At 59.3% G+C, this 55,156-nt stretch carries 55 protein-coding genes and 3 pseudogenes (2 of these 58 running past the window's edge); 33 read left to right on the forward strand and 25 right to left on the reverse strand.

The window, feature by feature from the left end; all coding sequences use genetic code 11:
- The 5 genes from J2Y56_RS08255 to J2Y56_RS08275 all read left to right on the forward strand — a co-directional run.
- Positions 1-899: the 3' portion of a 5-guanidino-2-oxopentanoate decarboxylase gene (locus tag J2Y56_RS08255; protein ID WP_310349684.1), read on the forward strand. 709 nt of this gene lie to the left of the window's left edge; only the last 899 of its 1,608 coding nucleotides appear in the window; its start codon lies beyond the left edge, outside the window; the stop codon is at positions 897-899.
- A 27-nt stretch (positions 900-926) separates the two neighbouring features.
- Positions 927-2,117 carry an aminotransferase class I/II-fold pyridoxal phosphate-dependent enzyme gene (locus J2Y56_RS08260; RefSeq protein WP_310349685.1) on the forward strand — a complete coding sequence of 397 codons (1,191 nt, stop codon included), beginning with the start codon at positions 927-929 and terminating at the stop codon, positions 2,115-2,117.
- The gene (locus tag J2Y56_RS08265; protein ID WP_310333989.1) at positions 2,110-3,525 is read left to right on the forward strand and encodes an aldehyde dehydrogenase family protein; all 1,416 of its coding nucleotides are present in this window, start codon (positions 2,110-2,112) and stop codon (positions 3,523-3,525) included. Before J2Y56_RS08260 ends, J2Y56_RS08265 begins: the two co-directional genes overlap by 8 nt.
- 67 nt (positions 3,526-3,592) lie before the next feature.
- Positions 3,593-4,312: an NAD(P)H-dependent oxidoreductase gene (locus J2Y56_RS08270; protein WP_310349687.1), complete on the forward strand. Its 720-nt coding sequence runs from the start codon at positions 3,593-3,595 to the stop codon at positions 4,310-4,312.
- A 160-nt stretch (positions 4,313-4,472) separates the two neighbouring features.
- Positions 4,473-5,177 carry a hypothetical protein gene (locus J2Y56_RS08275; protein ID WP_310333985.1) on the forward strand — a complete coding sequence of 235 codons (705 nt, stop codon included), beginning with the start codon at positions 4,473-4,475 and terminating at the stop codon, positions 5,175-5,177.
- 58 nt (positions 5,178-5,235) lie between these two features.
- Here J2Y56_RS08275 and J2Y56_RS08280 read toward each other — a convergent pair whose 3' ends face one another.
- Positions 5,236-5,427, reverse strand: a complete 192-nt coding sequence (locus J2Y56_RS08280; RefSeq protein WP_007944032.1) for a DUF1508 domain-containing protein — start codon at positions 5,425-5,427, stop codon at positions 5,236-5,238.
- A 224-nt stretch (positions 5,428-5,651) separates the two neighbouring features.
- Between J2Y56_RS08280 and J2Y56_RS08285 the strand changes: the two genes are divergently transcribed.
- Both J2Y56_RS08285 and J2Y56_RS08290 read left to right on the forward strand, forming a co-directional pair.
- The gene (locus J2Y56_RS08285) at positions 5,652-6,578 is read left to right on the forward strand and encodes a LysR family transcriptional regulator (RefSeq protein ID WP_007944031.1); all 927 of its coding nucleotides are present in this window, start codon (positions 5,652-5,654) and stop codon (positions 6,576-6,578) included.
- A gap of 57 nt (positions 6,579-6,635) precedes the next feature.
- Positions 6,636-7,001, forward strand: coding sequence for a 5-carboxymethyl-2-hydroxymuconate Delta-isomerase (locus tag J2Y56_RS08290; RefSeq protein ID WP_007944029.1), 366 nt, complete (start codon positions 6,636-6,638; stop codon positions 6,999-7,001).
- Positions 7,002-7,011: 10 nt separating this feature from the next.
- Here J2Y56_RS08290 and J2Y56_RS08295 read toward each other — a convergent pair.
- A pseudogene (locus J2Y56_RS08295) lies at positions 7,012-7,311 on the reverse strand (LysR family transcriptional regulator); the annotation flags it as partial.
- Positions 7,312-7,714: 403 nt separating this feature from the next.
- Here J2Y56_RS08295 and J2Y56_RS08300 point away from each other — a divergent pair.
- The 6 genes from J2Y56_RS08300 (at position 7,715) to J2Y56_RS08325 (ending at position 14,233) form a co-directional block, all read left to right on the forward strand.
- Positions 7,715-9,097, forward strand: a complete 1,383-nt coding sequence (locus J2Y56_RS08300; RefSeq protein WP_310349689.1) for a glutamine synthetase family protein — start codon at positions 7,715-7,717, stop codon at positions 9,095-9,097.
- A 157-nt stretch (positions 9,098-9,254) separates the two neighbouring features.
- Entirely contained in the window at positions 9,255-10,904 is a 1,650-nt protein-coding gene (locus J2Y56_RS08305) for a phosphoethanolamine transferase (protein WP_007944026.1), read from the forward strand.
- 66 nt (positions 10,905-10,970) lie between these two features.
- Positions 10,971-11,633, forward strand: a complete 663-nt coding sequence (locus J2Y56_RS08310; RefSeq protein WP_310333977.1) for a class I SAM-dependent methyltransferase — start codon at positions 10,971-10,973, stop codon at positions 11,631-11,633.
- A gap of 123 nt (positions 11,634-11,756) precedes the next feature.
- Positions 11,757-12,890, forward strand: a complete 1,134-nt coding sequence (gene rnd, locus J2Y56_RS08315; RefSeq protein WP_310349693.1) for a ribonuclease D — start codon at positions 11,757-11,759, stop codon at positions 12,888-12,890.
- Entirely contained in the window at positions 12,887-13,180 is a 294-nt protein-coding gene (locus J2Y56_RS08320; RefSeq protein ID WP_007898694.1) for a YcgL domain-containing protein, read from the forward strand. Before rnd ends, J2Y56_RS08320 begins: the two co-directional genes overlap by 4 nt.
- Before the next feature lie 120 nt (positions 13,181-13,300).
- Positions 13,301-14,233 (forward strand): D-2-hydroxyacid dehydrogenase, encoded by a 933-nt coding sequence (locus J2Y56_RS08325; protein ID WP_310333972.1) that lies wholly within the window; start codon positions 13,301-13,303, stop codon positions 14,231-14,233.
- Between the two features lie 133 nt (positions 14,234-14,366).
- Here J2Y56_RS08325 and J2Y56_RS08330 read toward each other — a convergent pair whose 3' ends face one another.
- Positions 14,367-14,960: a nitroreductase family protein gene (locus J2Y56_RS08330; protein WP_007944022.1), complete on the reverse strand. Its 594-nt coding sequence runs from the start codon at positions 14,958-14,960 to the stop codon at positions 14,367-14,369.
- 167 nt (positions 14,961-15,127) lie between these two features.
- Here J2Y56_RS08330 and J2Y56_RS08335 point away from each other — a divergent pair, with 167 nt between their 5' ends.
- Together J2Y56_RS08335 and J2Y56_RS08340 are read left to right on the forward strand one after the other, a co-directional pair.
- Complete coding sequence (locus tag J2Y56_RS08335; protein ID WP_007944020.1) at positions 15,128-15,577, forward strand: YcgN family cysteine cluster protein; 450 nt, start codon at positions 15,128-15,130, stop codon at positions 15,575-15,577.
- A 36-nt stretch (positions 15,578-15,613) separates the two neighbouring features.
- Positions 15,614-16,843, forward strand: coding sequence for a hypothetical protein (locus J2Y56_RS08340; RefSeq protein WP_310349696.1), 1,230 nt, complete (start codon positions 15,614-15,616; stop codon positions 16,841-16,843).
- Positions 16,844-16,900: 57 nt separating this feature from the next.
- Here the strand turns inward: J2Y56_RS08340 and J2Y56_RS08345 are convergent, their stop codons facing one another.
- The 4 genes from J2Y56_RS08345 to J2Y56_RS08360 all read right to left on the reverse strand — a co-directional run bounded on the left by J2Y56_RS08345 (position 16,901) and on the right by J2Y56_RS08360 (position 19,153).
- Positions 16,901-17,278 (reverse strand): DUF2892 domain-containing protein, encoded by a 378-nt coding sequence (locus J2Y56_RS08345; RefSeq protein WP_007944017.1) that lies wholly within the window; start codon positions 17,276-17,278, stop codon positions 16,901-16,903.
- A 91-nt stretch (positions 17,279-17,369) separates the two neighbouring features.
- Positions 17,370-17,840 (reverse strand): RNA methyltransferase, encoded by a 471-nt coding sequence (locus J2Y56_RS08350; RefSeq protein WP_007944014.1) that lies wholly within the window; start codon positions 17,838-17,840, stop codon positions 17,370-17,372.
- Positions 17,841-18,045: 205 nt separating this feature from the next.
- Positions 18,046-18,417, reverse strand: coding sequence for a YajD family HNH nuclease (locus J2Y56_RS08355; RefSeq protein WP_007944009.1), 372 nt, complete (start codon positions 18,415-18,417; stop codon positions 18,046-18,048).
- Positions 18,418-18,466: 49 nt separating this feature from the next.
- The gene (locus J2Y56_RS08360; RefSeq protein ID WP_007898703.1) at positions 18,467-19,153 is read right to left on the reverse strand and encodes a spermidine synthase; all 687 of its coding nucleotides are present in this window, start codon (positions 19,151-19,153) and stop codon (positions 18,467-18,469) included.
- 95 nt (positions 19,154-19,248) lie between these two features.
- Between J2Y56_RS08360 and J2Y56_RS08365 the strand changes: the two genes are divergently transcribed.
- On the forward strand, positions 19,249-19,539 hold the full coding sequence (locus J2Y56_RS08365; protein ID WP_007944005.1) for a hypothetical protein: 291 nt from the start codon (positions 19,249-19,251) through the stop codon (positions 19,537-19,539).
- On the opposite strand, the gene J2Y56_RS08370 is transcribed toward J2Y56_RS08365, so the two are convergent.
- Positions 19,536-20,009, reverse strand: a complete 474-nt coding sequence (locus tag J2Y56_RS08370) for a cyclic nucleotide-binding domain-containing protein (RefSeq protein WP_310349698.1) — start codon at positions 20,007-20,009, stop codon at positions 19,536-19,538. The genes J2Y56_RS08365 and J2Y56_RS08370 overlap by 4 nt on opposite strands.
- A gap of 102 nt (positions 20,010-20,111) precedes the next feature.
- Entirely contained in the window at positions 20,112-22,166 is a 2,055-nt protein-coding gene (locus J2Y56_RS08375) for a S9 family peptidase (protein ID WP_310349699.1), read from the reverse strand.
- 247 nt (positions 22,167-22,413) lie between these two features.
- Here J2Y56_RS08375 and J2Y56_RS08380 point away from each other — a divergent pair, with 247 nt between their 5' ends.
- The 3 genes from J2Y56_RS08380 to J2Y56_RS08390 are packed head-to-tail and all read left to right on the forward strand — an operon-like array spanning position 22,414 to position 24,278.
- Complete coding sequence (locus J2Y56_RS08380) at positions 22,414-22,911, forward strand: MFS transporter (RefSeq protein WP_310333960.1); 498 nt, start codon at positions 22,414-22,416, stop codon at positions 22,909-22,911.
- A 33-nt stretch (positions 22,912-22,944) separates the two neighbouring features.
- Positions 22,945-23,721 carry a class II glutamine amidotransferase gene (locus J2Y56_RS08385; RefSeq protein WP_007946781.1) on the forward strand — a complete coding sequence of 259 codons (777 nt, stop codon included), beginning with the start codon at positions 22,945-22,947 and terminating at the stop codon, positions 23,719-23,721.
- A 14-nt stretch (positions 23,722-23,735) separates the two neighbouring features.
- Positions 23,736-24,278: a DUF2937 family protein gene (locus tag J2Y56_RS08390; RefSeq protein WP_007946782.1), complete on the forward strand. Its 543-nt coding sequence runs from the start codon at positions 23,736-23,738 to the stop codon at positions 24,276-24,278.
- 77 nt (positions 24,279-24,355) lie between these two features.
- Here the strand turns inward: J2Y56_RS08390 and J2Y56_RS08395 are convergent, their stop codons facing one another.
- From J2Y56_RS08395 to J2Y56_RS08410, 4 genes and pseudogenes are all read right to left on the reverse strand, one after another.
- The gene (locus J2Y56_RS08395) at positions 24,356-26,467 is read right to left on the reverse strand and encodes a TonB-dependent receptor (RefSeq protein WP_310349701.1); all 2,112 of its coding nucleotides are present in this window, start codon (positions 26,465-26,467) and stop codon (positions 24,356-24,358) included.
- Positions 26,464-26,686 (reverse strand): annotated as a pseudogene (locus J2Y56_RS08400) (MFS transporter); the annotation flags it as partial. The gene J2Y56_RS08395 and the pseudogene J2Y56_RS08400, both read right to left, overlap by 4 nt.
- Before the next feature lie 35 nt (positions 26,687-26,721).
- Positions 26,722-26,910: pseudogene (locus tag J2Y56_RS08405) on the reverse strand (hypothetical protein); the annotation flags it as partial.
- A gap of 111 nt (positions 26,911-27,021) precedes the next feature.
- Complete coding sequence (locus tag J2Y56_RS08410; protein ID WP_310333947.1) at positions 27,022-27,951, reverse strand: LysR family transcriptional regulator; 930 nt, start codon at positions 27,949-27,951, stop codon at positions 27,022-27,024.
- Positions 27,952-28,099: 148 nt separating this feature from the next.
- Here J2Y56_RS08410 and J2Y56_RS08415 point away from each other — a divergent pair, with 148 nt between their 5' ends.
- Genes J2Y56_RS08415 through J2Y56_RS08430 form a run of 4 tightly spaced genes read left to right on the forward strand, consistent with a single transcriptional unit; the run spans position 28,100 to position 31,807 of the window.
- Positions 28,100-29,386: an MFS transporter gene (locus J2Y56_RS08415; RefSeq protein WP_007946787.1), complete on the forward strand. Its 1,287-nt coding sequence runs from the start codon at positions 28,100-28,102 to the stop codon at positions 29,384-29,386.
- Between the two features lie 44 nt (positions 29,387-29,430).
- Positions 29,431-30,183 carry a 5-oxoprolinase subunit PxpA gene (locus tag J2Y56_RS08420; protein WP_310349705.1) on the forward strand — a complete coding sequence of 251 codons (753 nt, stop codon included), beginning with the start codon at positions 29,431-29,433 and terminating at the stop codon, positions 30,181-30,183.
- On the forward strand, positions 30,180-30,884 hold the full coding sequence (pxpB, locus tag J2Y56_RS08425; RefSeq protein ID WP_310349706.1) for a 5-oxoprolinase subunit PxpB: 705 nt from the start codon (positions 30,180-30,182) through the stop codon (positions 30,882-30,884). The genes J2Y56_RS08420 and pxpB overlap by 4 nt, the downstream gene beginning before the upstream one ends.
- Positions 30,881-31,807, forward strand: a complete 927-nt coding sequence (locus J2Y56_RS08430; RefSeq protein ID WP_007946790.1) for a biotin-dependent carboxyltransferase family protein — start codon at positions 30,881-30,883, stop codon at positions 31,805-31,807. The genes pxpB and J2Y56_RS08430 overlap by 4 nt, the downstream gene beginning before the upstream one ends.
- Before the next feature lie 27 nt (positions 31,808-31,834).
- Here the strand turns inward: J2Y56_RS08430 and J2Y56_RS08435 are convergent, their stop codons facing one another.
- On the reverse strand, positions 31,835-33,013 hold the full coding sequence (locus J2Y56_RS08435) for a VWA domain-containing protein (RefSeq protein WP_007946791.1): 1,179 nt from the start codon (positions 33,011-33,013) through the stop codon (positions 31,835-31,837).
- 12 nt (positions 33,014-33,025) lie between these two features.
- Positions 33,026-33,871, reverse strand: coding sequence for a MoxR family ATPase (locus J2Y56_RS08440; protein WP_310349709.1), 846 nt, complete (start codon positions 33,869-33,871; stop codon positions 33,026-33,028).
- A gap of 166 nt (positions 33,872-34,037) precedes the next feature.
- Here J2Y56_RS08440 and J2Y56_RS08445 point away from each other — a divergent pair, with 166 nt between their 5' ends.
- On the forward strand, positions 34,038-34,304 hold the full coding sequence (locus J2Y56_RS08445) for a DUF4160 domain-containing protein (RefSeq protein ID WP_310349710.1): 267 nt from the start codon (positions 34,038-34,040) through the stop codon (positions 34,302-34,304).
- Positions 34,292-34,795 (forward strand): DUF2442 domain-containing protein, encoded by a 504-nt coding sequence (locus J2Y56_RS08450; RefSeq protein ID WP_310333934.1) that lies wholly within the window; start codon positions 34,292-34,294, stop codon positions 34,793-34,795. Before J2Y56_RS08445 ends, J2Y56_RS08450 begins: the two co-directional genes overlap by 13 nt.
- Here the strand turns inward: J2Y56_RS08450 and J2Y56_RS08455 are convergent.
- Positions 34,792-35,868 (reverse strand): DUF748 domain-containing protein, encoded by a 1,077-nt coding sequence (locus tag J2Y56_RS08455; protein WP_007946794.1) that lies wholly within the window; start codon positions 35,866-35,868, stop codon positions 34,792-34,794. The two genes, J2Y56_RS08450 and J2Y56_RS08455, sit on opposite strands and share 4 nt — an antisense overlap.
- Positions 35,869-35,997: 129 nt before the next feature.
- Between J2Y56_RS08455 and cysK the strand changes: the two genes are divergently transcribed.
- Together cysK and J2Y56_RS08465 are read left to right on the forward strand one after the other, a co-directional pair.
- Complete coding sequence (cysK, locus tag J2Y56_RS08460; protein ID WP_007946795.1) at positions 35,998-36,972, forward strand: cysteine synthase A; 975 nt, start codon at positions 35,998-36,000, stop codon at positions 36,970-36,972.
- A 231-nt stretch (positions 36,973-37,203) separates the two neighbouring features.
- Complete coding sequence (locus J2Y56_RS08465) at positions 37,204-38,142, forward strand: aspartyl/asparaginyl beta-hydroxylase domain-containing protein (RefSeq protein ID WP_007946796.1); 939 nt, start codon at positions 37,204-37,206, stop codon at positions 38,140-38,142.
- A 53-nt stretch (positions 38,143-38,195) separates the two neighbouring features.
- On the opposite strand, the gene J2Y56_RS08470 is transcribed toward J2Y56_RS08465, so the two are convergent.
- From J2Y56_RS08470 to J2Y56_RS08495, 6 genes are all read right to left on the reverse strand, one after another.
- Entirely contained in the window at positions 38,196-38,396 is a 201-nt protein-coding gene (locus J2Y56_RS08470) for a hypothetical protein (protein ID WP_310349714.1), read from the reverse strand.
- Entirely contained in the window at positions 38,393-38,938 is a 546-nt protein-coding gene (locus J2Y56_RS08475; RefSeq protein ID WP_007946798.1) for a hypothetical protein, read from the reverse strand. Before J2Y56_RS08475 ends, J2Y56_RS08470 begins: the two co-directional genes overlap by 4 nt.
- 177 nt (positions 38,939-39,115) lie before the next feature.
- Positions 39,116-40,057, reverse strand: a complete 942-nt coding sequence (locus J2Y56_RS08480; protein WP_007946799.1) for a LysR family transcriptional regulator — start codon at positions 40,055-40,057, stop codon at positions 39,116-39,118.
- Positions 40,058-40,127: 70 nt separating this feature from the next.
- Positions 40,128-41,657 carry a tripartite tricarboxylate transporter permease gene (locus J2Y56_RS08485; protein WP_150780892.1) on the reverse strand — a complete coding sequence of 510 codons (1,530 nt, stop codon included), beginning with the start codon at positions 41,655-41,657 and terminating at the stop codon, positions 40,128-40,130.
- On the reverse strand, positions 41,654-42,187 hold the full coding sequence (locus tag J2Y56_RS08490) for a tripartite tricarboxylate transporter TctB family protein (protein WP_007946801.1): 534 nt from the start codon (positions 42,185-42,187) through the stop codon (positions 41,654-41,656). Before J2Y56_RS08490 ends, J2Y56_RS08485 begins: the two co-directional genes overlap by 4 nt.
- A 52-nt stretch (positions 42,188-42,239) precedes the next feature.
- Positions 42,240-43,256, reverse strand: a complete 1,017-nt coding sequence (locus J2Y56_RS08495) for a tripartite tricarboxylate transporter substrate binding protein (RefSeq protein ID WP_007946803.1) — start codon at positions 43,254-43,256, stop codon at positions 42,240-42,242.
- Between the two features lie 363 nt (positions 43,257-43,619).
- Between J2Y56_RS08495 and J2Y56_RS08500 the strand changes: the two genes are divergently transcribed.
- From J2Y56_RS08500 to J2Y56_RS08510, 3 genes are read left to right on the forward strand one after another with little or no spacing between them, the layout of a single operon-like run.
- Positions 43,620-44,960, forward strand: coding sequence for an MFS transporter (locus J2Y56_RS08500; protein ID WP_310333926.1), 1,341 nt, complete (start codon positions 43,620-43,622; stop codon positions 44,958-44,960).
- Positions 44,953-45,909 carry an amidohydrolase gene (locus J2Y56_RS08505; protein WP_007946806.1) on the forward strand — a complete coding sequence of 319 codons (957 nt, stop codon included), beginning with the start codon at positions 44,953-44,955 and terminating at the stop codon, positions 45,907-45,909. Before J2Y56_RS08500 ends, J2Y56_RS08505 begins: the two co-directional genes overlap by 8 nt.
- A complete protein-coding gene (locus tag J2Y56_RS08510) occupies positions 45,906-46,910 on the forward strand; it encodes a 4-hydroxythreonine-4-phosphate dehydrogenase PdxA (RefSeq protein WP_150780888.1) in 1,005 nt (334 codons plus the stop codon). Before J2Y56_RS08505 ends, J2Y56_RS08510 begins: the two co-directional genes overlap by 4 nt.
- Positions 46,911-47,053: 143 nt before the next feature.
- On the opposite strand, the gene J2Y56_RS08515 is transcribed toward J2Y56_RS08510, so the two are convergent.
- The gene (locus tag J2Y56_RS08515) at positions 47,054-49,948 is read right to left on the reverse strand and encodes a ribonucleoside-diphosphate reductase subunit alpha (RefSeq protein WP_007946809.1); all 2,895 of its coding nucleotides are present in this window, start codon (positions 49,946-49,948) and stop codon (positions 47,054-47,056) included.
- Between the two features lie 732 nt (positions 49,949-50,680).
- Between J2Y56_RS08515 and J2Y56_RS08520 the strand changes: the two genes are divergently transcribed.
- Together J2Y56_RS08520 and J2Y56_RS08525 are read left to right on the forward strand one after the other, a co-directional pair.
- The gene (locus J2Y56_RS08520) at positions 50,681-51,403 is read left to right on the forward strand and encodes a winged helix-turn-helix domain-containing protein (RefSeq protein WP_310333924.1); all 723 of its coding nucleotides are present in this window, start codon (positions 50,681-50,683) and stop codon (positions 51,401-51,403) included.
- Positions 51,400-53,010: an ATP-binding protein gene (locus J2Y56_RS08525; protein WP_007946811.1), complete on the forward strand. Its 1,611-nt coding sequence runs from the start codon at positions 51,400-51,402 to the stop codon at positions 53,008-53,010. The genes J2Y56_RS08520 and J2Y56_RS08525 overlap by 4 nt, the downstream gene beginning before the upstream one ends.
- Before the next feature lie 126 nt (positions 53,011-53,136).
- Here J2Y56_RS08525 and J2Y56_RS08530 read toward each other — a convergent pair whose 3' ends face one another.
- The gene (locus tag J2Y56_RS08530; protein ID WP_310349724.1) at positions 53,137-53,862 is read right to left on the reverse strand and encodes a 4'-phosphopantetheinyl transferase superfamily protein; all 726 of its coding nucleotides are present in this window, start codon (positions 53,860-53,862) and stop codon (positions 53,137-53,139) included.
- 159 nt (positions 53,863-54,021) lie between these two features.
- On the reverse strand, positions 54,022-54,813 hold the full coding sequence (locus J2Y56_RS08535) for a dienelactone hydrolase family protein (RefSeq protein WP_007946813.1): 792 nt from the start codon (positions 54,811-54,813) through the stop codon (positions 54,022-54,024).
- A gap of 144 nt (positions 54,814-54,957) precedes the next feature.
- Here J2Y56_RS08535 and J2Y56_RS08540 point away from each other — a divergent pair, with 144 nt between their 5' ends.
- Positions 54,958-55,156 carry the 5' portion of a hypothetical protein gene (locus J2Y56_RS08540; RefSeq protein WP_310349727.1) on the forward strand. It continues 107 nt past the right edge of the window, so 199 of the gene's 306 nt are visible here — the first part of the coding sequence; the start codon lies at positions 54,958-54,960; its stop codon lies off the right edge, out of view.

Raw genomic sequence — 55,156 nt, forward strand, 5'->3', positions numbered from 1 at the left:
CCAGCGTCGCCGGCAAAGGCCTGTTGCCGCCGGATGCACCGCTCAATGCCGGCTCGACCCTGTGTGTGGAACCTGGCTGGAACCTGATCGCCGAGGCCGACGTGGTGCTGGCGGTCGGCACCGAAATGGCTGACACCGATTTCTGGCGCGAGCGCTTGCCGCTGAATGCCGAACTGCTGCGGGTGGACATCGACCCGCGCAAGTTCAACGACTTCTACCCGTGTGCGGTGGCGTTGCACGGCGATGCGCAGCAAACCCTCGCGGCGTTGCTGGAACGTTTGCCGTCCACCGCGCGCGATGCCAGTGTGGCGATCGCAGCCGTCGCCGCATTGCGTGAAGCCGTGAAGGCCAGCCACGGCCCGTTGCAGTCGATTCACCAAGGGATTCTCGACCGTATCGCCGCCGAGTTGCCGGAGGATGCGTTCATCAGCACCGACATGACCCAACTGGCCTACACCGGCAACTACGCCTTCCACAGCCTGGCGCCGCGCAGTTGGTTGCACCCGACTGGTTACGGCACCTTGGGCTACGGTTTGCCGGCGGGCATCGGCGCCAAGTTCGGTGCACCGCAACGGCCGGGTCTGGTGTTGGTTGGCGACGGTGGTTTCCTCTACACCGCGCAGGAATTGGCCACTGCCGTCGAAGAACTCGACAGCCCGCTGGTGGTGCTGCTGTGGAACAACGACGCGCTGGGACAGATTCGCGACGACATGCTCGGGCTCGACATCGAACCGATTGGCGTACTGCCACGCAACCCGGATTTCGCCGCCCTTGGTCGCGCGTTCGGTTGCACCGTGAACCAGCCGCAAAGTCTGGCCGAACTGCAAACCGATCTGCGCCACGGCTTCAAGCGCAACGGCGTGACCCTGATCGAACTCAAGCACGCGTGCGCGCACTGATTTTCATTTTCTGGCAGAGGTATCGCCATGCGCTTTTCCGATCTGACTCAACGTATTGCCGGTGACGGCGCCGCCGCGTGGGACATTCATTACCGCGCCCTCGCGCTGCAAGAACAGGGTGAAGACATTCTGCTGCTGTCAGTGGGCGACCCGGATTTCGACACCCCGGCGCCGATTGTGCAGGCGGCCATCGACAGCCTGTTGTCCGGCCACACCCACTACGCCGACGTGCGTGGCAAACGTGCCTTGCGTGAAAGCATCGCCAAACACTACGGACATCGCAGTGGCCTGCAGGTCTCGGCGGATCAGGTCATTGTGCTGGCCGGCGCGCAATGCGCGTTGTACAGCGTTGCCCAATGTGTGCTCAACCCCGGCGATGAAGTGATCGTCGCCGAGCCGATGTACGTGACCTATGAAGCAGTGTTTGGTGCCTGTGGCGCGGTGGTGGTTCCGGTGCCGGTGCGCCCGGAAAACAGTTTCCGCGTGCTGCCCGAAGACGTCGCTGCCCGCATCACACCGCGCACTCGGGCATTGGCGCTGAACAGCCCGCACAACCCGTCGGGCGCCAGTCTGTCCCGCGCCACCTGGCAAGCATTGGCCGACCTGTGTATCGCCAACGACCTGTGGCTGATTTCCGATGAGGTCTACAGCGAGTTGCTGTTCGAAGGGGAGCACGTCAGTCCGGCGAGTTTGCCGGGCATGGTCGAGCGCACCGCGACGCTCAACAGCCTGTCGAAATCCCACGCCATGACCGGCTGGCGAATCGGCTGGGCGGTCGCGCCACCGGCCCTCGCTGCGCATCTGGAAAACCTCGCGCTATGCATGCTCTATGGCCTGCCGGATTTTGTGCAGGACGCTGCGGTCGTCGCCCTCGAAAACCATTTGCCGGAGCTGGAGGCGATGCGCGAAGCCTACCGTCAGCGCCGCGATCTGGTCTGCGAATGCCTGGCCGATTGCCCAGGTGTGCGGGCCTTGAAACCCGATGGCGGTATGTTCGTGATGGTCGATATCCGCGACACCGGGCTCAGCGCCCAGGCATTTGCCGACCGCTTGCTCGACCGCCATGGCGTGTCGGTGCTGGCCGGTGAAGCTTTCGGACCAAGCGCCGCCGGGCACATTCGCCTTGGGTTGGTATTGGACACGGAGCCGTTGCGCGACGCCTGCCAGCGCATCACCCGTTGTGCCACTGAACTGATGGAAGCCCACGTCTATGCATAACCACACAACGCTGTTTATCGATGGCCGCTGGCAAACGCCGTCAGGGCAGGGCATCGCCGAGGTGATCAACCCTGCCACTGAAGAGGTCGCAGGCACGGTGCCGTTGGGCGATGAACGGGATGTCGACAATGCGGTGGCCGCCGCACGCAAGGCGTTCGGTACATGGTCGCGTACGCCGTCGAGTATACGAGCCGGCTACATCCGTGCCCTCGCTGAGCAGCTGCGCGCACGGGGCGATGAAATGGCGGTAACGATCACCGCTGAACTGGGCATGCCGGTGCAATGGTGCCGATCGGTGCAGGTCGATGGCCCGATCCTCGGGCTGGAGCACTACGTCGAACTCGCCAGCCTGATGGACGAAGTCCGTGAGGTCGGCAACTCGCTGGTGATACGTGAAGCGGTGGGTGTGTGTGCCTTCATCAATCCGTGGAACTACCCGCTGCATCAACTGATCGGCAAACTTGCCCCGGCGCTGGCTGCCGGTTGCACGGTGGTGGTCAAGCCGAGTCAGGAAACTCCGCTGCACGCCTTTTTGCTGGCGCAGATGATCGAGTCCATCGGCTTGCCGGCGGGGGTGTTCAACCTGGTCAGCGGGCCGGGCTCGAAGGTCGGCGAAGCGCTGGCCAAACACCCGGACGTGGACATGGTGTCGTTCACCGGTTCCACCGGCGCCGGGGTTCGCGTGGCGCAAGCCGCTGCGCCTTCGGTGAAGCGTGTATGTCTGGAACTGGGCGGCAAGTCGCCGCTGTTGATTGCCGAAGACGCGGACCTCGCCGCCGCTGTGCGTTACGGCGTGCAGGACGTGATGATCAACTCCGGCCAGACCTGTACCGCGTTGACCCGCATGCTGCTGCCGGCCAGTCGGTACGCCGAAGCGGTGGAACTGGCCATCGCCGAAACCCAGAGCCTGCGCATGGGCGACCCGCTGGACCCGCAGAGTTTCCTCGGGCCAATGTGTTCGGCGGCACAACGACGCACCGTGCGTGATTACATCCAGGTCGGCCAGCAGGAGGGCGCACGACTGGTGTGCGGTGACGACACGGCCGACGCGTTCGAGCGCGGTTTCTACGTCAGCCCGACGCTGTTCGCGGACGTCGACAATCGTATGCGCATCGCCCAGGAAGAAATCTTCGGCCCGGTTCTGTGCCTGATTCCCTACACCGATGAGGCGCAGGCGATCCGGATCGCCAACGATTCGCCGTTCGGTTTGTCCAGCGGTGTCTGGGCCGGTAGCGCAGAACGTGCCTTGCATCTGGGGCGGCAGTTGCGCGCCGGGCAGTGTTTCCTCAATGGTGCGGCGTTTAATTACCAGGCGCCGTTCGGTGGCTACAAACAATCGGGCAATGGCCGGGAGTGGGGCGAGGAAGGGCTCAACGAATTCGTTGAAGTGAAGGCGATTCAGGTGTGATCGCTCAATGAATGCACGTGCGTTATCGTCTTCACATTCAACGCTGGTCAACGTTTAAGGAATTGTCATGAAAGTACTGATCGTCCATGCTCACCCGGAGCCGAAATCCTTTACCGCCGCGTTGCGCGACCAGGCTGTCGCCACCCTCGAAGCCCAAGGGCATGAGGTCCAGGTCAGCGACTTGTACGCGATGAACTGGAACCCGGTGGCTGGCGCCGATGATTTTTCTTCGCGAGAAAATCCGGAGTACCTGGTGTATGCACTGGAGCAACGTCTTGGGGTGAAGAGCCAATCATTGGCACCGGACATCCAGCAGGAACTCGAAAAATTGCTGTGGGCTGACCTGCTGATCCTCAATTTCCCGATTTTCTGGTTTTCGGCACCGGCCATGCTCAAGGGCTGGATCGATCGGGTGCTGGTGTCCGGGATCTGCTATGGCGGCAAACGCTTTTACGACCAGGGTGGATTGAGCGGCAAGAAGGCGCTGGTGACCGTCACCCTGGGCGGGCGTGAGCATATGTTTGGTGATGGCGCGATTCACGGTCCGCTGGAAGACATGCTGCGGCCGATCCTGCGCGGCACGCTGGCGTATGTCGGCTTCGACGTGTTGCAACCGTTCGTGGCCTGGCATGTGCCGTATATCAGTGACGAGGCACGCCAGGAATTTCTGAGGAGCTATCAGCAACGCCTGGAACACATCAGTGATGACCAGCCGTTGCAGTTTCCGCGTTTGGCTCAGTTTGATGAGGCGTTGTATCCGTTAGCCGGTTCGCGCGTGGTTGGCTGAATCCTATGGTCGCAGAGGGGTAGGGTTGAGGAACATCGCGAAATGCCTTCCCCCTCTATGTGAGAGCTCGGCGTGCTAAAAAAACTGGCGGTTTTTGATAGATGGATGGTCTGTGCATTTCTATGCTTCGCTCTTGGTTAACCATTCATATGGAATTCAGATGCTCAGCGTTTGCGCATCCTTCAGTTCAGTTTCCGTTTCACAACCTGCACGTTCAACTTCCACAGTGACCTCCCCCAAAGAAGTAAAACTCTTCGCGGTAGCCGAGCCTTCACGGACCCCATCTGACGACATTACTAAAGCGTTTGATAACTTAAGAGGCGAGCGATATGCCGTCGTACTGGCCGGTTTTTCTGGTTTGGGCTATGAGCATCCAGCAGCGGTCAGGCAAAAAATCACTGAGTTGCTCAATGAGGCCATAAAAAATCATAAAGAAGGCGTGGCTCTGGTCATTGGCGGAACCACTGACGGGATAGGCATGGGTTACGCCGTAGCAAAAGACGACCCTCATTTCTCGGATGTAAAGCTTATTGGTCTGGTTTCCGAGGTGGTAAAAGAACAGTGCCCCCACTCGTTGGCCAAGGAATGTGGCGACAATATTATTTTCGTTCCTGACCCTGATAACACCTGGGAGGTCCTGAACCAGGAAGGCTCTCATTCCTACACGGCTTATGCCGCTGAGAAACACGGCGAATTTAATATCCTGGGTGGTGGTGCTGTCGCGCAGAAGGAAGTTGAATGCGCCAAAAATCAGGGGGTAAGCCCCATGCTTTTCCAGTTTGCTCCAGACTCGGAACAACTTCAAAAAAAGCTGGAACAAGGCAAAACACGCGAAACGTTAATGCCGCTCGACGCTTTTTTTTAACCTGATCGGGCCAAAGCTGTTCCTGATCTCTGAACAGCTTCGGCATTGGCGGTCAGGCTTAGATTTCTTTCACCGGTGTTTCCCCCTCAACACCTTTGATCAACCCGATGGCGTGCAGGCAATCGGTCTTGTTCACATATGACTCGCCGCTGGCGATGGTCTCGTGATTCCCCGCCCTCAGGCGCCAGCGCCATTGTCCTTTGCCGGTGCTCGGGGTGCCTTTGGATTGCCTGTAAATCTCGAAATACATACTGCTCGCTCCATGCGATGGGTAATTGCGACAACCTGTGTGACGCATCGTGGGCAAGCCTAGCGGAGCTGGTTTTTTTGGCCATCAGGCATTTGTTTCCAGGCATTTGAAAATATGTCAGCAGACGCCTGCGGGGCGATGGACTGGCAATAGACGTCCGCTGGACATAGACGCCTCCGTCGGGCCTTTCTACACTGCCTCAAGTATCGGGACCGGGGGCAAGAATGAATCGCAATGAGCTGCGCAAGGCGGACATCAACCTGATGGTGGTGTTCGAAACGTTGATGCTTGAGCGCAACGTGACGCGGGTGGCGGAGAAGCTGTTTCTCGGACAACCGACCATCAGCTCCGCGCTCAACCGCCTGCGGACGATGTTCAACGATCCGCTGTTCATCCGCGTCGGCCACCGCATGGAGCCGACAGCCCGCGCCGAAGAGTTGATTCAATACCTGTCGCCGGCGCTGGATTCGCTGTCGATGGCCTTAAGCCTGACCCACGATTTCGACCCGGCCAGCAGCACCATGACCTTTCGTATCGGGCTGTCGGATGATGTCGAGTTCGGCCTGCTCCCACCGCTGCTGCGCGCCTTGCGCCAGGAAGCGCCGAAGGTGGTGTTTGTGGTTCAGCATGTCGATTACTGGCGCATTCCCGATTTGCTGGCGGCCGGCGACATCACCGTGGGCATCAGCCAGACCCGTGGCCTGCCGGCCAACGCCAAGCGCAAGTTGCTGCGGCACATTATGCCGAGCATCCTGCGCGCCGATGCGTCCGACACACCGCTGACGCTTGATGAATATTGCTCACGCCCTCATGTGTTGGTGTCCCACACCGCGAACGTCAGTGGTTACGCGGATGAGTGGCTGGCGGAGATTGGTCGTACGCGTCAGGTTGTCCTGTCCGTGCCGCAATACAGCTCGTTGCCAGCCTTGCTCGCCGGCACCGATTTGATCGCCAGCCTGCCGGATTACACAGCCGAGGCGATGGCGGCGTCCGGTCAGCTGTTCAAGGAACCGTTCCCGTTCAAGACCCCGACGCTGGACCTGTCGATGGTCTGGCTCAGCCATGTCGATACCGACCCGGCTGAACGCTGGTTGCGTTCGCGTCTGGAAGTGTTCATGAGTGAGCGCTCGCCTTTGCCGCTGCCTCAGTGAGTCAGACGGTGCTGTGTTATATGTAGGAACTCTCTGCCCTCTATCTGGAGCCGCCACATGCCACACCTGCACATGGAATACACCGCCAATCTGCCCGAGTTGCACGCCGACGTGGCATTGATCCGACTCAATAATGCCTTGGTAGCTTCCGGCCAGTTTGCTGCGGAGTCCGACATCAAGGGCCGAGCGCTGAAGGTCGAGACCTTCAAGGTCGGTACCGCGTTGAATGAACGGGCGTTTGTGCATGTGAAGCTGGCAGTGTTGAGCGGTCGCTCACCGCAGATTAAACAGCAGCTGTCGCAAAGCCTGCTGGCAGTGGTGCAGGACCTGTGTGAATGGCCAACGGGCGTCGATGTGCAGCTGTGCGTGGAAATCCTCGATATCGATCGCGAGTCCTACGCCAAGGCCGCCATCAGCGGCTGAATCCAGGTGACGGGATGCTACGTGGGTCGAATGCCGGGGCGCTTGCGTGGCACAGGTTGATGCTTTCAAGGATGTTCAGCACAGGCGTGTACATGGTGCGGGCTTTGTAAGTGGGGCACATGCCGGCTGGGGTTTTGATGAACAGCTCGTCTTCAAAACCGGTCCGCAGCTTTTTCAGGCAGTAACTCACCGTGGACTGGCTGACGCAGAGCGTTTCCGACACGCCGGTGACGCTGCTCTGTTCGTACACGGCGACAAACACCATGAGGTCCTGCATGTCGAGCTTTCTAAGCAAGTTACTGTTCAGCATCCGTTCTGCCCCGCTGTGCTCCTTGCGCTGAAACTGCGCAAACGCGTGCGAAAGATCCTAGCGGAACGATGGTGCCAAGAGAATGCCCTGTAGGAGTTTTCTTTGGGCACTGTATGGAAATGATTGTTTAGCCCATCCGTAACCAAAGTTCTTCAAATCCCGATTTAAAGACTTGATCGCCCGTGTGACGCTGCTGCTCATCTGTTCTCTGCGGTTCTATCCATGGGCGATTGTCCCGTCGTACTTCCCTCCGAGTTGGCCTTTTGGGCGCTGTGGCACTGTCGTCACGCACGCCCACCGGATTCCTGCATTTCCCGTTGATTGCTCTGACAGGTCCCGCGCCCGGCGCTGGATCACTTCGGCGACGCCTGTGCGTTTGCCTGACGCGGAAAAGAGAATTCCCATGAGTTGTGCCACGACATCGTTCGCCTCCCCGCAAGAAGCCCTGACCTTTCTTGAACAGAACCCGGATATTGAAATGTTCGAGCTGTTCATCCTCGACAACAACGGCGTGCCCCGGGGCAAGTTATTGCATCGCGATGAACTGCTGGCGGTGTACAACAGTGGACGACCGTTGCCGAGCACCATTCTGGGCCTGACCATTAATGGCGATGACGTGGAAAACTCCGGATTGGTCTGGGACGTTGGCGATATTGACTGCCGCGCCTACCCAATCAGTGGCAGTTTGACGCGCATGCCGTGGCGGTTGATTCCGACGGCGGCGGTGCAAGTCAGCATGCACCCGAAAGAAGGCATGCCGGCGACTGTCGCCGACCCTCGGCACTTGTTGGCGAAAGTGATCGAGGGCTTGCAGGCCGACGGGTATTACCCGGTCATGGCGGCGGAGTTGGAGTTTTATCTGCTGGATCAGCAGCGCGACAGCCAGGGGCGACCGCAACCGGCACGGGATGTCGATGGTGGACGGCCGCGCACGACGCAAGTCTACGGTCTGCGTGAACTGGAACAGATCGAGCCGTTTCTGGCCGATCTCTACAGTGCCTGCAAGTTGCAGGGGATTCCGGCACGTACCGCGATTTCCGAATATGCGCCGGGCCAAGTGGAAATCACCCTCGAACACCGCACCGATGCCCTACAGGCGATGGACGAAGCGGTGCGCTACAAACGGCTGGTGAAGGGCGTGGCACACAAGCACGGGATGACGGCCTGCTTCATGGCCAAACCCTTCGACGACCTGGCGGGCACCGGGATGCACATGCACGTCAGCCTGGCGGACAAGGCGGGCAACAACCTGTTCGCTAGCGAAGCGCCAGACGGGATGCCGCTGCTCAGGCAAGCCGTCGCAGGGATGCTCAGCACCTTGCTTGATTCGTTGCTGTTGTTCTGCCCGAATGCCAACTCTTACCGTCGATTCCAGACCAACAGCTACGCCCCCCTGGCGGCGACCTGGGGTGTGGATAACCGCACGGTGAGCTTGCGCGTGCCAGGCGGGCCGGCGTTCTCCCGGCACATCGAACACCGAATTTGCGGCGCCGACGCCAACCCGTACCTGGCCGCTGCAGCAATCCTGGCCGGTATCCATCGCGGTATTCGCGAACAACTCGACCCGGGTGCGCCGGTGGAAGGCAATGGATACGCCCAGGCCACGGAGTTGCTACCGACCGATTGGCTGACCACGTTGCGCGCGCTCGAAGGTTCGACCTGGGCGCGTGAAGCATTCGGCGCTCCCTTCCTTGGCGTCTACCTGGCGGTGAAGCGCGCTGAATACCGACAGTTCATGGGCGAGGTGGGTGAACAGGATTGGCGCTGGTACCTGAATCAGGCCTGAATCATTCTCAAATAGTTTTAACCTTATATAAGCCAACTAATCGTTGGCTTCTTTTTCACAAAAAATTGATGGTTGGGTGCCTAGCATTAGTGTTGTCGCGGTCAATGAAATTTTCACATTTGTCGCAGGCAATTCTTTTCAGGAACAGCCGATCACCATGTTTAAGATTAAAACCGTGCGTCCGGAATGGGTGACACTGATTGCCAGCGCCTTTTTGTTAACAGCCTTCAACTTTGTGCTGTGGAAACACCTGTTTGAGATCACCGCATCCGACGGAAAAGGCATCGTCATACGCGTAGCATTCGGGGCGATGATTCTGGCGGCTTTCAATATTTTTCTGACCTTTGTGGCCTTCAAACGTGTGTTGAAGCCGGTCCTGATACTGATTTTCATGATCAGCGCCAGTGTGGCCTACTTCATGAGTCAATACGGTGCGCTGATTGACACCGGCATGTTACGTAACTTTGCGCAAACCAATGCGACGGAAGTTCGGGACTTACTGTCGATAAAGTTGTTGGCCTATATTCTGTTTTTGGGTGTTTTACCGTCGTGGTTATTGTGGAAAACACCAATCAGTTATCGTCGGTGGCATCGTGAGTTATTAAGCAAGGTGTTGGTGAGTGTTGCCTCGGTCGCTGTCATTGGTGGTGTTGCACTGATTAACTATCAGGGCTTGTCCTCCTTGTTTCGTAATCATCACGAGTTGCGCATGATGGTCGTGCCGAGCAACTACATCGGCGCTTCGGCCGGCTATTTGCGTGAACAAGTGGTTTCCGCCCGTCAGCCGTTTGTCAAAATCGGCGAGGACGCCCGGAAAAACCCGGTCTGGCAAGCCCATGGCCGTAAATCCCTGACGGTATTGGTGGTGGGCGAAAGCGCCCGGGCGGAGAACTTTGGCATCCTGGGGTACGACCGCGACACTACCCCGAAGCTGGATAAAGAAGCCGGCCTTATAGCGTTCACCGATGTGCATTCATGCGGCACGGAAACCGCCGTGTCCGTGCCGTGCATGTTCTCCAACATGGGCCGCAAGGACTACAACGCGAGCACGGCGAAGAATGAAGAGGGCCTGCTGGATGTGCTCAAGCGTGCCGGTCTGGACGTGATCTGGCGTGACAACCAGTCGGGCTGCAAAGGCACGTGCGACCGCGTCACCCTAGAAGACGTGAGCAACTTGAAAGACCCGATCCTGTGCGCCAACAGCGAATGCCGCGATGAAATCCTGCTGCAAGGTTTGCAGCACTTTATCGACTCACTCGACAAGGACACCGTGCTGGTCCTGCATCAAATGGGTAGCCATGGCCCTGAATACTTCAAGCGCTACCCGAAAGAATTCGAACGGTTCACGCCGGTTTGTGAAAGTAACGGACTGAATAATTGCAGTCGCGAAAGTATCGTTAATGGCTACGACAACACACTGGTGTATACCGACCATGTGCTGTCGACCCTGATCGATCTGTTACGCAAGAACCAGGAAAAAGTGGACACCGCGATGCTGTACCTGTCCGACCACGGCGAGTCGCTGGGTGAATACAACCTGTTCCTGCATGGCACGCCTTACATGCTGGCGCCAGAACAACAGAAGCACGTGGCGATGCTGGCATGGTTCTCCGACAGCTATCAGAAGTCGTTCTCGGTAGACACCCACTGCCTGCAACTGACCCGCGACAAGCCATTGAGCCAGGACAACCTGTTCCATTCGATGCTGGGGCTGCTGGAAGTCAGCAGCAAGGTCTACAACCAGGACCTGGATATGTTCGCCGGGTGTCGCGGTGCTGTCATCGATGGCGTGTTGGCCAAAGATTGAAAGCTTCAACCTTTTTACGCAACGGCCGCTAGCCCGCGGCGGATTCACCACCTAGAGTCATTGCACATGTCTGCGCACCCCACATCCGCCATCGAGCTTGAGTTCGCCCGGCGCTACGACCAGGAACACGCCCGCGTCTGTCGTCAGCCGCAACCGCATAACCTGACGGGGCGTCTAACGTTCTGGCGCAAGGAAAACCTGGTGCGCAATGCACTCAAGGAGGCCGGCGAACCGGGGTTGATCCTTGACGTTGCTTGCGGCGCCGGGCGCTTCTGGCCGGTGCTGGCCGAGCACGCCAACCGCGTGATCCTCGCGTCGGACCCGTCTCAGGACATGCTCAACCATGCGCAGACTCACCATCCACAGAGTCTGCTCAAGCGAATCAAGACTTTTCAAAGTTCAGCCTTCACCCTTGGATTGTCCCCCAGCGCCGTGGACTGCATTTTTTGCATGCAGCTGTTTCAACACATCAACTGCCCCGAGCATCGATTGGCCATGCTTCAGGAGTTCCACCGGGTCAGTCGCGATACCGTGATTGTGGCGGTACGAGTCGACGGATATTTCAAGCTGCGCCCCGTAAAGACGCAGGCCACTCATGTGACTTCGCCGGTCAGCAAGGGCGAGATTGAAGCGGAATTCAGGCAGGCCGGTTTCCGCGTACTGAGCCATCAGGATTTCCTGCCGACCTGTACCTGGATGCGGGTCTATGTGCTGAGTAAGACCAGTTAGTCTCCGCTTATCAGACATTTCTTGCTGTTGGGTAGGTCTTTTCGCTAAAGCTCTTGTGCAGTGGATGCGCGGAAATCGCCGGCGGCGATATATACTGCGCGCCATTCTTCAAGGGAGAGCCGTGTGGCCATCGATATTCACTGGATTCGCGACAACGATAGCCTCGGTCAGTTTTGCGCCGAGTGGCAGCAGTTGCCATTCGTTGCCCTCGACACCGAATTCATGCGGGTCGACACCTTTTACCCGATCGCCGGCCTGCTGCAGATCGGCGATGGCGTACGCGCTTACCTGATAGACCCGCTGACCATCGACAACTGGCAACCCTTGGCCGCGTTGCTGGAAAACCCGGCCGTGGTCAAAGTCGTCCACGCGTGCAGCGAAGACCTTGAGGTCCTGTTGCGCCTGACCGGCAGCCTGCCGGCGCCGCTGTTCGACACACAACTGGCCGCCGCTTACCTGAACCTGGGTTTCTCCATGGGCTACTCGCGATTGGTGCAAGAGGTGCTTGGCATCGACTTGCCCAAAGGCGAAACCCGTTCCGACTGGCTGCAACGTCCGCTTTCCGACACGCAAATCAGCTACGCCGCTGAAGATGCTGTGCATCTGGCGGAAGTTTTCGTACAGCTTCGCCCGAAGCTTTCTGACGACAAGTACGCCTGGGTCCTGGAAGACGGCGCCGAACTGGTGGCCAACCTGCGCCGCGAGGTCGACCCGTACGAGGTCTACCGCGAAGCCAAACTGGCCTGGAAGCTGTCCCGTGCCCAACTCGCCGTGTTGCGCGAGCTGTGCGCCTGGCGTGAACGCGAAGCCCGTGCCCGTGATCTGCCGCGCAATCGCATCGTTCGTGAGCATTCCCTGTGGCCGCTGGCGCGGACTCAGCCGGACAACCTTGGCGCGCTGGCGAAAATCGAAGACATGCACCCGCGTACCGTGCGTCAGGACGGTGAGTTTCTGCTTGATCTGATCAAACGCTCTGGCAGTGTATCGCCCGATCAATGGCCACCCGCCGTGCCGGAGCCATTGCCAGTGGATGCGGCCGCGCTGGTCAAACAGTTGCGCGCCATTGGCCAGGCCGAAGCCGAGCGCTTGAACATCGCGCCGGAACTGATGCTGCGCAAGAAAACCCTGGAAGCGCTGCTCAAGAGCGGCTTCCCCAATGGTCCTTACCAATTGCCTGATTCGTTGCGTGGCTGGCGCCGCGAATTGATGGGCCAGGCGCTGCTCGACAGCCTGGCCACCGCCGGAGAACAGCCTTGAAACGTATTTGCTCGATCTACCGAAGCCTGAAGAAAAACGAGATGTACCTCTATGTGCTCAAAAGCGATGCACTGGAGCGTGTTCCGGAATCTTTGATGGCAGCTTTCGGCAAACCGCACCACGCGTTCGATCTGGTGCTGACCCCCGAGCGCAAGCTGTCGCGCGAGGACATCACCGTGGTCCTGGAAAACCTTGAAAAACAGGGTTACCACCTGCAAATGCCGCCGGCCGAAGACGAGTACATCGAACACTTGCCGGAAGAATTGCTGCGCCGCAACGATCCGATGTGAACCGCAGACAGGCTCTGCCCGGAGTCTGTGTGAAACACTGGAATGATTTTTCGCGATGGCCGTGACGAGAGAGTGATGCTCCGTGCGCGGCCGTCTGCACGGTTTTTGAAAGGTTGAAACATGCGCGTTCTGATTGCCGAACACGACCACCCGGTATATGCACAGTTGTTGCGTCAAGCGGCGCCTGAGCTGGAAGTGCTCACCAGTGGCGACTCTGCTGAACTGGCTCGTCTGGCGGCGGATTGCCCGGTCTGGCTGGGTCAACCGGATCTGCTGGCCACCCTGTTGCGTCAGGGCCACGAGCCGCAATGGCTGCAATCGACCTGGGCAGGCATCACGCCACTGCTCGCCGACGGCTTGCCACGTCACTATCGCCTGACCCGCGCGGTCGGCATTTTTGGTCAGGTGATGGCCGAATACGTGCTGACTTACATGCTGGGCCATGAACGCGAAGTATTGGCGCGGCTGGTCAGTCAGGTCGAGCGCAAATGGGACAGCCGTCACGGCCAAAGCCTGGCGGGACGCAAGGTATTGATCGTCGGTACCGGTGATATCGGACGGACGGTGGCGCAGTTCCTGGTGCCGTTTGGCGTCGAACTGTACGGCATCGCCAGCGAAGCTCGCGAACAGGCACCGTTTGTTGAAGTGGGTTCGCTGGCGGATTTGCCGCGTTTGGTCGGGGAAGTGGATTACGTGGTCAATCTGCTGCCCAACACCCCCAATACCCACGATTTGTATGACGCGGCGCTGTTCAAGCAGTTCAAGCCGACCGGGTTGTTCATCAACGTCGGTCGCGGTGTCGCGGTGGTCGATGCGGATCTGGTGGAAGCCTTGAAAGAAGGGCATCTGGCGGGCGCGGTCATTGATGTCTGCCGTCAGGAGCCGCTGCCGCAACGTCACCCGTTCTGGACCGCCTGGGGCTTGCTGCTGACCGGTCACAGCTCGGCACCGACGTCGCCATCGATGATGGTGAATCTGTTTGTCGAAAACCTGCAGGCGTATCAGTCAGGTGAGGCATTGCGCGGGGAAGTGGATTTCGAACGCGGTTACTGAACCCACCGCAATGATCGTTCCCACGCTCTGCGTGGGAATGCCGCCGGGGACGCTCCGCGTCCGCTTCGGATGTGACGCAGAGCGTCACCGGATGCATTCCCACGCAGAGCGTGTGGATGATCGGGTGACGCGCTTAGAGGGTGAAGTCGCCTTCAGCCGCCAACTCGCTCAACGGACGACGCGGGCTTGGCGCTTCACGCGCTTGCAGGTAATCCGCCAGCGATGCCTTGTCGCCCAGCTTCCCCACCGCAATGGCCGCGTGCAGCGCATAACCTTCAGGAATGTTCAGCTCCTTGCGGGTCAGTTCCTGATCGAAACCGGCCATGCCATGGGTGTGCCAGCCGCTGATGCTCGCCTGCAACGCCAGATGTCCCCACGCCGAACCGGTGTCGAAGGTGTGCCACAGCGCTGGAGTTTCTTCGGTCGCGCCCGGCACGGCGAAGGTGGTTTTCGAGATCACGATCACCAGTGCCGAGGCGTGTTGTGCCCAGCCGCGGTTGAATTCGTTCAGCAGGCCCAGGTAACGCTCCCAGTTTGGCGTGTCGCGACGCGCATACAGAAACCGCCAAGGCTGCGAATTGTAGGCCGACGGTGCCCAGCGGGCAGCTTCGAAGAAGCTCAGCAAGGTTTCTTCCGGGATGGTTTCGCCGGTGAACGCGCGGGGCGACCAGCGATCGGTGAACTGAGGGTGGATGGCATAGTCGGCGACGCGTGGATTAGCACTCATCAAGTGATTCCTTGCTACGTTTGAAAGTGAGGGAGCGACGCGAAACCCTACTTTGCGGCGCAAGAACTGACAAGCCTGTTAATACCGGCAGTCGCCAATGCTTGGCCCACAAGGGCCTTGGCACTAGACTGGCGGCCTTTTCACCACCTGATGTTGATGCTTGAGCCATGGCCGCCAAAGTCGAACCGTTCTGGATACGCAAAACCCTCGATCAACTGGATCAAGAGGAATGGGAGTCGCTGTGCGACGGCTGTGGCCTGTGCTGCCTGCAAAAACTCGAAGATGAAGACGACAACAGCGTCTACTACACGCGCATCGCCTGCAAACTGCTCGACCTGAAAACCTGTCAGTGTACCGACTACCCCAACCGGCGTGACTTCGTCCCGGACTGCATCCAGCTCACGCCGGGCAAGGCCGACGAGTTCAAATGGTTGCCACCGACCTGCGGTTATCGCCTGGTCAGTGAAGGCAAGGATTTGCCGCTCTGGCACCATTTGGTGTGTGGCGATCGCGATGCGGTGCACCACGAGCGTATTTCACAATCCGGGCGCATGCTCGCCGAAGGCAGCGTGCCTGAAGACGATTGGGAAGATCATCTGATATTCCGCGCGGGTTAATCGCTGGCGGTTTTGGGTTTTCACGAAGGAGTGTGTATGGCTGTGGGATGGCGCCTGTCGTTGGTCGTTGGGCTGCTGGCCCTGAGTTCATCCGCGTGGGCGGTGAAGAAGGTTGATCTGGACTACCACGTGCGCCTTTTGCCACAAAGCGATCAGGCCGAGGTGCGCCTGACGCTGGCGCAGGGCTCGGCGGTGCGCAGCCTGGATTTTGACCTGGGCGATGGCAGCCACTACAGCGACTTCAAGGCCGACGGCCAATGGCAACTTACCCCTGGAAAAGTGGCGCGAGGGGTCTGGCATCCCGCCGCTGACAAGGCCAGCCTGACCTACCGCGTGCGCATCAGCCATGGTCGCAAGAGCGGCAATTTCGACACGCGTATGACGCCGGGTTGGGCGCTGATGCGCGGTGACGATCTGGTGCCTCCCGCCAAACTCGATCAAGAGGACGGTATCGAGCTGGTTTCGCGCCTTGAGTTCGAATTGCCCAGCGGTTGGAAAAGCGTCGAAACCGCCTGGCCGCGGATCGGCAACAACAAATTCCGCATCGACAACGTGTCCCGACTGTTCGACCGCCCCACCGGCTGGATGCTCGCCGGGCACCTCGGCAGTCGTCGCACGCGGCTGGGGGAAACCGAAGTCACCGTCGCTTCGCCTCAGGGCCAGGGCATGCGCCGCATGGACGTGGTGACCTTGTTGACCTTTGTCTGGCCGCAGGTACAGGCCGTGTTCCCGCGTCATCCAGGCAAATTGCTGATTGTCGGTGCCAACGACCCGATGTGGCGTGGCAGCCTGGCTGCGCACGAATCGATCTACCTGAACACGCGTCTGCCGCTGGTCAGCGAAAGCGGCAGCAGCGCGCTGGTGCGTGAGTTGGCGCAAGTGCTGGGGCGGATCAACGATGAACAGCGAAGCGACTGGATCACAGAAGGTTTTGCCGAGTATTACGCCATCGAACTGGTGCGCCGTGCCGGTGGCATGAGCGATGAGCGGTATGAAAGCTTGCACGCCAAGCTGGTCAAGGACGGCCAGAAGGTCACGAGCCTGCGTGGCGAACAGATCAACCCGGCGCAGGTGGCAAAAGCGGTGGTGTTGTTACAGGAACTGGACCGGGAGATTCGCTTGAAGACACGCAACAAGCGCTCGCTAGATGATGTATTGCGCGGGGCGATGCGTCTGGAGAGTGTGGATACCAAGGAGTTTGTACAACTGGCCGAGAGCGTTATTGGCGAACCGTCCAAAGTCCTTGATACCGAGTTGCTTCAGTAACACCGCCATCGCGGGCTTGCCCGCGAAGAGGCCCGGAGTCTCACTACATCGTCCGGATCAAACCCCGGTTTTAGGCGACTCCAACGAGTCATTCCCCGTCACCGTAGCGGTTTTCGTTGCGGCCTCGGCATTCGCCTTCAACTTGCTCAACTCTTCCCCGGCCCGTTCAATTTTCGCCCGTACAATGTCCATGTCCTGGCGGCTTTTTTCGATCTTGCTCTTGAGCGAACAGTGTCCGGTAACGCCGCGAGCCAGTGCTGCACCGCCAATCGCTACTTGAATCAGACCGAAAATACCACCGCGACGCAGGCCTTTGCCCATCATCACGATGCCACCCGCCACGGAGCCGGCGCGCTCCCAACCGTGGACGTTCTGCTCGGAATGGGTCTGGAACGGGGTCGATTCGATGCGCTCTACGCGTTTGAGTTCGCTCATGATCTTTCTCCTGGCAGGAAGGCTGTTTCAGTCGTGGATAATTAAGCTGACTGCCCAAACCGGCGGCTTGTTCCATCGAATGTACGTTGAATCAGCGAAATTTCGCCCCGGAACGGGTGTTGAGCCCTTTGGACATGCGGTCGTAGAGCACGACGTTGACGGTGGCCGCCAGGTTCATGCAACCGGTGGTCGGGATGTAGACCACGTCTTCGCACCAGTCGCGAATCTCTTTATCCAGCGAGCCGTCTTCCGGGCCGAAGATGTAAAGGGCGCGATCCGGATGGGTGTATTCCGGCAGGGAACGGGCGCCGTCGACCAGTTCCACGGCAACCGGCACACAGCCCAATGGCAGGATTTTTTTCAGGTCGTCGATGCCGATCAGCGGGATGTCGTAGTGGACGCGCTTGGTGTCGGTGACGAAGTCGGCGGCGCGTTCATAACGCTTGCCGGTATAGAACACGGACGCCACGCCATAGCAGCCGGCGGCGCGCATGACCGAACCGACGTTTTCCGGTGATTTGGGGTTATACAAACCAATGCAGCTGTACCGTTTGTCTGCCACGAGCGGGGTGCCTTCGGGGAAAAAACGGCGATTATACGGGGATTGGGGGAGGGGTGTTCAGTGATCGTTCCCGCGCTCCGCGTGGGAATGCCTCAACGGACGCTCTGCGTTCGGCTCTAAATGGGACGCAGAGCGTCCCGGGCTGCATTCCCACGCAGAGCGTGGGATCGATCAGGCATGAGGCCAGCCAAGGCACTGAAGATCTTCAGTCTTCCTTCTTCATCAATCCCGCCAACGCCGCAAACGGGTTATGCGTCGCCTTGGCGATTTTCGGCGTGCTCAGCGAGCCTTCGCCGAAATACTGCTGATCGGTATACCGCGAGTGTTCATTGTCGTGGCAGTACAGGCACAACAGTTCCCAGTTGGAGCCATCCTGCGGGTTGTTGTCGTGGTTGTGGTCGCGGTGGTGCACGGTCAGTTCGCTCAGACGCTTGCCGGAGAATTCACGGGCGCAGCGGCCGCACACGTGCGGGTACATCTTCAGGGCCTTGTCGCGGTAGCCCATTTCCTTGTCGCGCTGGTTGTCGGCGAGGATGCGGTCCAGCTTCGAAGTATTGGTCGGGGTGGACGAACTCATGGGTTCACCTTTGTAAAAAGACTAATGACGGTATTAAGCGAAGTTTAGCTCAGCCCTTGAGCTTCTCGGCAATCCAGATGGTGTGGCGTGTGCCCTTGTTGCCATGGGCGAAGACTTGTACTTCTTCTGCCTTGAAACCGGCCTTTTTCAATTTGTCGGAAAACTGTCTGTCGGCACTGGCCGACCACACCGCCAGCACGCCTTTGGGCCGCAGGGCCTTGGCGCAGGCGCTCAGGCCGCCGGCGGAGTAGAGCCAGCTGTTGGCTTTCTGGGTCAGGCCTTCGGGGCCGTTGTCGACGTCGAGCATGATCGCGTCGAACCCTTGGGGCTCGGCCTGCAACACTTTGGCCACGTCTTCCATGCGAATCACGGTACGCGGGTCGAGCAGCGGGTTGCCGGCTTTCTCACCCAGCGGCCCACGATTCCACTCCACCACCCCCGGCACCAACTCAGCGACCACCACTTCGGCGGTCTTGCCCAAATGTTTCAGCGCCGAGGCGAGGGTGAAACCCATGCCCAGGCCGCCGATCAGCACGCGTGAATTCGGGCGGCCGGCCACTTTGCGGCACGGGATCTCGGCCAGTGCGTCTTCGGAGCCGTGCATGCGAGTGTTCATCAATTGTCCGCCATCGCCACCCTGGATCTTGATGACGAAATCCTCACCGTATTCGAACAGGCACAGGGCACCGCCGTTTTCAGGAATGGGCGTGGTGTCGAGCAGGACGAAACGTTTCATGGGGCTCTCTTGAGAAAGTCTTGCATAAACTGGGAGGGCAAACGGGCGCAGTTGGGAGTAGCCTGAAAGGGACAACTAGGCCAACGGAGCCATTGATGAAGCGCACTATTCTAACGGCCATTGCTCTGGCCGCGCTCTCGATTACTGCAGTGCAGGCGCAAACGCTGCAAACCATTCCCGTCAGCCCTGCCCCCATGCCCGGTTCGCCTGGCACCGCGACGCCGACGCCGTACCCGCAAATCACCGCGCCCTCCTTGCCAAAGACCGGCCCTGGCAGTAGCGGTCCGCCGTTGGTACCGATTGAAATGCCGAGCCCGCCGACCAAGGATCAGCCCGTTCCGGGGATCGAACAAAACCCGACGAAAGTCAAATCGCCGGGCGGTTAAACCTGCTGCGAAAGCAGCTGCCCGTCAGCCATTCGCAAGCGTTTGGAGAGGGATACGGCGAGGGCGCGGATGATCTTGGCGGCGATTTTTGGCGCGTCGTTGATCATCTTTTCCAGTGAGTCCTTGCCCAGGTTCAGCAACTGGCAGTTGCTCGCCGCCACGCAACTGGCTGAACGGCGTTCTCCATCCAGCACGGCCATCTCGCCGAACGAGCGACCGCTGCGCAACGTGGCCATGGTCACGAGTTGCCCGTCACCATTGGTTTTTTGCACCGCCACCTGGCCGGTGTGAATGATGCACATGAAACTGCCGGCATCACCCTCATGGAAAATCTCCTCGCCCTGGGCCACGGTGGTAATGCTGAAATAGCCCGAGGCCGCCGCAAAATCTACGGGCAGCAATTGATCGAACAGGCCGCAGTCCATCAGCCAGTCGCGAATTTCGTTGTTCAGTAAGGTCGGTTCTGACATGTCGTCATTCTTGTGTCTGTTGCTGGGTCGAATTTGATGTCACCACAAAACCCTGTGGGAGCCGGGGTCTGGTGTTAAGACCGGAACCCCGCGCCAAGTTCCTCAGGCAATGCCCAAAACCTTGAACAAAAATGCGTATTCGAGTGCTACGTCACGCAATCCTTGATAACGACCGCTCATCCCGCCATGCCCGGCGCCCAATTCAGTCTTGAGCAGCAGAAGATGGCTGTCGGTTTTGGTCGCGCGCAATTTCGCTACCCACTTGGCCGCTTCCCAGTACTGCACGCGGCTGTCGTTGTAGCCGGCAATCACCAGCGTTGCCGGGTAGGCTTGCGCGGTAACGTTTTCGTACGGGGCGTAGGCCTTGATTCGGTCATAAACGTCCGGCTCTTGCGGGTTGCCCCATTCGTCGTATTCCGTGACGGTCAGGGGCAGGTCCGGGTCGAGCATGGTGTTGAGCATGTCGACGAACGGCACTTCGGCAATCGCCGCCCCGAACAACTCCGGCCGCTGATTGAGCACCGCGCCAATCAGCAAACCACCGGCACTGCCTCCGCTGATCGCCAGTTGCGGCGCAGTGGTGAAGCCGTTGGCAATCAAGTGTTCAGCGCAGGCAATGAAGTCGCTGAACGTGTTGTGCTTGTGTTCCTGCTTGCCGGCCCGATACCAGGCTTCGCCCAATTCACCGCCGCCACGCACGTGGGCGATGGCGAAGGCCATGCCGCGATCCAGCAGGCTCAGGCGGGCGTGGGAGAACCACGGGTCGAGGCTTTCGCCATAGGCGCCATAACCGTAAAGGTACAGTGGCACGGGTTGGCCCAGATGTTCGCGTTTGACCACCAGGCTGATCGGCACCCGGGTACCGTCCGGTGCGGTTGCCCACAAGCGCTGGCTGACGTAGGCGTCGGCATCAAACGGGCCGAGCACCGGGGTTTGCTTGAGCACTTTCTGCTCGCCGCTCTGCAGTTCAAGCTGGCGAATTTGCGCCGGACGGTTCAGCGCCTCGTAGCGCAGGCGGATCCTGTCGCTGACGAACTCCAGGCTGTTCTGGACGTGCAGGCTGTAGGCCGCATCCGGCAATTGCACCCGATAAGGCGACTGGCCTTGTGAGTGAACCTCGATGATCGGCAAGCCGCCTTCGCGCAGGCTCAGGGTCATGGCGCCGGTGTTCAGGCTCATGCCATCGATCATCACGGTGTCGCTGTGGGGGATGAGGTTTTTCCAGTCGGCTTCGGTGGGCGCCACGCCGGTGTCGACAGCGCTGTACAGGGCAAAGTTGATGCCGTCGCGGTTGGTGCGAATGAACCAGGTCCATTCGCCGTCGAGGGCGCCGTGGTCGACGTCGTATTCATGGTCTTCAACCCGTGGCGCCAGGCACGTGAAGGCCTGATGCGGCAGGGAGGCGTCAAGCACCCAGACTTCACTGGTGGTCTTGCTGCCAAGGGACAGCAACAGTTGCAGTTCGGAGCTTGAGCGGTAGCAATGCAGGAAGAATCGTCCGTCCGGCTCATGGAACACTTCTTCGGCGGCCGTGCCATCCAGCCGGTAACGGAACAGTTTGTGCGGGCGATGGGTGTCGTCCAGCTCGCCGAAAAACAGCGTCAGGCTGTCATTGGCCCAGGTCATGCTGCCGTCACAGTCCTGGAATTCCAGTTCGCTGACGCGACCGTCGGACAATTCCTTCACGAACAGCGTGTAGATCTCGTCGCCGCTGGCATCGATGCTGTAGGCCAGACGCTGGTGGTCCGGGCTGATGCTGAATGCGCCCAGGGAAAAAAAGCCGCCGTTGGCCAGTTCATTCGGGTCCAGCAGCAGTTGCTCGTGGCTTTCGTCGAGCTGCAGGCTGTCATCGGCCGGGCGCGGGCAGCGGTAGTGCCGGGCGTATTCGTCACCGGCGGTGGTCCGCGTGTAATACAGGTACGGACCCCAAGGGGAGGGCAGCGACAAGTCGGTTTCGAGAATCCGGCCCTTGATCTCTTCGAACAGGGTCTCGCGCAAGCCTGCCTGATCGGCGGTTTGCGCCGCTTGATAGCTGTTTTCAGCCTTGAGGTAGTCAAGCACCGCGTCGGTGTCGCGCTCCTGCAGCCAGGCATACGGGTCATCGCCTTCGGCCTTGTGGGCAATGGGCGCGTCGGAAACGTTGGCGGATAAGGGCATGGATGGCTCTCGTGCAATGTACGAAATAGGGGTTTGGCAGGCTGCTGCCAGATCAAGATCGAATGCAAAACCTGTGGGAGCGAGCTTGCTCGCGATGGCGGTATGACAGTCAACACAGATGCTGAATCTGATGACCTCATCGCGAGCAAGCTCGCTCCCACAGGTTCTGTGCCTTGACCGACAGGCATTGGGACAAGCCTGATGTGCGAAAAGTCGTTACTATAAGCGCCTCTTTGCCTGCCTTGCCATGGACACCATGACCGAGAACGACTATCTGATCGCTTGGGGCCTCTACGCCTTTGCCGCTTTGGGCTGCCTGTTGGTGTGGATGCGCCTGACCCACTGGATGTGGCGCTGGCTACGCGAGCCGCTGCGGCTGCTGGTGGCCGTGTTGCTGTTCAGCCCGACGATCATCGATCCGGTGAAGGATAAAGTCGCACCGGCCATCGCCATCACGGCGCTCGACCTGTTGTTCAAGGTAGGCAATAACGCATGGCGGGCGATTTCCGATCTGCTCATGTACGGCATGATCGCCTTTGGTCTTTATCTGGTCATGGTGGCGATCCGCATCCCCATCGAGCGCGCCGCCAATGCCCGCAAGGAACAAGCGGCCGCCGCCAAGGCTGCCGCCAAAGCCGACGAGCCTGAAGAGGATCATTTTTTCGGCGGTGCCGGCGATGATCGTTACGGTCGTCCGCCGGTTCCGAGCAATCCACAGCGATTGCGGGTCGAGCCGCGTTTGTAACTTTGCCCCTGCCTTTTCATCGAGAGTCCGAACATGTGTGAGTTATTGGGCATGAGCGCCAATGTGCCGACCGACATCGTGTTCAGCTTCACCGGGCTGATGCAGCGCGGCGGCCGTACCGGCCCGCACCGTGACGGCTGGGGGATCGCGTTCTATGAAGGCCGTGGCCTGCGCCTGTTTCAGGACCCGGCCGCCAGCAGCGAGTCTGAAGTCGCAAACCTGGTGCAGCGCTATCCAATCAAAAGCGAAGTGGTGATCGGGCACATCCGCCAGGCCAATGTCGGCAAGGTCTGCCTGTCCAATACCCACCCGTTCGTGCGCGAACTGTGGGGGCGCAACTGGTGTTTCGCCCATAACGGCCAACTCGCTGACTTTCAACCGACTGCCAGTTTCTATCGCCCCGTGGGTGACACCGACAGCGAGGCGGCGTTCTGCGATCTGCTCAATCGCGTGCGCGCGGGGTTCCCGGAACCGGTCGAGGTGGAGCAATTGCTGCCCGATCTGGTGGCGGCCTGCGCCGAATACCGTAGCAAAGGCGTGTTCAACTGCCTGCTCAGCGACGGTGACTGGCTGTTCTGCTATTGCTCGACCAAATTGGCCCAGATCACCCGTCGGGCGCCTTTCGGCCCTGCGCGCTTGAAGGATGTCGATGTGATCGTCGACTTCCAGGCCGAAACCACGCCCAACGACGTGGTGACAGTAATTGCCACTGAACCCCTGACTGAAAACGAAACCTGGACCCGCTACGAACCGGGCCAATGGAGCCTCTGGCGGCGCGGCGAATGCGTCAGCCAGGGCAAGACCGAATAAGGATCTCCCCCCTGATGTTGCTGAGTTATCTACGGCTGGTGTTATTTGCGGCGGGCCTGTTGATCGGTGTACAGGTGCCGGGATTTATCAATGATTACGCCAAGCGCGTCGAGGCGCACCTGATCGAGGCGCAGACGGGTTTGAGCGGTTTTCAGGGCACGGCCAATCAGTTTTTCAAGGGCGACATGCAGGCGCTGGTCGCCCACTACCGTGCCAGTGACGACCCGATCTTTCGCAGCGATGCCGACAGCCTGAGCAACCTGCTGACCCGTCAGCTGGCGCTGGACAAGCAATTCCAGGCCATGCAGGGCCCTTGGTACATCCGCTTCCTGCAAGTGGTGCTGGCCGCCGACCCGGACATCCGCAAGGAAACCTGGAATGGCTACAGCTACCAGATCCTGCTGACGCCGCAAGCGATGATCTGGGGCATGAGCGGCGCGATGCTGTTGTCGTTCGGCATCGAATGCCTGTTCCGCTTGATCGACTGGGTGGTGTTGGGCGGCAAACGCCTGCGCCAGAGCCGGCCGATCGAAGACCGGGATGTGCGCGGCCTGTAACCCTGCAGCCGGTTTGCCGGCGATTGCCGCGACACCTATGTCCGGCAGATCGCATCGCTGGCAAGCCGGCACCTGTTTTACCAGTCGACCGAGTAGCTCATGCTCAACGTGCGGCCTTCGGCGTTGGCGAACGGCATTCTGGCGTTGGCCTGGGTGAACAGGTTTACGTACGTGCGATTCGTCAGGTTAAACACCCCGCCTTCAAGACGACCGACCGGCAGTTGCACGGAGCCGAGCAGGTCCACCAGCGTATAACCGTCGATGTCGCGTCCGTTGTTGTCCTTGTAGGCGGCGTCATAACTGGACAAATGCATGCCTTGCAGGCGCAGGTTGTAATCCTCTTCGATATAGCCGACGAACAGCGTGGTCTTGGCCGGTGAAATGCGCGTGGCCGGCAGATCGATCCATTTACCGTTCTGCTCGGTCTCGCCTTTGGCCCAGGCGTAAGTACCCCCCACCGACCACTGATCAGTCACGCGGTAGGTCAGGTTGTTTTCGATGCCGCGAACGCGCTCTTTCTGATTGATCAGGCGTAATACGCGATCATTGGCATCGTAGAACTGGGTCACGTCCGAGGTGTTTTCATACACGGTGACGTCGGCCTGCCACTGGTCCCAGTCACCACGCCAGCCCACCTCGTAACTGTTGACCTTGATGGCCTGGGCGTTGAGGCTCTGGATGTCGAAGGTGCTGCTGACGTCACGCATGAAGCGCTGGATATCCGGCAGCGAAAACCCCTGGCTGAAATTGGCGAATACGTCCTGACTATCACTCAGGTGGTAGACCGCGCCCAGGTTGTACAGTGTGTCATCGTATTTGAGGGTGTCGCCGGGCAGCGTTGCGCGTACGCCGGTCTGGACGATCTCACCATAAGCGATGCTGTCGGAAACGTCGCTTTCGATCCATTCACGGCGTACACCGCCACGCACGGTCCAGTCACCGATGTCCCATGACATCTGCCCGAACAGCGATTTGGTGGTGGTTTCGATGTCCGGGCCCAGCTCGTAGGTGGTGCCGGTCTTGGTGTAGGTCAGACCATTGAGCGTGTATTGATCACCTCGTTGGCGGGAGCGCTCATTATCATAGTCGGCACCCCAGACCAGGTTGCCAGTGGCACTGCCGATGGCCGGCAGCGGCGTGTCGATGGCTGCGCGCAGGCCGTAGACATCCTGCACGCTGTTGTTATCGGAGATCCCGGCCTTGCCCCGTGACAGGTCCGGGAAAAACAGTGCATCGGCGCGGCGCCAGTAACTTTCCAATTGCAGGCCTTGACCGTAGAAGTCGGCGTCGGTGTAGTTGAGGTTGACTGCCTGGTTGTGGGTATAGGGTTGGTCATCAAGTTTCAATCCCTTGACTGCCACGGCTTGCTGCAGGTTTTTCGGGTCTTTGGTGTAACCCGTGTCCTGCTGATCCTTGTAGTCCTGCAGCGACAGACTGAGTTTTTTATCGGCATCCAGTTCGTAACCGAAACGACCTTGCAAGTCATAGGTTTCGGTGTCCATGCTGCTGCCCTGAGAGGTGTCCTGAGGGATGCGGTTGCCGTTGCCATCGTACATATCGTTGCGCTGGATCAGGTCGGCGGAGACGTACCAGTCCAGGGCATCCTTGCGCCCGGTCGCGCTCTGAAAAGTTTCGTAGGCAAAGCCTTTGCTATTGAGGTTATTGCCGGTGGTCAGGCCCAGTTTGCTGCTGTAGGCAATGTCCTGACCCTGATTGCGCTTGGTGATGATATTGATGATGCCGCCTGAAGCGCCGGCACCGTAGAGGCTGCTGGCGCCGGAGACCACTTCGATGCGTTCGACGCTGGCCGGGGTGACGCTGTTGAGCTGGCGGAAGTTGTCGCGTGTGGCGTTCTGCGATACGCCGTCGATCAATACCAGCATGTTGCGCCCGCGCAGGGTCTGGCCGAAGTTGCTCATCCCGCCGCTGGACGGTGCAAGACCGGGGACCAATTGCCCGAGGATGTCGGAAATCCGGCGACCCGCGCCGCTCTGCTCACGGATCTGCTGTTCGTTGATCACCAGGACCGAACCTGGAATCGAGGCGATGGTCGCTTCGCTGCGAGTCGCGGAGACGACGGTGGCTTGCATGTTCAAAGTGCCGGGCTGCTGCTCGGTATCTTCGGCCCAGGACTGGGCGCTGAAGGTACCGAGCAACGGGATCAGCAGGGGGAGTTTGATTCGGGTCATGATGAGGACTTTTTTGAGTTGTGATAAGTGTGAGCAGGCAAGGTTGAGCGGTCAGGTGTGGCGTTGAATGACCGCACGCAGCGGATCCCTATAGCGGCTACGGCGTAGGTCAGCGCCACCAGCCAGAAACGTGTAAGTGGATAAGGTGTTGGCGATCAGGGCATAAGCCAGCGGCAGCAGGGCGCGTTGCCAGATGCCCCAGACGAATCGACTGGCGAGAGCAATTCGCTGGGCAGCAGGATTTTGTGGGGGAGTGTGTCGGGGTTGATCAGGCCTTCACGAAACAGCGCCTGGATCAGGCGTTGGAAGCAGCGCTGGGCGGCGGGCTCCAGCGCATTGCTCAAATGGTCAAGGGTGATTCGGTGGGACTGGAAAGCCTGAGTTCCAAGGGCTTCGCTCCAGTGAGCGAGCAATAGCTGCTGTTTTTGCGTGTAGGCGCGCATCTAGTCCGACTCCTTCTGGACAGTTGATTAGCTGAAAGCGCGCAGAGAATACCTTTTGGGAAATATTATGCAAATGATAGTAATTTATATTTACGTTGCAGAAAGTGTCCTTCAGATTCTGGCCAAGGGTTTGCTCAAAACGATGTAGTGCTCGCCCACTTTCTGCGCGTAGCGCTCCACGACGTGCTGACACAACGCCACAATCTCCTCGACCCACTCGACGCCCGTGCGCCACGACACCACCACTTGCAAATCCGGTGGCCGTTGGTCGATGGCCAGCAGAATCAGTTCACCGCGCGCCAGTTCCTCGGCCACCAGCACCGGCGGCAGCGCACCAATGCCGAAACCATCGCGCAACAATCGGGTAATCGCCGACACCGAGTTCACGCAGTTCAGGCGTGGCGTCATCACGCCATGGGCCTGCATCAGAGCGAGCACCTCCTGATGCGGATGGGAGTTTTTCGAGTAAGTAATGACCCGCTCGCGCGCCAGATCGGCGATGCCCGAATACTCACGGTTGTAGAGCGAATTACTCGCTGCGATCCAGCCCATGGGATGACTGGCCAGCTCAAGGCTGCGCACGCTTTCCTGGCGCATCAGGTCAGTTTGCAGGATCAGATCGAGAAAGCCTTTTTGCAGCTGATCGCAGAGGTTGAGCGAGGTATCGGCCACCAGTTCGATTTCCACCAACGGATAGAGATCCGTCATCTGCGCCACCAGCGGGCTCAGCCAGGTGTGGATCACCGTGTCCATCACGCCGATCCGCACCCGACCGGCCTTGCTCGAACGGGTCTCGATCGACTGTTTGAGCGCCTGCATGGTGTCCATCATCTGCTCGGCATAGTCGAGCACTTTCAGGCCTTCGGGCGTGAGGCTGACGCCGCGTGAATCGCGCAGAAACAGCTTCACCCCCAGTTCACTTTCGAGCACGGCGATGCGGCTGGAAATCGAGGCTTGGGTGGTGAAGAGTTTGTCGGCGGTCAGGCGAAAACTCTTGAGTCGGGCGACCCAGACAAAGGTTTCGAGAAACTTCAGATTCATGGGATCAACTTTTTCTTATGCCTAAGCCCGGTTTTTATTAGTTGGACGCAGCAGGGCCGGGAACCCAAAAATCGGCACATCCGGTTCCCACGATAGGCGTCGTCGGGGCTCAGAACAATACCAATAAAAACTAGCGCGGAGATTTGCCATGAGTGCGCCCGACACGCTCGACATCCCCAAAACAACGGCTCGCCCGGGGCCTTTCGATTGGTACCGCAACATCAATCAGCAGGAACGCCGCACCTTCTGGAGCTGCAAGATCGGCTATGGCCTGGACGGCATGGACACCCAGATGCTCAGCTTCGTGGTGCCGACCCTGATTGCGATGTGGGGCATTACCACCGGCGAAGCCGGGCTGATTCACACCAGCACCCTGATCGCCTCGGCCATCGGCGGTTGGGTGGCGGGGATTCTCTCCGACCGCATCGGTCGCGTGCGCACCTTGCAACTGACCGTGTTGTGGTTCGCCTTCTTCACCTTCCTCTGCGGTTTCGCGCAAAACTACGAGCAGTTGCTGATCAGCCGCACCCTGATGGGCTTCGGTTTCGGCGGTGAATGGACCGCCGGCGCAGTGCTGATGGGCGAAGTGATTCGTGCCAAGGACCGTGGAAAAGCGGTGGGCATGGTGCAATCGGGCTGGGCGCTGGGGTGGGGGCTGACGGCGATTCTGTATGCGCTGCTGTTTTCGTTTTTGCCGCCGGAAGACGCCTGGCGTGCACTGTTCATTCTCGGCATCGTGCCGGCAATTTTTGTGATCTTCGTTCGTCGCCTGGTGAAGGACCCGGAAATCTACCGCGAAGCCAAGGCCAAACAGGAACCGAGTAACCCGGCGAAGTTCTACGAGATTTTTGCCCCCGGCATCCTCTTCACCACGATTCGCGCATCGGTGCTGACCACTGGCGCACTGGGCGGTTACTACGCGATTACCTCCTGGTTGCCGACGTTTCTGAAGAACGAGCGGGGGTTGAGCGTACTCGGCACGGGTGGTTATCTGGCGATGGTGATCGTCGGTTCCTACGTCGGATACGTCATCAGCGCCTATTTGACTGACATTCTCGGGCGCAAGAAGAACTTCATCCTGTTCGCGGTCGGCTCATTCACCATCGTATTGCTCTACACCCAATTGCCGGTCAGCAATGGCGTGATGCTGTGGCTGGGTTTCCCGCTGGGCTTCTTCGCCTCGGGTATTTTCAGCGGCATGGGCGCGTTTTTGACCGAGTTGTTTCCGACACGGATTCGCGGTTCGGGCCAGGGGTTTTGCTACAACATCGGGCGGGCGCTGGCGGCTCTGTTTCCGCTGTTGATCGGTTTGCTTAGCCAAAAGGTGCCATTGAGTGTCGGCATCGGGGCGTTTGCGGCAGTGTCCTACGGGGTGGTGATCCTCGCGGCGCTGAGCCTGCCGGAAACCCGTGGCAAACAACTGGATGCGCAGTAATCTGCCTGCCTCTGAAAAGAATAGAACCTACAGGAGTGTTCTCCGTGAGCCGCCTGCTATTGAACTGCGACATCGGCGAGAGTTTCGGCAACTGGACCATGGGTCTGGACGCCGAAATCATGCCCTATATTGATTGCGCCAACATCGCCTGCGGCTTCCACGCCGGCGACCCGGGCATCATGCGCAAGACCGTCAGCCTGGCGCTGAGCAACGGTGTGCAGATCGGCGCGCACCCGGCCTATCAGGATCTGGTCGGTTTCGGCCGGCGCTCGATGGCGTATACCGCCCAGGAACTCCAGGACATCCTGCATTACCAGATCGGCGCCCTCGATGGCATTTGCCGCGCTCAGGGCGGCCGCGTCAGCTACGTCAAACCCCACGGCGCGATGTACAACGACATGATGGCCAACCCGGCGCAATTGCGTGCGGTGCTTCAGGCCGTGGCGGCGTACGACCGGAGCCTGCCGTTGATGTTGATGGCGACTCGCGACAACAGCGCCGCGCAGCTTCTTGGCGATGAATATGGCGTGACCTTGTGGTTCGAAGCCTTCGCCGACCGCGCTTACAACAGCGCGGGTCTGTTGGTTTCGCGACAATTGCCGGGCGCTGTGCATCATGATCCCAAACAAGTCATTGAGCAGGCGCTGACCATTGCCCGTGGCGACGCCCTCACTGCCAGCGACGGCAGCGCATTGTACTTGCAGGCCAACACCCTTTGCGTGCATGGCGACAACGCCAGTTCGGTTGCCGCTGTGCAACGGATCCGCGAAGCCCTTGATCAGCAGCGCGCATCATGAAGCTGCGGGTAGAGGTGGTGGCGCTGGATTGCCTGATGGTGCGTCTGTTCGATGAGATCAGCGAATCCAACATGCCGTGGATGCTGGCGGCCAGCGAAAACTTGCGGGCTGCGTTCGGCGTGCATCTCATCGATCTGGTGCCGTCTTACACGACGTTGATGGTGCATTACGATTTGACCGCGCTAAGCCCGACTCAGGCTCGGGAATTGATCACCCAAGCGCTGATCGACCTGTCACCTAACACCCGCACTGGCGGCAAATGTCATGTGCTGCCGGTCTGGTATGACGTGAGTGTCGGCCCGGAACTGAGCCTGTTGTCGCAGCGCAGCGGGCTGTCGATGGAGGAGGTGATCCGACGTCACAGCGGGCGCGAATATCAGGTGTTCGCCTTGGGTTTCGCACCGGGTTTCGCCTTCATGGGATTGGTCGAAGAAGTGCTCGCCGCGCCCCGATTGGACACCCCGCGCAAAAAAGTCGCGGCCGGCAGTGTCGGCATCGCCGAACGGCAGACGGCGGCCTATCCGGTGGTATCCCCCGGCGGCTGGAACCTGATCGGCCGCACGCCGGCCAAACTGTTTGACCGCGAGCGTGACGGCTACAGCCTCATGCAACCGGGCGACACGGTGCGCTTTGAAGCTGTCAGCCATGCCGAGTTCATTCATCTGGGCGGTGACGACACACCATTGGAGGCGCAGGCATGAGCCGCTTATCAATAGAGGCGAGTACGCCTCTGTGCCTGATGCAGGACGCCGGTCGCTTTGGCGTGCGCCATCTGGGCGTGACGCAGGGGGGCGGGCTGGATTGGCGTTCAATGTCTTGGGCCAACTGGCTACTGGGCAATGACCTGAATGCGCCGGTGATCGAAATCACTCTCGGTGGGTTCGCGGTAATGGCCGAAGAGGATTGCGTACTGGCGCTGGCCGGGGCCGATCTAGGGGCGACGGTGGAGGGCGAGGCACTGGTGCCATGGCGCAGTTTCAGGCTGCAAAAAGGTCAGCGATTGCAATTTACCCAGCCCAAGCGAGGGGCTCGGGCTTATCTCGCCGCGCCGGGCGGGTTTGAGGCGCCAAGCGTGTTGGGCAGCCGTTCGACCGTGGTCCGTGAGGAGCTTGGCGGCCTGGATGGCCGGGGGCGGGCTTTGGCCAAAGGTGCGCAGCTGAGCTATGCCGGTAGTGCGTTGCTCCTGCTGCGGGAGTTACCGGCGCAGCATCGACCGGATGTCACCGACAATTCGCCGCTGGATCTGGTGCTGGGCGCACAGATCGGCGAGTTCAGCGGGCAGAGTCTGTTCGACGCGTTCAACCGTGTGTGGACCCTCGACAGCCGCGCCGACCGGATGGGCATTCGCCTGCTGGGCACGGCGTTGCAGTACCAGGGAAAACCGATGATTTCCGAAGGCATCCCCCTCGGCGCGGTGCAGGTGCCGCCGGACGGGCAGCCGATTGTGTTGCTCAATGATCGACAGACCATTGGCGGGTACCCGCGATTGGGAGCGTTGACGCCGCTGGCTCTAGCGCGGCTTGCGCAGTGCTTGCCGGGGGCGAAGGTGCGGTTGCGGCCGGTGGTGCAGGAGGTGGCGCATCGGCAGCAAGTCGAGTATCTACATCGATTCCTGAAAAGCTAAAAGCTTCGCGAGCACTGACAACAAAGATTACTTGGAAAGAAACCGCATCCCTTCCTCCAACCCCCGAAGGGTCAGCGGATACATCTGATCATCAATCAAGTCCCGCACAATATTGGTCGACGACGTGTAGCCCCACGTATCTTTCGGATACGGGTTAATCCAGATGAGCTTCTTGTACTTCTCCCGGAACCGCTGCATCCACACATACCCTGCTTCTTCGTTCCAGTGCTCGACGCTGCCGCCTGCCTGGGTGATTTCATAAGGCGCCATGGCGGCGTCACCGATGAAGATCACTTTGTAGTCGGCGCCGTACTTGTGCAGCAGGTCCTGGGTTGATGTGCGCTCGGAGGTGCGACGCATGTTGTTCTTCCACACCGATTCATAAATGAAGTTGTGAAAGTAGAAGTACTCAAGGTGCTTGAACTCGGTCTTGCAGGCCGAAAACAGCTCCTCGCAAATCTTCACATGGGCGTCCATCGAGCCGCCGATGTCGAACAGCAGCAACAACTTGACGGTGTTACGCCGCTCCGGTCGCATCTGGATATTCAGCAGCCCGGCGTCTTTGGCGGTGTGGTCGATGGTGCCATCGATGTCCAGCTCTTCCGCGGCGCCCTGACGGGCAAATTTGCGCAACCGACGCAGGGCCACCTTGATGTTGCGCGTGCCCAATTCCACCGAATCGTCGAGGTTCTTGTACTCGCGCTGATCCCAGACCTTGACCGCTTTACCCTGACGTTTTCCGGCATCGCCGACCCGAATGCCTTCCGGGTTGAAGCCGCCGGAGCCGAACGGGCTGGTGCCGCCGGTGCCGATCCATTTGTTACCACCGGCATGGCGTTCTTTCTGTTCTTCTAGGCGTTTCTTGAACTCTTCGATCAGTTTGTCCAAGCCACCAAGGGACTGGATCGCGGCCCGTTCCTCGTCGGTCAGCGAGCGCTCGAACTCCTTGCGCAGCCAGTCTTCGGGAATCAGTGCCTGAAGGTGATCGTCGAGTTTTTCCAGACCATTGAAGTAAGCCCCGAACGCCCGGTCAAACTTGTCGAAATGCTTTTCGTCCTTCACCAGAATCGCCCGGGACAAGTAATAGAACTCGTCCATGTCGGCGAAGGTTACACGCTGTTTCAGCGCGTTGATCAGGTCCAGCAGCTCACGCACCGAGACTGGCACCTTGGCGGCGCGCATTTCATTGAACAGGTTGAGCAACATGGCATCAGCCTCTTAGCGGGTGCCGCGACGGCTCATGAACGCCAGGCGCTCAAGCAGCTGCACGTCCTGTTCGTTCTTTACCAGCGCGCCGGCCAGCGGCGGAATGGCCTTGGTCGGATCGCGTTCGCGCAGTACCGCTTCGCCAATGTTGTCGGCCATCAGCAGCTTGAGCCAGTCCACCAGTTCGGACGTCGATGGCTTTTTCTTCAGCCCCGGCACTTTGCGCACATCAAAGAACACGTCCAGCGCTTCGCTGACCAGGTCTTTCTTGATGTCCGGGTAGTGCACGTCGACGATCTTTTGCATCGTGGTGCGGTCCGGGAAGGCGATGTAGTGGAAGAAGCAGCGACGCAGGAAGGCGTCCGGCAGCTCTTTCTCGTTGTTGGAGGTAATGATGATGATCGGTCGCTTCTTGGCCTTGATGGTCTCGTCGATCTCGTAAACGTAGAACTCCATCTTGTCGAGTTCTTGCAGCAAGTCATTCGGGAATTCGATGTCAGCCTTGTCGATCTCGTCGATCAGCAGAATCACCCGCTCTTCGGATTCGAAGGCTTCCCAGAGCTTGCCCTTTTTCAGGTAGTTACGAACGTCGTGGACCTTTTCCGTGCCCAGTTGCGAGTCGCGCAGGCGGCTGACCGCGTCGTACTCGTACAGGCCCTGATGCGCCTTGGTGGTGGACTTGATGTGCCAGGTGATCAACTTGGCGCCGAGTGACTCGGCCAGTTGCTCGGCCAACATGGTTTTGCCTGTGCCCGGCTCGCCCTTGACCAGCAGTGGACGCTCCAGGGTAATGGCGGCGTTGACCGCCAGCTTCAGGTCATCGGTGGCGACGTAGGCATGGGTGCCTTCGAACTTCATCTGCTAATCCTCGAACGGTAACGCCGACCTGAACGAGGCAGGGCGGGGCGCAATAGTGGTGATGCCCGACTATACCGCGCTGCCCGGTCGACTGTGAACGCAGACGGCTTATTCAGTCTCTGAATGGGGCGTCACATCTTGACTCGGTCTCGGCTGCTGGCCAGTATTGAGCTATCGCCATTTTGGCGATATCGTGCGGGGCACGTCTACTAAATATCGATTTCGTGATACGTACCGCATTCAATTGCGCGAGAAGGATCATCCGCCACCCCATGTTCACCTGACCGGTGGCGGGCTCGATGTGATGCTCTGCCTGGAAACCGTCGAAGTGATGGTCGGGAAGGCGCCGCCGCTGATTATCAAGGAAGCGCGGGAATGGGTCAGGGCCCATCAAGTGCAATTGTTGGAGGATTGGAAACGATGTTACCCATGAAACGACCACGGCTGTCGGCCGTTCAGTCGTTGCCAGACAACCGTCTGGCGCTGACTTTTATCGATGGTCAGCAGTTAACGCTCGATTTGAGCCGTGACCTGCACGCTTATCCAGGATTACAACCATTGCTGGCGCCGGAGGCGTTCACCAGTGTGTGTCTAGGCGATGATGGCTGGAGCGTTGAGTGGCCTGAGCTGGACATTCAAATCGGGGCAGACACCCTGTATCTGGATGCACTCGCACAAAACGCATCCGACGAAAACACTCGTATGTTCATTGAATGGCGCGCACGCACCGGCTTGTCACTCAATCAGGCGGCTGAGGCGCTTGGTGTCAGCGCCCGCAGTATCAGCCGCTACAGCAGTGGTCGTGAAGTGGTGCCGCGATCATTGGCACTGGCCTGCCTGGGCTGGGATTTTTTGCAACAGCAATCGACATCTTCACGGGCAGCTGAGGAAACCGGTCGCTATACCGTCACACGCAAACCCTAACCGGCCTCCGGCTTCGGCCGCTCATACTGGGCGTTGAACGCCTTGATAAAACCGTTGCGTAAAATCTGCAAAAACGCCTGGAACGCGCTGATATCCTGGCGATGCACGTTACCTTTGAGTTCCACTCGGGTTGCGAACTGGTTTTTACCCTGGTTTTTCAGAACGGTTTCAGAGCCTCCGACGATGGCCTCCCAAATGGATCGGAAAATCCCTTTGTCCTTGTTTTCCACATCCTGTCGCCAGTTGAACACGTCGACGTCTTTGAGCAGCGGTTTGATGTAGCCGGTCAATTGGGCTTTTTTGGCTTGCGCTTCAATGACCACGTCGCCGTGGCCTGCGTTGAAGTCGAACTTGCCATAGGCCGAGGCGAAGTCGTTCATGCGCTTGAGTTCAATGCCTTTGGCGCGCATACGAAATTCAAAGTCTTCGAAATTACTCAGTGGATCGAACGTCGCCGTGGTTTCCAGCGGTGCGTGCCCGAGCAGCAGGGCCTTGCCTTCGAAGCGAGCGTCACGCTTGCCTTGTTTGTCGACCACATTGGTCAGGTTGTAAATGCTGGCATTGACCTCAGTGGCGTTCATATTCACGGGAGGCTTGGAATTGAAGTTGCGAAAACTGAGTTTGCCGTCGTGGATCTGCACTTCGTCCAAGGTAACGGGTAATAATTTGCCCAATTGCGCACGCCAGTCGGTGCCCTCACCGGTTTGTGAGTTCTTTTTATTGGCGCCGCCGTCAACGAAGTTCACCTCGGGGTTGAAGAACTGCACCTGGGCGACCACCGCATGGTCGTGCCAGAGTGAATGCCAGCTGACGGAAAGGTCGATCAGCGGTGCATTGACGAAAGGCACCGGGACCTTGCCGTCGACCTTGACGATTTTCAATCCGTTGATTTTGTAAGCGCCGCGCCACAGGGCCAGGTCCACATCGGTGATCTGGCCACGGTAATCACCCATGTCAGCCAGTCTGTCGTTCAAATAGTCGCGCACCATATAGGGCAGGGCGAAGTGCAGGGTGATCAGCAGCACAACGAGGCCGGCGAGCGTCCACAGGGGCCAACTGTATCGACGTTTCATGGTGGTAAATCTCTGGCGATGTAAAGCGATTGACTGCGCTGACAACCGGACGTTCGACCTGACTGGACGACCAAGGGCAAGAGGCTTACCTTGATGCGCTAATTCCATGCTGCAGTTAAGGACCCAGACATGAGCCGTATCTTCGCTGACAACGCCCACTCCATCGGCAATACGCCGTTGGTGCAGATCAACCGCATCGCCCCGCGCGGCGTGACCATCCTGGCCAAGATCGAAGGGCGCAACCCCGGTTATTCAGTCAAATGCCGGATCGGCGCGAACATGATCTGGGACGCCGAAAGCAGCGGCAAACTCAAGCCTGGCATGACCATCGTCGAACCGACCTCAGGCAATACCGGAATCGGCCTGGCATTTGTCGCCGCAGCCCGTGGTTACACGTTGATGCTGACCATGCCGGCGTCCATGAGTATCGAACGACGCAAGGTGCTCAAGGCCCTGGGCGCCGAACTGGTCTTGACCGAGCCGGCCAAGGGCATGAAAGGCGCGATTGAAAAAGCCGGCGACATCGTTGCCAGCGACCCGGCCAAGTACTTCATGCCTTCGCAGTTCGACAACCCGGCCAACCCGGCCATCCACGAAAAAACCACCGGTCCGGAAATCTGGAACGATACCGACGGCGCCGTCGATGTGTTGGTGGCAGGGGTCGGAACAGGTGGAACCATTACCGGTGTTTCGCGGTATATCAAGAACACCCAAGGTAAACCGATTATCTCGGTGGCCGTTGAGCCTGCGGGTTCACCGGTGATTACCCAGGCCCTCGCCGGCGAGGAGATCAAACCGAGCCCGCACAAGATTCAAGGCATCGGTGCCGGTTTTGTGCCTGAGAATCTGGATCTGTCGATGGTTGATCGGGTTGAGTTGGTCACCGACGACGAGTCCAAGGCCATGGCCCTGCGCTTGATGCAGGAAGAAGGGATTTTGTGCGGTATTTCGTGTGGCGCGGCCATGGCTGTTGCTGTTCGCTTGGCAGAAACCCCGGAAATGCAGGGCAAGACAATCGTGGTGATCCTACCGGACTCCGGCGAACGCTACCTGTCGAGCATGCTGTTCAGCGATCTGTTTACCGAACAGGAAAATCAGCAATAAGCGCGCCGCAGGTTAAGCGTCTATAGCAGGTTAAGCGTCTATAAATGAGTTGGCGGGATTGATCAGGTCAGTCCCCATTCAGGTTCCTTGTGCTAATAATTGCCTTGTTGCGTAATTATTGCTGAGTGTTGTTTCGCACTGATTTTCCCTGGGGCGGGCATGTGGGTGATCGCCGGCTGCCACTTCGGATAAAGGGTGCTGAGCGATGAAGCTATTCTCAAGGAGTCGTAGATGAGCTTTACCATTGCCGCGAAAGCGTCGTTGTTGCTGCTGTTTCTCGGCAGCACACTCTTTGTCCATTTGCGTGGCAAGGCGCGATTGCCGGTTTTGCGGCAGTTCGTCAATCACTCGGCATTGTTCGCCCCCTATAACGCCTTGATGTACCTGTTCTCCGGGGTGCCGTCCAAACCCTATCTGGACCGCAGCAAGTTTCCGGAACTGGACGTGCTCAAGGACAATTGGCAAGTCATCCGCGACGAAGCCATGCACTTGTTCGACGAGGGATATATCCGCGCTGCCGAGAGGAACAACGACGCCGGATTCGGTTCGTTTTTCAAGAAAGGCTGGAAGCGTTTTTACCTCAAATGGTACGACAAGCCACTGCCTTCGGCAGTAGCCCTATGCCCTAAAACCGTGGCGCTGGTGAGCAGCATTCCCAATGTCAAAGGGGCGATGTTCGCGTTACTGCCGGGTGGCAGCCACCTCAATCCGCATCGTGATCCGTTTGGCGGTTCACTTCGTTATCATTTGGGGTTGTCGACCCCCAACTCCGATGATTGCCGCATCTTTGTTGACGGGCAGGTATACGCCTGGCGCGATGGTGAAGACGTAATGTTCGATGAGACCTACGTGCACTGGGTCAAGAACGAAACCGAACAGACCCGGGTAATCCTGTTTTGTGACATCGAACGCCCATTGAGCAGCCGCGTCTTGACCCACATCAACCGCAGCATCAGCGGTTTTCTGGGTCGCGCCACAGCCACTCAAAACCTTGATGATGAACGCGTCGGCGGGATTAATCGGGCGTATGCCTTGAGCAAGAACTCCAGCGACAAGGTCAGTGGGGTGGTTAAACAGTGGAAGCGTCGTCATCCCAAGGCTTACCGCGTGATGCGGCCGGTGTTGGCGGTGGTGGTGCTGGCGTTGTTGGGGTATTGGTTGTTTGGGTGAAACTCGTCAAGAAATGACAAACCGCTCCTTGGAGCGGTTTTTTATCGCCGACTTTACGGACTCCCGGCGAGCAGGCTAGGTTCTTCGCCTTCGATGCCCGTTGCAATTAGCTGCAGAATTCGGCGCTCACTGGCTGTCAGCACTACAGCACCCTGTTTTCTTTCAGGTGTGGATGAGCGTTTTCTTGTGGGGGATTTCTTAATTACTTTACCCATCTTCCCTCCGTTATTGGCTACATATTGAACAATTTTCAAGATACTAGGCTCCCTACGGCTTTGACAAGTCGACGCTCTGCATCGAAGTAAAAGCCGAATTGTTGGTAGATAGAAATTGCACCTTTCAACGGCTCCTGTACTTCGATGAACTTGCTGCCAATAATTTTGGCGTACTGTTCAACGACCAAAATGGCCAACGGTGCAATACGTTTTTTTAGAGGATGAGCCTCTCTGGGCAATCCCTCCAATCGCACGATGCGGATTCTTTGCCGACTGTTGTTGGGATTTGCGAAACACAGTCCGCACAGTCGTTCATCAAACCAGATGGCCAGGTCCAGAGCCAAAGGCTCACTCGATTTCCATCCAACCACTTCATTCCATGCAAAGTGTGGATCTTGCCAAAGCTCCCAGGCTTTCAGTGCCTGCGCGTTGATCGCTTCAAATCGCACTTTCGACAAATCGAGATCTGTTGGCCCAACCAGCTCAAGCTCGTGTTGCAGTTGAGCAGTTTTGAGGCCTGCCAGCGTCCTAGCCCTTGATCGATACAACTGATACCGCAGACACGTCCGTTCCCTTGGCATGTGATCTCTTGCATTCCATGTCCCCCAACGCGGGTGATTCCCTTTCACTCAGCGTAAGCAGCATTTGTCTGGCTGTCGTTACTGGCCCTTTGTCCAAGTCATTGCAATCCATGTCACCCGCTGGCTGTAGTCGGCGCGTTACCCCATCACGTGCGGGAATCAGTGCTCCGGACCTGATTATTTGGCCAACGCATGCTCTGCCCGCACCGAATTCATGAACGCCTGCATCGCCGACGATTGAATGCGATGGCGCCGGGTGATCAGTCCATAGGGGGGCAGCCGCGCTTCGAACTTGATCGGCAAGATGGCCAGCAAATCCCGCCCTGGATAGTCTTCCACCACCGACACCGGGGTGACGCCGAGCATGTCGGTCTGCTGCACCAGTGAAAGCAGGGTCATGATCGAGGTGGTTTCGACGATGCTGTTGGGGATGTCGACCCGCGCGTTGTGGAACACCTGATTGATGATGGCGCGCATCGGGCTTGGATGTTGTTGCAAAACCCAGGTCATATGCTGCAGTTCCGCCCAGCTCAGTTGCTTCTCCTGCGCCAGTGGATTTTTCGCACCGGCGATCACGCACAGGGCTTCTTCACCGAGGCTGTCAAACAGCAACTCTTCAGCCCGCGCACCGACCGGAATCCGCCCCAGCACGATATCCAGTTGATCTTGCAACAGCGCTTGCACCAACACGTCGCTGGTGTCGACCTGAATGCTCATGGACAACCGGGGATGGCTTTGTTTCAACGTTGCGATGGTGCGGGTCAGCAGCCCCGAAGCCAGTGCCGGAATCGCACCGACCGCGACCCGGCCGAGGTTGCCGGATTCCAGAGCCACCAGTTCTTCACGCATGCCGCTGAGTTCGGCGAACACCATGCGCGCGTAGTAAATGGCGGTTTCCCCGAACGGGGTAGCGCGCATGCCTCGAGGCAGGCGTTCGAAGAGTTCGACACCGAGCAAGTCCTCGGCTTCGTGGAGCATTTTGGTCGCCGCCGGTTGGGTCATGCCGATGTGGTCGGCGGCGCGGCGCAACGAGCCGAATTCCTGTAATGCCAGCATCAGCCGCAGTTGGCGCAGACGCAGTCGACTGTGGATCACATTGGCAGCAGGAATTCGGGTCATGGGCCGTGGCTCGCAAGAAAGTCTGCGGCAAGCCTGACAACAAATGTCAGGCGTTGCCAGCGTTGCCGTGTCACAGCACCGATTTGGTTTTGCCGACGTGGGGTTTACGCAGGCCCATCAGGGTTCCCAGTGCCTTGGAAATCAGCGGCCAAAACAACATCAGCAGCGCCGCCGTGGTCAGGCTGCCCACCAGCGGGTTCGACCAGAAGATCCCCAAATGGCCGTCGGAGAACAGCATCGACTGCCGGAACGCGTCTTCAGCTTTGTCGCCCAACACCGCCGCCAATACCAGCGGTGCAATCGGGTAGCCGAGTTTCTTGAACAGATAACCCAGCGCGCCGAAGCCCAGCATCAGCACCACGTCGAAGAACGAGTTGTGCACCGAGTAGGCACCGATGGCGCAGACCATGATGATGATCGGCGCAATGATCGAGAACGGAATGCGCAGGATCGAGGCAAACAGCGGCACAGTGGCCAACACCACGATCAGGCTGACGACGTTGCCCAAGTACATGCTGGCGATCAGGCCCCAGACAAAATCATGCTGCTCGACGAACAGCGTCGGGCCAGGGTGCAGACCCCAGATCATCAGGCCGCCAAGCATCACCGCCGCCGTTGCCGAGCCGGGAATGCCCAGGGTCAGCATCGGCAGCAAGGCGCTGGTACCGGCAGCGTGGTCGGCGGTTTCCGGAGCGATCACGCCTTCCAGTTCACCCTTGCCGAAGTTCTCGCGGTTCTTCGAGAAACGCCGCGCCAGGCTGTAGCTCATGAACGAGGCCGCAGTCGGGCCGCCGGGGGTGATACCCATCCAGCAACCGACCAGCGTGCTGCGCACAATCGTCCACCAGTAACGCGGCAACTTGGCCCAGGTGCGCAGGATCACCATCGGTGTGATGCGTGCATGTTCGCCGCGAAACACCAGGCCTTCCTCGACGGTGCAGAGGATTTCGCCGATGCCGAACAGGCCGATCACCGCCACTTCGAAGCTGATACCGGTCATCAAGATCGGCTGGTCGAAGGTCAGGCGCAGGTTGCCCGAGACCGTGTCCATGCCGACCGCCGCCATGGCAAAGCCAATCATCATCGCCACCACGGTTTTCAGCGGTGGGTTCTTGCTCATGCCGATGAAGGTACAGAACGCCAACAGGTACACCGCGAAGAACTCCGGCGAACTGAATGACATGGCGAACGCGGCAATTTTTGTCGACAGAAACGTCAGCAACAATACCCCGGCCAGCGCGCCAATCAGTGCCGAACTGAAGGCGGCCGTCAGCGCCTCGGCGGCGCGACCTTCGCGCGCCATCGGGTAGCCGTCGAACGTCGTCGCCACCGATGAGGGCTCACCGGGGATGTTGAACAGAATCGAGGTGATCGAGCCGCCGAACAGCGCGCCCCAATACATGCACGACAGCAGAATGATCGCCGACACCGGCGACATGGTGAACGTCAGCGGCAGCAGCAACGCCACGCCATTGGGGGCGCCGAGGCCAGGCAGCACGCCGACCAGAATGCCCAGCAGCACGCCGATCACCATCAGGCCGATATGGCCCGGGGTCAGGATCAGGTTCATGCCTTGCAGCAGGGAATCGAACTCGCTCATTTGAAATTTCTCCCGGCCAGGGCAATCCAGTCGCCCATCGGGCCGGCATCCAGCGGGACCTTGAACCACAGCGCGAAAATCAGGTAGCTGGCGAGCACGGCGCCAAGCGATACCGTACCAATCATCCACTTGCCGTAGGGTTTGACGCGGGCCTTGTCACGCCACATGAACCAGGCGATGAAACAGGCCGAGGCCACGTAGATACCGGTGAAGGGCATGGCGCCGACAAACAGCGCAATCGGGATGAACACCGACATCACCTGTTTGAAGGCGCTGCGGCTGACGAAGGAAACGCTCAGGGCTTGCCAGCGCACGAGGGTCAATACGCCGTTGCCGACACTGGCGGCACTTAACAGCAGGCCAATATAAAAGGGGAAGTAACCCGGCTCGGGGCCGGAATCGCCCCAGCCGATACCTTGTTCGACGCTGCCGAACATCACCACCGCGCCGATCAGCGTGGTGAAGAGTGTCAGACCGAGTTCGACCCAGCGGGTGCCGACCAGTGCCGGTGAATCCGTAGAATGGGACATCAAAACACCTCCAGAGGTGACGGCCGCGCGCGTGCGGACGGCCGTAGGCAACTCAGTTTTTCAGCCAGCCGGCTTCTTTGAACACCGGCGTTACGCGGGCGGTGTCTTTCTCAATGTAGGCGGTCAGCGGCTCGCCTTCGAGGAAGGTCGGCACCAGCGCGTTCTGTTTGACGTAAGCCTTGAACTCCGGCGTCTCGGTGACTTTGCGCATCAGCTCGACGTAGAACGCGCGCTGCTCGGCGGTGACATCGCCTGGCATGAACACGGTGCGCGGGAAGCGGTACTGATCGATGCCCAGGCCTTGTTCGTGGCAGGTCGGCACGTCCGCCCAGGATTTATCACCGGCGACCTTCTCGGTGTAGCTCATGCGCTCCTTACTGAAGACGCAGAGCGGCTCGACCTGGTCGCCACGCCATTGGCTGATGCTTTCGCTGGGATTGTTGACGTTGGCGGCGATGTGTTTGCCGGCCAGTTGGGTCGCGGCTTCACTGCCGCTCTTGAACGGGATGTACACCAGTTTGCTGTCATTGGTCTGGTTCAACAGCAGGGTCAGGGTCTGGTCGACATCCTTGGACTGGCTGCCACCCATGCGCAGGTTCGACGGGTCAGCCTTGACCGCTGCGTAGAAGCCTTTGGCGTCCTTCCAGGGGGCGTCTTTGTAGCTCCAGAGAATGAAGTCATCTTCGGCCACGGCGGCCACGGGCGTCAGTTCCTGCCATTGGTAGCCGAGCTTGGACACCAGCGGCAACAGGTAGATGTTGTTGGTGCCGATCACCAGTTTTTCCGGATCGCCCTTGTTCATTTTCAGGTCGAGAAAAGCTTCGGCGCCATTGCCGCCGCCCTTGTTAAGGACGATGGTATTCACATCGAGAAACTTGTGGGTGGTGATGATCGACTGGATCAGGCGACCGAGTTGGTCGGTACCGCCACCGGGGCCACCCGCGACGACGATTTCGACATTCTTGTCCGGCTGCCAGGCGGCATTGGCAAGAGCGGGAAGGGCGCCAGCGGCGACCAGCGTGCAGCCGAGAAACAGACGGGAGGTGCGACGGACGAATGCATTTCGCATGATGGAATGGCCTCGTTTTTGTATTTGTTATGAGTGACTTGTCGGAGCGGGAAAGCTGCAAGCCTGCCCTGAGTGTGGGAAGCCTCCGGCCCCGCGTCTAGTCAAAACAATACATACACCGATAGCCTGGGGTTATAGCACTTGTCCTTGAACGTGGCGTTTATCGCCCAAGGCTTTGCGCCAGAGCCTTTTTCGAGAAAAGTCGAAAAGGCGATACTCATTGAAAGCTGCCTGAAAGCAGGGCATGCCATAACTCAAGGCTATCGCCTGATTTCAAGTTTTGATTAGACGGTTATCACTGAGCCTTCGATAGTGCTTACCAATGTTGTCACCACAAAAAAATAATAAACCGAGGTACGCACCATGGCTCGTCCCAGTGCTTCCCTGCATCTGCCCGGCGCAGGTGTGCAATCACCGGCAGCGGCAACTTCGCTGACCGGTACCGCCAAAGCCAGCAGCGTGCGCTGGCGGATCTTCGCGATCGTCTTTGCGTTGACCATGGTCAACCTGATCGATCGGGTGTCGCTGTCGATTGCGATGCCAACCATCGCCCATGAGTTTTCCCTGACCCCGAGCCTGCAAGGGCTGATCCTCAGCAGCTTCTTCTGGGCGTATGCGCTGTTGCAGATTCCCGGCGGCTGGTTGATCGACCGTTTTGGTCCGCGTCGGGTGATCAGTTGGTCCACAGGGTTGTGGGGGACGTTTCAGGTCCTGGCCGCGTTTGCCACGGGCGGCTTGTCATTGTTGTTTGCCAGGGTGGCGTTAGGCGCCGCCGAAGCGCCGCTGTTTCCTTCGGGGGGCAAGCTGATTTCCCTGTGGCTGGCACCGAGCGAGCGCAGTCGCGGCGCGGTGCTGATGGACAGTGGCAGCCCCTTGGGAGTGGCACTGGGCGGGTTGATCATTGCGTATCTGATCGCTTCGCTGGATTCGTGGCGTCTGGCGTTCGTGATCGCAGGCATCGCGACATTGGTGCTGGCCTGGGTGGCGCGGCGTTATCTGCGCGATGACCCGGCCACGCATCCGCAAGTGAATAGCCAGGAGCTGGAAAAGATCAACGCCGGGCGTGCCACGCCGGCTGCCGAAGCCGCGCGTGCGCCGGTCAAGGGGCTGGGGATTGCGGCCCGTTCACTGACGGGTTTGCTGATTGGTCGCGCCAGTTGGGCGATGGTCTATTTCGGCTTGCTGACCTGGGGCCCGAGTTACTTGGCGCAGGCACGAGGCTTCGACATCAAAGGCATTGGCGCGGCGACGTTCGTGATTTTCATCTGCGGCGCACTGGGTTCGTTGACCGGTGGTTTTCTCTGCGACGGTCTGATCCGTAAAGGCGTAAGCCGGGGTGTGGCGGTCAAGAGCCTGCTGGCGTTTTCCGGTGTGGTGGCGCTCGGTGCGTTCCTGTTGCTGCCGACCCTGAACGATCCTTTTGCGGCCGTGGCGTTGTTGGCCATGACCGCGTTTTTTCTGATGTGGGGCAGCCTCTACTGGAGCTTCCCGGCGTTGCTGGCGGCACCGGCGCGGGTCGGTTTGATCGGCGGCGTGATGAACATGGCCGGCAGTACCGGCGGCATTGTGGTGCCGATTCTGGTGGGCATCATTGTGCAAATGGCCGGTGGCTTTGCGCCGGTACTGGGCTTCTTCGCGGCGTGCTCGGCCGTCTTCGTGTTGGCCACATTGTTTATCAGCCTGGATGAGGTGCGTCATGCCTGAGTTGTGGAACGGCCCCATCGTAGATGCCCATCACCATTTCTGGGACCCCTCGATCAACGACCATCCGTGGCTCGCGCCCGAGGCCAACATCCCGTTCCGCTACGGTGATTACAGCGCGATCAAACGGCGCTATTTTCCCGATGATTACTTCGCCGATACCGGCTCCCATAACGTCGTGCAAACGGTGTACGTCGAGACCGAATGGAACCCGCAAGACCCCATCGGCGAAACCCGATTCATCGAGGGGTTGGCCGCTCGCTACGGCGTGCCGAACGCCATCGTCGCCCAAGCCTGGCTCGACCACCCGGACGCCATGGCGGTGCTGACCGAGCAAGCGAGTTTCAAGTGTGTGCGCAGCGTGCGCCACAAACCCGGTGGCCCGACCACACCTGAGCAGGTGGGGCACACCCGCAGCCTGATGAGCAACGAACACTGGCGCCGCAGTTACGCCGCGCTCGAAGGCCTGGGCCTGCATTTCGATTTGCAGACGCCCTGGTGGAACCTGCACGAAGCCGAACGCCTGGCCCGCGACTTTCCCGGCACCACGCTGATTCTCAACCACACAGGTTTGCCCAACGACCGCAGTGCCGAAGGCCTGGCAGGTTGGCGCCTGGCGATGGTGCGGCTGGCACAGTGGCCGAACGTGCGGGTGAAGATTTCCGGCCTGGGGCAGGGAGGTCAACGCTGGCGGGCCAAAGACAATGCCTGGATCGTGCGCGAAGTCATCGCCATGTTTGGCAGCGACCGGGCGATGTTCGCCAGCAACTTTCCCGTGGACAGCCTGTGCGGCTCGTTCGACGACATCTACAGCGGTTTCAAATCCATCGTTGCCGATCTTCCCAGTGCCGATCAGCAACGGCTTTTCTACAGCAACGCGCAGCAAGTCTATCGCTGCGAGCCCTGCGCCATTGACCGGACAAGGCCCGAACCCTTGAGGAGTGAAGCATGAACAAAACCACCATCGCGATGGTCCTGGGCGATCCCGCAGGCATCGGCCCGGAACTGATCGCACGTCTGCTCGCCGAGCCCGAGGTGCGCAGTCAGGCCAATGTCATCCTGATTGCCGATGAGGCGGAAATGCGCCGTGGCATGCGCATCGCCGGGACGGAGTTTCCTTATCGTCGCGTGGAATCGCTGGAACAGCTGTCGTTTGTCGATGACACGCCGCTGTTCTATGACTTTCGCGGCGACACGATTGGCGAGTTCGCGCGCAACGAAGCCAGCATCATCGGCGGCCGCTACAGCCTCGACACCCTGGAAAAAGCCTTGCGCCTGACCGAGGCCGGCATCACCGACTCCGTGCTGTTCGGTCCGCTGAACAAGACCTCGCTGCACATGGCCGGCATGGCGCATAACGATGAGCTGCACTGGTTCGCCGAGTTACTGGATTTCCACGGGCCGTTCTGCGAATTCAACGTGCTCGACAACCTTTGGACTTCCCGCGTGACATCCCATGTCGCGCTGTCTGAAGTGCCGGGCATGCTTACGCAAGCGCGGGTGGTAGAAGCCATTCAGCTGATCGACACCGCGCTCAAGCGCAATGGCCTGGAAAAACCGCGTATCGGCGTGTGTGGCTTGAACCCGCATAACGGCGACAACGGCTCGTTCGGTCGCGAAGAGCTGGACATCATCGGCCCCGCCGTGGGATCCGCCCAGGCGTTGGGCATTGCGGCGGAAGGGCCGTACCCGGGGGACACGATTTTCCTCAAGGTGCAGGGCGATGCCAGTGCCTTTGACGCGGTGGTGACGATGTATCACGACCAAGGGCAGATCGCGATCAAGTTGATGGGCTTCTCCCGTGGGGTGACGGTACAGGGCGGTTTGCCGATTCCGATTACCACCCCGGCACACGGCACCGCGTTTGATATCGCGGGGCAGGGCAAGGCGAATGTCGGGGCGATTCGCCAGGCGTTCGAAATTGCGTGCCGGATGGGCACCAACAGCTACTGACACTGTGTGAGAGCGAGACCGGCTTGCCGGCGATAGCGTCAGCACAGTCGACGCTTTCCTTGAGGCAAAAGAAAACCCCCGATCAATCCAGAGGACTGATCGGGGGTTTCGCGTAAACGCCTTGCGGCGCCTACTGGCTCAGCTTATTGGCAAGCTTCGCAATCCGGCTCGTCGATGGCGCACGCCTTTGGCACTGGAGCAGGGCCGGCAGGTGCTGCCAGGACCGAATCTTCACCGTGGTTGCCGCCGCTGGAAACAGCATTCAGCTTGCCGGTGTTGATGGTCGACTTCTCGGTGCTGGTCGCGGCCAGGGCACGGAGGTAGTAAGTGGTTTTCAGACCACGGTACCAGGCCATGCGGTAGGTCACGTCCAGCTTCTTGCCCGATGCGCCAGCGATGTACAGGTTCAGCGATTGAGCCTGGTCGATCCACTTCTGGCGACGGCTTGCCGCGTCAACGATCCACTTGGTGTCCACTTCGAATGCAGTCGCGTAGAGCTCTTTGAGTTCTTGCGGGATGCGCTCGATTTGCTGCACCGAACCGTCGTAGTACTTCAGGTCGTTGATCATGACCGAGTCCCACAGACCGCGAGCCTTCAGGTCGCGAACCAGGTACGGGTTGATCACGGTGAATTCGCCCGACAGGTTCGATTTCACGTAGAGGTTCTGGTAGGTCGGTTCGATCGACTGCGAGACGCCAGTGATGTTGGCGATGGTCGCGGTCGGTGCGATGGCCATGATGTTGGAGTTACGAATGCCTTTCTGAACACGGGCGCGAACCGGTGCCCAGTCCAGGGATTCGTTCAGGTCAACGTCGATGTACTTCTGGCCACGCTGCTCGATCAGGATCTGTTGCGAATCCAGCGGCAGAATGCCTTTGGACCACAGCGAACCCTGGAACGTCTCGTAGGCGCCACGCTCGTCGGCCAGGTCGCAGGAGGCCTGGATCGCGTAGTAGCTGACCGCTTCCATCGACTTGTCGGCGAACTCGACGGCCGCGTCGGAACCGTAAGGAATGTGCTGCAGGTACAAAGCGTCCTGGAAGCCCATGATGCCCAGACCGACCGGACGGTGCTTGAAGTTGGAGTTCTTCGCTTGCGGCACCGAGTAGTAGTTGATGTCGATCACGTTATCGAGCATGCGAACGGCGGTGTTCACGGTGCGTTCCAGCTTGGCGGTGTCCAGCTTGCCGTTGACGATGTGGTTCGGCAGGTTGATCGAGCCCAGGTTGCAAACAGCGATCTCGTCCTTGTTGGTGTTCAAGGTGATTTCGGTGCACAGGTTCGAGCTGTGAACCACGCCGACGTGCTGCTGCGGGCTGCGCAGGTTGCACGGGTCTTTGAAGGTCAGCCATGGGTGGCCGGTTTCAAACAGCATGGACAGCATTTTGCGCCACAGGTCTTTGGCCTGGATGGTCTTGAACAGCTTGATCTTGCCCGGGTACTCGGACAGGGCTTCGTAGTACTCGTAACGCTCTTCGAAGGCCTTGCCGGTCAGGTCGTGCAGGTCCGGTACTTCGGATGGCGAGAACAGGGTCCACTTGCCGTCATCGAAGACACGCTTCATGAACAGGTCAGGGATCCAGTTGGCGGTGTTCATGTCGTGGGTACGACGACGGTCATCACCGGTGTTCTTGCGGAGTTCGATGAACTCTTCGATGTCCATGTGCCAGGTTTCCAGGTAGGCACACACAGCGCCTTTGCGCTTGCCACCCTGGTTAACGGCGACGGCGGTGTCGTTCACTACCTTGAGGAACGGTACAACGCCCTGGGATTTGCCGTTGGTGCCCTTGATGTACGAACCCAGTGCACGAACCGGCGTCCAGTCGTTGCCCAGGCCACCGGCGAATTTCGACAGCATGGCGTTGTCGTGGATCGCGTGGTAGATGCCCGACAGGTCATCCGGCACGGTGGTCAGGTAGCAGCTCGACAGCTGTGGACGCAGGGTACCGGCGTTGAACAGGGTCGGCGTCGAGGACATGTAGTCGAAGGACGACAACAGGTTGTAGAACTCGATGGCGCGGTCTTCTTTCTGCTTCTCTTCGATCGCCAGGCCCATGGCCACGCGCATGAAGAAGATTTGTGGCAGTTCGAAGCGGATACCGTCCTTGTGGATGAAGTAACGGTCGTACAGGGTTTGCAGGCCCAGGTACGTGAACTGTTGATCGCGCTCGTGGTTGATCGCCTTGCCGAGTTTTTCCAGGTCAAAAGTCGCCAGGACCGGGTTCAGCAATTCGAATTCGATACCCTTGGCGATGTAGGCAGGCAAGGCCTTGGCGTACAGGTCGACCATCTCGTGGTGAGTCGCGCTTTCGGCAACGTTCAGGAAGCTCAGGCCTTCGGCACGCAGGGTGTCCATCAGCAGGCGAGCGGTCACGAACGAGTAGTTCGGCTCACGCTCAACCAGGGTGCGGGCGGTCATCACCAGGGCGGTGTTGACGTCGGTCAGGGCCACACCGTCGTACAGGTTCTTCAGGGTTTCGCGCTGGATCAGGTCGCCGTCGACTTCTTCCAGACCTTCGCACGCTTCGGTGACGATGGTGTTCAGGCGACCCATGTCCAGAGGTGCCAGGCTGCCATCGGCGCGGGTGATGCGGATCGACGGGTGAGCGTTGACGGCTTCTTCGGCCGGTGCGTGGGCGGCGCGTTGTTTCGAACGACCGTCACGGTAGATCACATAGTCGCGGGCTACTTTCTGCTCGCCGGCACGCATCAGGGCCAGTTCGACCTGGTCCTGGATTTCTTCGATGTGGATGGTGCCGCCCGATGGCATGCGACGCTTGAAGGTCGCGGTGACTTGTTCGGTCAGGCGGGCCACGGTGTCATGGATTCGCGACGAGGCGGCAGCGGTGCCGCCCTCAACTGCGAGAAACGCTTTGGTGATCGCGACGGTGATTTTGTCGTCGGTGTAAGGAACGACAGTGCCGTTTCGCTTGATCACGCGCAGCTGACCAGGCGCGGTGGCGGACAGATCCGAAGTCGAATCAGCGGCCTGCGGCAAGGTGCCCTGCGGGTTCTCGCGAGTTGTGTCGGTTTGCATGGGGGAGTATCTCCACATTCTCTATGTTTGTTTGGGCACCGTCACGGTGCCCACCGTTCTGTCCAAAAGCACTACAACCGACGGGCGTCGGGCATAACAACTCCGGGACAGTAGGAAAAGGCTAATGAGGCCGCATCCTTGCCGAAGTCTTGGGCTGCGAGCCTGGGCTCGAAACCGGATTCCTTTCGGGGTGGCAATAATGACTGCAACACCCGTACCGTTTTGGCTGTTCGGGCCTGAAAAAACGGTGCCATCCGCCTGTGCGGTTTGGTCTTGTAAAATCACGCTGTGTTCAACCAGAAACAGGCAATAAAGCGCTTGAGTTTCTGCTCTGAAATGTGGTGGGGCTTTTAATCTAAAACCCTACATGTAGGGTTTTTTTGGCGCCGGGGTACAAGATAGTGCGTTTTTGGAGGTGTTGCAACGTACTGCCTGTGGATAAACCTGTGTGTAAATTGTGTGTGAAAGGTGGAACCGGCGTGCAGGCCGCGACCTAGCGGGACCGAGGCGTTTTTCATCGATTTTCAGGGATTGAAAACAGCCGTCCGGATTTTTAAGGGCGCGAACCCTATCACAAAAAACCGGCGTGTCCGAACGCATTTGCCGGCTTGTGTTCTCGACGGGCGGCGTTTATACAATCGCCCCAGCGTTACGCATTCTTATCCTCCCCAATCATTACAAAAAGACGGGCGGATCCTTCCTTATAAGTGTTATTGGCAAGCAGAGGTCACCGTGGAGCAAGAAGCCTGGCAGGTATTGATTGTGGAGGACGACCAGCGTCTGGCCGAACTGACCCGCGACTACCTGGAGGCCAATGGCCTGTGCGTCTCGATCGAGGGCAATGGGGCGCTGGCGGCGGCTCGCATCATCAAGGAGAAGCCGGACCTGGTGATCCTCGACCTGATGTTGCCCGGCGAAGACGGGTTGAGCATTTGCCGCAAGGTTCGCGACCAGTATGACGGCTCGATCCTGATGCTCACTGCCCGCACCGACGACACCGACCAGATCCTCGGCCTGGACCTCGGTGCCGACGACTACGTGTGCAAACCGGTGCGCCCGCGCCTGTTGCTGGCGCGTATCCAGGCCCTGTTGCGCCGCAGCGAAGCACCGGAGGTCGTCCCGGAAAAACAGCGGCGCCTGCAGTTTGGTCCGCTGGTGGTGGACAACGCATTGCGTGAAGCCTGGTTGAATGACAACGGCATCGAGCTGACCAGTGCCGAGTTCGACCTGCTCTGGCTGCTGGTGGCCAACGCCGGGCGCATCCTGTCCCGTGAAGAGATTTTCACCGCGTTGCGCGGCATCGGTTATGACGGTCAGGACCGCTCCATTGATGTGCGCATCTCGCGCATCCGCCCGAAAATCGGCGATGACCCGGAACACCCGCGGCTGATCAAAACCATCCGCAGCAAAGGTTATCTTTTTGTACCGGAAGCCAGCGTAGACCCGTCGCTGTGAATTCGATCTTCCTGCGTATTTATGGCGGCATGTGCGCGGCGCTGATTCTGGTCGCGGTGCTGGGCGTGCTGGCGTTGCACTTGCTCAACGAGGTACGCGGCGAGCAATACCGCGAGCGCCTGGCCCACGGTACGTTTGCGTTGATGGCCGACAACCTCAATCCGATGAACGAAACCGAGCGCCATCGCGCCTTGCTGGTCTGGGAGCGCTTGCTCGGGATTCCATTGGCGCTGACCACATTTGCTCAAACCGAACTCGACCTCACCCAGCGTACCCGCGTCCTGCACGGCCAGGCGCTGGTTGAACAGACCGGCCCGCACGCGGCGAAGGTCTATCGACTGGTCAGCGACAAGGAGCAGCTTGTGCTGGTGGGTGAGGTCCAGCAGATCAGCGAACAACTGGCCCGCGCCACTATTTATCTACTGGTCGATGAACTGGTGCGCTACCCGGTGGCCGAACAGCCCCAGCGGCTGGCATTGTTGAAAGAAGAGAAAAGCTTTGGTTTCGACTTGCGTCTGGTCAAGGTCGAGCAGGCGGACATGGACGAAGACCAGAGCCGCCGGGTGTCCGAGGGTGACACGGTGATGGCGCTGGGCAAGGGCGGCGACTCGATCCGGGTGTTTGCCGGCATGGTCGGGACGCCGTGGGTGCTGGAGATCGGCCCGTTGTACCAGATGAATCCTTATCCGCCCGAATGGCTGGTGTTGATCGCCGCCCTTGGTTTGAGCCTGATCGGTTTGATTGTCTACTTGCTGGTGCGGCAACTGGAGCGCCGTTTGCGCGGTCTGGAAGCGGCCGCCACACGTATTGCCCAAGGCAGCCTGGAAACTCGCGTGCCGGCGCGTGGCGCCGATTCGGTGGGGCGACTGGCCGCTGCGTTCAACGGCATGGCCGAGCACTTGCAGCAATTACTGGCGATTCAGCGTGAACTGGTACGCGCCGTGTCCCACGAGTTGCGCACGCCGGTGGCACGCCTGCGTTTCGGTCTGGAGATGATCGGCTCGGCCACCACGCCGCAGCAGCTGGAGAAATACCGCGAGGGTATGGACCACGACATCGAGGACCTCGACAAACTGGTCGACGAGATGCTGACTTATGCGCGGCTGGAGCAGGGCTCGCCGGCACTGAATTTCCAGCGGATCGATCTGGACGCACTGGTCAATCAAGTCATCGAAGAACTGGCGCCATTGCGCGCCGAGGTCACGGTGCAGCGCGGCTTGTGTTTGTCGGCCGCTGATTGCGATGACGCCTGGGTCGAGGCCGAACCGCGCTACTTGCATCGGGCTCTTCAGAACCTGGTCAGCAACGCCATGCGTCACGCTCAATCGCGGGTGACCGTCAGTTATCAGGTGGGGCAGCAGCGTTGCCGGGTGGACGTCGAGGATGACGGGCCGGGTGTGCCGGAGTTGGCCTGGGAACGAATTTTCACGCCGTTCCTGCGCCTGGATGACAGCCGTACCCGTGCGTCAGGCGGACATGGGTTGGGGTTGTCCATCGTGCGGCGAATCATCCATTGGCATGACGGCCGGGCGTTGATCAGCAAGAGCAAGAGCCTGGGTGGGGCTTGCTTTAGCTTGAGTTGGCCGCGCAATCAGGAGAAGCGCTGAGTTTGTCGGGGCCTGTTCCGGCCTCATCGCGAGCAGGCTCGCTCCCACAGGGATTTGTGGTGTTGCATAGATCCAATGTGGGAGCGAGCCTGCTCGCGATGAGGCCAGCCCAAACACTGCAAATCTTCAGGCCTTAATGCTGACCAGACTCAACAACTGCCCATCCATCAGCCCAAACTGCGCCTCCAGCTCGGTGCCATTGCGCCACTCACCAGACAAATCCGTCAGCAAGCGCAACCGCACCTCACCCGTTTCGCTCCATTCCAGCACCTCGGCGTGTTCAAAATAAAAGCGCTGCTGAACGATCGGGTACAGCGCCTTGAACAGACTTTCTTTCACTGAAAACGTCAACGTCACCAGCATGGCCAGATCATCACGGCGACCGGTCGCCATGCGCTGTAACTCCGGTGGCGTGAGAATTTCTCCCGCCAGACGCTGGGCCCGTTCAGGGTTGAGCAGGTTTTCCAGGTCCATGCCCAAACCGCGCCAAGCGGTTTTTCTCGCGACAATCGCCGCTGCCCGGCCGGTGCTGTGGGTGATTGAACCGGTGATGTGCGCCGGCCACACCGGTGCGCGGTCTTCGCCGATGGCCGGGCTGAAAGTCAGACCTTCCAATTGTTGCAACGCGGCCCGAGCGCACACGCGCCCGGCGAGAAATTCGGCCTGACGCTTGGCGACGGAACGCTGAATGCTCGCTGGCGGCTCGATGGCGCTGCGCTGGAAATCATCGCTGGCCAGTTGCGAGCTGTCGAAGCGGGTACTCAGCAGCACCGTATCGGGCAGCACAACCGGCAGCGGCCAGTGGGCGTCGAGTGGGGTGCAGCAGGTTGGCAGGGCGGGGGCGGGATTCATGCCGGGCATTTTGCCGGGTTGCGCTCAGGCTGGGTAGTCCTGACGTTAGACCGAGCTGCGGCCATCGCGAGCAGGCTCGCTCCCACAGGGATTTATGGTGCTACATAGATCCAGGTGGGAGCGAGCCTGCTCGCGATGGCCGCGCTGCGGTCGATCTGATCAACTAAAAATCTTTTTGAGAAACGCCTGCATATCCGTCCAGGACTGTTCATCCGCAGCCTTGTTGTAACCAATATCCGGCCCGCCATGCTCGCCATGGCCCAACCGATCTGCATCCGGATTGCTGAACCCATGCTTGGCACCCTCAAGGCTGACGAACTTATAGTCGGCGCCGGCCTTGTCCATTTCAGCCTTGAACGCCGCCACGGCATCCGGCTTGACCATACTGTCCATCGCCCCGTGCTCCACGAGAATTTTCGCCTTCACAGTGCCTGGTGCTGCTGGTGTCTTGGTTGCCAGCGAGCCATGGAAACTCACCACGCCCGCCAGTGGCAAACCCTGACGTGCGGCGTTCAGGACCACCGCGCCGCCGAAGCAGTATCCAATCGCCGCGATCTTATTCGGGTCGGTTTGCGGTTGTTGCTCCAACACTTCAAGCCCGGCCTGAAAGCGTGCAGCCGCCGCCGAGCTGTCTTTGAGCACTTCCTCCATGAATCCCATGGCGTCCTTCGGATGTTCGGTGTTCTTGCCGTTGCCGTACATGTCGATGGCCAGCGCGCTGTAGCCCAGAGCGGCGAGGTCACGGGCGCGACGCTTGGCATAATCGTTCAGCCCCCACCATTCATGCACCACCAGGACGCCGGGTCGCTGGCCTTTGATGGCGTCGTCGTAGGCGTAATAGCCGATCATTTTTGTGCCATCGACACTTTGATAGGGGATTTCCTGGGTTTTGATGGTGGCTTGAGTCAGCCCGCTCATCACCAGCAAACAAAGGGCGAGAAAGATGCGCATGGTCGGATCTCCTGCAGGAAAGTCATCAAGACAGCCTAGTCGATCTTGTTCAGCTTGGGTTCAGGCTGTGTTCAGGGGCAGTTCAGGGGCGGGTGAGTAAGGTGGCTCGTACCCAAAAGCACCTGCGCATGAGGAAATTCCCTAATGTCTGGCTTTCAAAAGCTGTTTCTGACTTTCACCGTTGCGAGCGCGAGCACCGCGGCGCTCGCCATCGATGACCTCATCGCCCACCTTGCGCTGGAAATCCCCAACGAGAAGGTCAAAAAGTCGCTGGCCCTGACCCGCTTCAGCACGCTCAGCCCGGTGGTAAATGAAAGTGCCTGGCAGGCGCATTTGAGCCATC

Source organism: Pseudomonas sp. BE134, assembly GCF_031456105.1.
In the GTDB taxonomy this organism is placed as follows: Bacteria; Pseudomonadota; Gammaproteobacteria; order Pseudomonadales; family Pseudomonadaceae; genus Aquipseudomonas.

Excerpts from the sequence above, each read along its gene's own strand:
- J2Y56_RS08260 (WP_310349685.1), top strand. The coding sequence starts at position 927 with ATGCGCTTTTCCGATCTGACTCAACGTATTGCCGGTGACGGCGCCGCC.
- J2Y56_RS08265 (WP_310333989.1), top strand. The coding sequence starts at position 2,110 with ATGCATAACCACACAACGCTGTTTATCGATGGCCGCTGGCAAACGCCG.
- J2Y56_RS08270 (WP_310349687.1), top strand. The coding sequence starts at position 3,593 with ATGAAAGTACTGATCGTCCATGCTCACCCGGAGCCGAAATCCTTTACC.
- J2Y56_RS08275 (WP_310333985.1), top strand. The coding sequence starts at position 4,473 with ATGCTCAGCGTTTGCGCATCCTTCAGTTCAGTTTCCGTTTCACAACCT.
- J2Y56_RS08280 (WP_007944032.1), bottom strand. The coding sequence starts at position 5,427 with ATGTATTTCGAGATTTACAGGCAATCCAAAGGCACCCCGAGCACCGGC.
- J2Y56_RS08285 (WP_007944031.1), top strand. The coding sequence starts at position 5,652 with ATGAATCGCAATGAGCTGCGCAAGGCGGACATCAACCTGATGGTGGTG.
- J2Y56_RS08290 (WP_007944029.1), top strand. The coding sequence starts at position 6,636 with ATGCCACACCTGCACATGGAATACACCGCCAATCTGCCCGAGTTGCAC.
- J2Y56_RS08300 (WP_310349689.1), top strand. The coding sequence starts at position 7,715 with ATGAGTTGTGCCACGACATCGTTCGCCTCCCCGCAAGAAGCCCTGACC.
- J2Y56_RS08305 (WP_007944026.1), top strand. The coding sequence starts at position 9,255 with ATGTTTAAGATTAAAACCGTGCGTCCGGAATGGGTGACACTGATTGCC.
- J2Y56_RS08310 (WP_310333977.1), top strand. The coding sequence starts at position 10,971 with ATGTCTGCGCACCCCACATCCGCCATCGAGCTTGAGTTCGCCCGGCGC.
- J2Y56_RS08325 (WP_310333972.1), top strand. The coding sequence starts at position 13,301 with ATGCGCGTTCTGATTGCCGAACACGACCACCCGGTATATGCACAGTTG.
- J2Y56_RS08330 (WP_007944022.1), bottom strand. The coding sequence starts at position 14,960 with ATGAGTGCTAATCCACGCGTCGCCGACTATGCCATCCACCCTCAGTTC.
- J2Y56_RS08335 (WP_007944020.1), top strand. The coding sequence starts at position 15,128 with ATGGCCGCCAAAGTCGAACCGTTCTGGATACGCAAAACCCTCGATCAA.
- J2Y56_RS08340 (WP_310349696.1), top strand. The coding sequence starts at position 15,614 with ATGGCTGTGGGATGGCGCCTGTCGTTGGTCGTTGGGCTGCTGGCCCTG.
- J2Y56_RS08345 (WP_007944017.1), bottom strand. The coding sequence starts at position 17,278 with ATGAGCGAACTCAAACGCGTAGAGCGCATCGAATCGACCCCGTTCCAG.
- J2Y56_RS08355 (WP_007944009.1), bottom strand. The coding sequence starts at position 18,417 with ATGAGTTCGTCCACCCCGACCAATACTTCGAAGCTGGACCGCATCCTC.
- J2Y56_RS08360 (WP_007898703.1), bottom strand. The coding sequence starts at position 19,153 with ATGAAACGTTTCGTCCTGCTCGACACCACGCCCATTCCTGAAAACGGC.
- J2Y56_RS08365 (WP_007944005.1), top strand. The coding sequence starts at position 19,249 with ATGAAGCGCACTATTCTAACGGCCATTGCTCTGGCCGCGCTCTCGATT.
- J2Y56_RS08370 (WP_310349698.1), bottom strand. The coding sequence starts at position 20,009 with ATGTCAGAACCGACCTTACTGAACAACGAAATTCGCGACTGGCTGATG.
- J2Y56_RS08375 (WP_310349699.1), bottom strand. The coding sequence starts at position 22,166 with ATGCCCTTATCCGCCAACGTTTCCGACGCGCCCATTGCCCACAAGGCC.
- J2Y56_RS08380 (WP_310333960.1), top strand. The coding sequence starts at position 22,414 with ATGGACACCATGACCGAGAACGACTATCTGATCGCTTGGGGCCTCTAC.
- J2Y56_RS08385 (WP_007946781.1), top strand. The coding sequence starts at position 22,945 with ATGTGTGAGTTATTGGGCATGAGCGCCAATGTGCCGACCGACATCGTG.
- J2Y56_RS08390 (WP_007946782.1), top strand. The coding sequence starts at position 23,736 with ATGTTGCTGAGTTATCTACGGCTGGTGTTATTTGCGGCGGGCCTGTTG.
- J2Y56_RS08395 (WP_310349701.1), bottom strand. The coding sequence starts at position 26,467 with ATGACCCGAATCAAACTCCCCCTGCTGATCCCGTTGCTCGGTACCTTC.
- J2Y56_RS08410 (WP_310333947.1), bottom strand. The coding sequence starts at position 27,951 with ATGAATCTGAAGTTTCTCGAAACCTTTGTCTGGGTCGCCCGACTCAAG.
- J2Y56_RS08415 (WP_007946787.1), top strand. The coding sequence starts at position 28,100 with ATGAGTGCGCCCGACACGCTCGACATCCCCAAAACAACGGCTCGCCCG.
- pxpB (WP_310349706.1), top strand. The coding sequence starts at position 30,180 with ATGAAGCTGCGGGTAGAGGTGGTGGCGCTGGATTGCCTGATGGTGCGT.
- J2Y56_RS08430 (WP_007946790.1), top strand. The coding sequence starts at position 30,881 with ATGAGCCGCTTATCAATAGAGGCGAGTACGCCTCTGTGCCTGATGCAG.
- J2Y56_RS08435 (WP_007946791.1), bottom strand. The coding sequence starts at position 33,013 with ATGTTGCTCAACCTGTTCAATGAAATGCGCGCCGCCAAGGTGCCAGTC.
- J2Y56_RS08440 (WP_310349709.1), bottom strand. The coding sequence starts at position 33,871 with ATGAAGTTCGAAGGCACCCATGCCTACGTCGCCACCGATGACCTGAAG.
- J2Y56_RS08450 (WP_310333934.1), top strand. The coding sequence starts at position 34,292 with ATGTTACCCATGAAACGACCACGGCTGTCGGCCGTTCAGTCGTTGCCA.
- J2Y56_RS08455 (WP_007946794.1), bottom strand. The coding sequence starts at position 35,868 with ATGAAACGTCGATACAGTTGGCCCCTGTGGACGCTCGCCGGCCTCGTT.
- cysK (WP_007946795.1), top strand. The coding sequence starts at position 35,998 with ATGAGCCGTATCTTCGCTGACAACGCCCACTCCATCGGCAATACGCCG.
- J2Y56_RS08465 (WP_007946796.1), top strand. The coding sequence starts at position 37,204 with ATGAGCTTTACCATTGCCGCGAAAGCGTCGTTGTTGCTGCTGTTTCTC.
- J2Y56_RS08475 (WP_007946798.1), bottom strand. The coding sequence starts at position 38,938 with ATGCCAAGGGAACGGACGTGTCTGCGGTATCAGTTGTATCGATCAAGG.
- J2Y56_RS08480 (WP_007946799.1), bottom strand. The coding sequence starts at position 40,057 with ATGACCCGAATTCCTGCTGCCAATGTGATCCACAGTCGACTGCGTCTG.
- J2Y56_RS08485 (WP_150780892.1), bottom strand. The coding sequence starts at position 41,657 with ATGAGCGAGTTCGATTCCCTGCTGCAAGGCATGAACCTGATCCTGACC.
- J2Y56_RS08490 (WP_007946801.1), bottom strand. The coding sequence starts at position 42,187 with ATGTCCCATTCTACGGATTCACCGGCACTGGTCGGCACCCGCTGGGTC.
- J2Y56_RS08495 (WP_007946803.1), bottom strand. The coding sequence starts at position 43,256 with ATGCGAAATGCATTCGTCCGTCGCACCTCCCGTCTGTTTCTCGGCTGC.
- J2Y56_RS08500 (WP_310333926.1), top strand. The coding sequence starts at position 43,620 with ATGGCTCGTCCCAGTGCTTCCCTGCATCTGCCCGGCGCAGGTGTGCAA.
- J2Y56_RS08505 (WP_007946806.1), top strand. The coding sequence starts at position 44,953 with ATGCCTGAGTTGTGGAACGGCCCCATCGTAGATGCCCATCACCATTTC.
- J2Y56_RS08510 (WP_150780888.1), top strand. The coding sequence starts at position 45,906 with ATGAACAAAACCACCATCGCGATGGTCCTGGGCGATCCCGCAGGCATC.
- J2Y56_RS08515 (WP_007946809.1), bottom strand. The coding sequence starts at position 49,948 with ATGCAAACCGACACAACTCGCGAGAACCCGCAGGGCACCTTGCCGCAG.
- J2Y56_RS08530 (WP_310349724.1), bottom strand. The coding sequence starts at position 53,862 with ATGAATCCCGCCCCCGCCCTGCCAACCTGCTGCACCCCACTCGACGCC.
- J2Y56_RS08535 (WP_007946813.1), bottom strand. The coding sequence starts at position 54,813 with ATGCGCATCTTTCTCGCCCTTTGTTTGCTGGTGATGAGCGGGCTGACT.